At 43.5% G+C, this 57,671-nt stretch carries 53 protein-coding genes, 1 pseudogene and 2 riboswitches (2 of these 56 running past the window's edge); of the genes and pseudogenes, 37 read left to right on the plus strand and 17 right to left on the minus strand.

Translation table 11 applies throughout. The features are described from left to right. From JI665_RS13785 to nikC, 8 genes are all read right to left on the minus strand, one after another. On the minus strand, positions 1 to 66 hold the 5' end (the start) of the coding sequence (locus JI665_RS13785) for a sporulation protein (RefSeq protein WP_206840101.1). Its footprint begins 324 nt before the window's first position; only the first 66 of its 390 coding nucleotides appear in the window; its start codon is at positions 64 to 66; its stop codon lies beyond the left edge, outside the window. Between the two features lie 516 nt (positions 67 to 582). Further along, a complete protein-coding gene (locus tag JI665_RS13790; protein WP_206840103.1) occupies positions 583 to 1,842 on the minus strand; it encodes a hypothetical protein in 1,260 nt (419 codons plus the stop codon). Then, positions 1,842 to 2,534, minus strand: coding sequence for a response regulator transcription factor (locus JI665_RS13795; protein ID WP_206840105.1), 693 nt, complete (start codon positions 2,532 to 2,534; stop codon positions 1,842 to 1,844). Before JI665_RS13795 ends, JI665_RS13790 begins: the two co-directional genes overlap by 1 nt. After that, positions 2,531 to 3,298, minus strand: coding sequence for a sensor histidine kinase (locus tag JI665_RS13800; protein ID WP_206840106.1), 768 nt, complete (start codon positions 3,296 to 3,298; stop codon positions 2,531 to 2,533). The genes JI665_RS13795 and JI665_RS13800 overlap by 4 nt, the downstream gene beginning before the upstream one ends. A gap of 205 nt (positions 3,299 to 3,503) precedes the next feature. Further along, a complete protein-coding gene (locus tag JI665_RS13805; RefSeq protein WP_206840107.1) occupies positions 3,504 to 4,499 on the minus strand; it encodes an ABC transporter ATP-binding protein in 996 nt (331 codons plus the stop codon). Beyond that, positions 4,480 to 5,514 carry an ABC transporter ATP-binding protein gene (locus tag JI665_RS13810; protein WP_206840435.1) on the minus strand — a complete coding sequence of 345 codons (1,035 nt, stop codon included), beginning with the start codon at positions 5,512 to 5,514 and terminating at the stop codon, positions 4,480 to 4,482. The genes JI665_RS13805 and JI665_RS13810 overlap by 20 nt, the downstream gene beginning before the upstream one ends. Before the next feature lie 29 nt (positions 5,515 to 5,543). After that, on the minus strand, positions 5,544 to 6,464 hold the full coding sequence (nikB, locus tag JI665_RS13815) for a nickel ABC transporter permease (RefSeq protein WP_035329199.1): 921 nt from the start codon (positions 6,462 to 6,464) through the stop codon (positions 5,544 to 5,546). Positions 6,465 to 6,476: 12 nt separating this feature from the next. Continuing rightward, on the minus strand, positions 6,477 to 7,376 hold the full coding sequence (gene nikC, locus JI665_RS13820) for a nickel transporter permease (protein WP_244671195.1): 900 nt from the start codon (positions 7,374 to 7,376) through the stop codon (positions 6,477 to 6,479). 256 nt (positions 7,377 to 7,632) lie between these two features. Between nikC and JI665_RS13825 the strand changes: the two genes are divergently transcribed. The 10 genes from JI665_RS13825 to prfB all read left to right on the plus strand — a co-directional run bounded on the left by JI665_RS13825 (position 7,633) and on the right by prfB (position 20,814). Beyond that, positions 7,633 to 8,709, plus strand: coding sequence for a M24 family metallopeptidase (locus tag JI665_RS13825; protein WP_206840109.1), 1,077 nt, complete (start codon positions 7,633 to 7,635; stop codon positions 8,707 to 8,709). Positions 8,710 to 8,725: 16 nt separating this feature from the next. Beyond that, positions 8,726 to 10,279 carry a glutathione ABC transporter substrate-binding protein gene (locus JI665_RS13830; protein WP_206840110.1) on the plus strand — a complete coding sequence of 518 codons (1,554 nt, stop codon included), beginning with the start codon at positions 8,726 to 8,728 and terminating at the stop codon, positions 10,277 to 10,279. Positions 10,280 to 10,440: 161 nt separating this feature from the next. Then, the gene (locus JI665_RS13835) at positions 10,441 to 12,051 is read left to right on the plus strand and encodes a gamma-glutamyltransferase family protein (protein ID WP_206840111.1); all 1,611 of its coding nucleotides are present in this window, start codon (positions 10,441 to 10,443) and stop codon (positions 12,049 to 12,051) included. A gap of 137 nt (positions 12,052 to 12,188) precedes the next feature. After that, a complete protein-coding gene (locus tag JI665_RS13840) occupies positions 12,189 to 12,767 on the plus strand; it encodes a chromate transporter (RefSeq protein WP_206840112.1) in 579 nt (192 codons plus the stop codon). Next, positions 12,764 to 13,294, plus strand: a complete 531-nt coding sequence (locus tag JI665_RS13845; RefSeq protein ID WP_206840114.1) for a chromate transporter — start codon at positions 12,764 to 12,766, stop codon at positions 13,292 to 13,294. Before JI665_RS13840 ends, JI665_RS13845 begins: the two co-directional genes overlap by 4 nt. Positions 13,295 to 13,309: 15 nt before the next feature. Continuing rightward, the gene (locus JI665_RS13850; protein ID WP_206840115.1) at positions 13,310 to 14,149 is read left to right on the plus strand and encodes a DUF1028 domain-containing protein; all 840 of its coding nucleotides are present in this window, start codon (positions 13,310 to 13,312) and stop codon (positions 14,147 to 14,149) included. A 334-nt stretch (positions 14,150 to 14,483) separates the two neighbouring features. Beyond that, positions 14,484 to 15,539 (plus strand): YecA family protein, encoded by a 1,056-nt coding sequence (locus JI665_RS13855; RefSeq protein WP_206840117.1) that lies wholly within the window; start codon positions 14,484 to 14,486, stop codon positions 15,537 to 15,539. A 219-nt stretch (positions 15,540 to 15,758) separates the two neighbouring features. Further along, entirely contained in the window at positions 15,759 to 16,754 is a 996-nt protein-coding gene (locus tag JI665_RS13860; protein WP_206840119.1) for a nuclease-related domain-containing protein, read from the plus strand. 212 nt (positions 16,755 to 16,966) lie between these two features. Next, positions 16,967 to 19,477: a preprotein translocase subunit SecA gene (secA, locus tag JI665_RS13865; RefSeq protein ID WP_206840121.1), complete on the plus strand. Its 2,511-nt coding sequence runs from the start codon at positions 16,967 to 16,969 to the stop codon at positions 19,475 to 19,477. Positions 19,478 to 19,700: 223 nt separating this feature from the next. Next, positions 19,701 to 20,814, plus strand: a protein-coding gene (gene prfB, locus JI665_RS13870; RefSeq protein WP_206840122.1) for a peptide chain release factor 2 whose coding sequence is annotated in 2 segments (ribosomal slippage) — positions 19,701 to 19,772 and positions 19,774 to 20,814 — 1,113 coding nt in all. Because the reading frame shifts where the segments join, the coding sequence is not laid out codon by codon here. A gap of 90 nt (positions 20,815 to 20,904) precedes the next feature. On the opposite strand, the gene JI665_RS13875 is transcribed toward prfB, so the two are convergent. After that, positions 20,905 to 21,423, minus strand: coding sequence for a hypothetical protein (locus tag JI665_RS13875; RefSeq protein ID WP_206840124.1), 519 nt, complete (start codon positions 21,421 to 21,423; stop codon positions 20,905 to 20,907). Between the two features lie 286 nt (positions 21,424 to 21,709). Between JI665_RS13875 and JI665_RS13880 the strand changes: the two genes are divergently transcribed. The 5 genes from JI665_RS13880 (at position 21,710) to JI665_RS13900 (ending at position 26,570) form a co-directional block, all read left to right on the plus strand. Further along, positions 21,710 to 22,576, plus strand: coding sequence for a YitT family protein (locus tag JI665_RS13880; protein WP_206840125.1), 867 nt, complete (start codon positions 21,710 to 21,712; stop codon positions 22,574 to 22,576). 52 nt (positions 22,577 to 22,628) lie between these two features. Further along, the gene (gene cccB / locus JI665_RS13885) at positions 22,629 to 22,982 is read left to right on the plus strand and encodes a cytochrome c551 (protein WP_019383351.1); all 354 of its coding nucleotides are present in this window, start codon (positions 22,629 to 22,631) and stop codon (positions 22,980 to 22,982) included. Between the two features lie 526 nt (positions 22,983 to 23,508). After that, positions 23,509 to 24,195 (plus strand): cell division ATP-binding protein FtsE, encoded by a 687-nt coding sequence (gene ftsE / locus JI665_RS13890; RefSeq protein ID WP_206840127.1) that lies wholly within the window; start codon positions 23,509 to 23,511, stop codon positions 24,193 to 24,195. Then, on the plus strand, positions 24,185 to 25,078 hold the full coding sequence (gene ftsX / locus JI665_RS13895) for a permease-like cell division protein FtsX (protein WP_206840130.1): 894 nt from the start codon (positions 24,185 to 24,187) through the stop codon (positions 25,076 to 25,078). Before ftsE ends, ftsX begins: the two co-directional genes overlap by 11 nt. Positions 25,079 to 25,235: 157 nt before the next feature. Then, positions 25,236 to 26,570 carry a murein hydrolase activator EnvC family protein gene (locus JI665_RS13900; RefSeq protein ID WP_206840132.1) on the plus strand — a complete coding sequence of 445 codons (1,335 nt, stop codon included), beginning with the start codon at positions 25,236 to 25,238 and terminating at the stop codon, positions 26,568 to 26,570. Positions 26,571 to 26,643: 73 nt separating this feature from the next. Here the strand turns inward: JI665_RS13900 and JI665_RS13905 are convergent. After that, positions 26,644 to 27,469 (minus strand): annotated as a pseudogene (locus tag JI665_RS13905) (manganese catalase family protein). Positions 27,470 to 27,669: 200 nt separating this feature from the next. Between JI665_RS13905 and JI665_RS13910 the strand changes: the two are divergent. The 7 genes from JI665_RS13910 to JI665_RS13940 all read left to right on the plus strand — a co-directional run bounded on the left by JI665_RS13910 (position 27,670) and on the right by JI665_RS13940 (position 34,926). Beyond that, positions 27,670 to 29,121, plus strand: a complete 1,452-nt coding sequence (locus JI665_RS13910; RefSeq protein ID WP_206840133.1) for a S41 family peptidase — start codon at positions 27,670 to 27,672, stop codon at positions 29,119 to 29,121. 243 nt (positions 29,122 to 29,364) lie between these two features. Beyond that, positions 29,365 to 30,558: a PDZ domain-containing protein gene (locus tag JI665_RS13915; protein ID WP_206840135.1), complete on the plus strand. Its 1,194-nt coding sequence runs from the start codon at positions 29,365 to 29,367 to the stop codon at positions 30,556 to 30,558. Positions 30,559 to 31,113: 555 nt separating this feature from the next. Then, entirely contained in the window at positions 31,114 to 31,695 is a 582-nt protein-coding gene (locus tag JI665_RS13920) for an NUDIX hydrolase (protein ID WP_206840437.1), read from the plus strand. Between the two features lie 145 nt (positions 31,696 to 31,840). Then, entirely contained in the window at positions 31,841 to 32,503 is a 663-nt protein-coding gene (locus JI665_RS13925; RefSeq protein ID WP_206840136.1) for an HAD family hydrolase, read from the plus strand. Positions 32,504 to 32,715: 212 nt separating this feature from the next. Further along, on the plus strand, positions 32,716 to 33,021 hold the full coding sequence (locus JI665_RS13930) for a hypothetical protein (RefSeq protein WP_206840137.1): 306 nt from the start codon (positions 32,716 to 32,718) through the stop codon (positions 33,019 to 33,021). Positions 33,022 to 33,059: 38 nt separating this feature from the next. After that, positions 33,060 to 34,007, plus strand: a complete 948-nt coding sequence (locus JI665_RS13935) for a LacI family DNA-binding transcriptional regulator (RefSeq protein ID WP_206840439.1) — start codon at positions 33,060 to 33,062, stop codon at positions 34,005 to 34,007. A gap of 148 nt (positions 34,008 to 34,155) precedes the next feature. Then, entirely contained in the window at positions 34,156 to 34,926 is a 771-nt protein-coding gene (locus JI665_RS13940; RefSeq protein WP_206840138.1) for a Cof-type HAD-IIB family hydrolase, read from the plus strand. Positions 34,927 to 35,357: 431 nt separating this feature from the next. On the opposite strand, the gene JI665_RS13945 is transcribed toward JI665_RS13940, so the two are convergent. Beyond that, the gene (locus tag JI665_RS13945; protein WP_206840139.1) at positions 35,358 to 35,495 is read right to left on the minus strand and encodes a hypothetical protein; all 138 of its coding nucleotides are present in this window, start codon (positions 35,493 to 35,495) and stop codon (positions 35,358 to 35,360) included. A 263-nt stretch (positions 35,496 to 35,758) separates the two neighbouring features. Here JI665_RS13945 and JI665_RS13950 point away from each other — a divergent pair, with 263 nt between their 5' ends. Next, on the plus strand, positions 35,759 to 36,859 hold the full coding sequence (locus tag JI665_RS13950; RefSeq protein WP_206840140.1) for an AI-2E family transporter: 1,101 nt from the start codon (positions 35,759 to 35,761) through the stop codon (positions 36,857 to 36,859). A 199-nt stretch (positions 36,860 to 37,058) separates the two neighbouring features. Next, positions 37,059 to 37,814 (plus strand): NRDE family protein, encoded by a 756-nt coding sequence (locus JI665_RS13955; protein ID WP_206840141.1) that lies wholly within the window; start codon positions 37,059 to 37,061, stop codon positions 37,812 to 37,814. Between the two features lie 32 nt (positions 37,815 to 37,846). On the opposite strand, the gene JI665_RS13960 is transcribed toward JI665_RS13955, so the two are convergent. Continuing rightward, positions 37,847 to 39,262 carry a PAS domain-containing sensor histidine kinase gene (locus JI665_RS13960; protein ID WP_206840142.1) on the minus strand — a complete coding sequence of 472 codons (1,416 nt, stop codon included), beginning with the start codon at positions 39,260 to 39,262 and terminating at the stop codon, positions 37,847 to 37,849. 253 nt (positions 39,263 to 39,515) lie between these two features. Further along, positions 39,516 to 39,615: riboswitch (SAM riboswitch) on the plus strand. Between the two features lie 99 nt (positions 39,616 to 39,714). After that, positions 39,715 to 39,816: riboswitch (SAM riboswitch) on the plus strand. Positions 39,817 to 39,974: 158 nt separating this feature from the next. Here JI665_RS13960 and JI665_RS13965 point away from each other — a divergent pair. Genes JI665_RS13965 through JI665_RS13980 form a run of 4 tightly spaced genes read left to right on the plus strand, consistent with a single transcriptional unit; the run spans position 39,975 to position 43,728 of the window. Continuing rightward, on the plus strand, positions 39,975 to 41,006 hold the full coding sequence (locus JI665_RS13965) for a methionine ABC transporter ATP-binding protein (RefSeq protein ID WP_206840143.1): 1,032 nt from the start codon (positions 39,975 to 39,977) through the stop codon (positions 41,004 to 41,006). Beyond that, positions 40,996 to 41,646 (plus strand): methionine ABC transporter permease, encoded by a 651-nt coding sequence (locus JI665_RS13970; protein WP_206840144.1) that lies wholly within the window; start codon positions 40,996 to 40,998, stop codon positions 41,644 to 41,646. Before JI665_RS13965 ends, JI665_RS13970 begins: the two co-directional genes overlap by 11 nt. A gap of 18 nt (positions 41,647 to 41,664) precedes the next feature. Then, positions 41,665 to 42,492, plus strand: a complete 828-nt coding sequence (locus JI665_RS13975; protein ID WP_206840145.1) for a MetQ/NlpA family ABC transporter substrate-binding protein — start codon at positions 41,665 to 41,667, stop codon at positions 42,490 to 42,492. A gap of 27 nt (positions 42,493 to 42,519) precedes the next feature. After that, positions 42,520 to 43,728 (plus strand): M20 family metallopeptidase, encoded by a 1,209-nt coding sequence (locus JI665_RS13980; protein ID WP_206840441.1) that lies wholly within the window; start codon positions 42,520 to 42,522, stop codon positions 43,726 to 43,728. Positions 43,729 to 43,885: 157 nt separating this feature from the next. Here JI665_RS13980 and JI665_RS13985 read toward each other — a convergent pair whose 3' ends face one another. Beyond that, positions 43,886 to 44,161 (minus strand): alpha/beta-type small acid-soluble spore protein, encoded by a 276-nt coding sequence (locus JI665_RS13985; protein WP_206840146.1) that lies wholly within the window; start codon positions 44,159 to 44,161, stop codon positions 43,886 to 43,888. Positions 44,162 to 44,310: 149 nt separating this feature from the next. Between JI665_RS13985 and JI665_RS13990 the strand changes: the two genes are divergently transcribed. The 9 genes from JI665_RS13990 to JI665_RS14030 all read left to right on the plus strand — a co-directional run bounded on the left by JI665_RS13990 (position 44,311) and on the right by JI665_RS14030 (position 54,314). After that, positions 44,311 to 44,547, plus strand: a complete 237-nt coding sequence (locus JI665_RS13990) for a DUF2198 family protein (protein WP_009331867.1) — start codon at positions 44,311 to 44,313, stop codon at positions 44,545 to 44,547. A gap of 397 nt (positions 44,548 to 44,944) precedes the next feature. Continuing rightward, the gene (gene uvrB, locus JI665_RS13995; protein WP_206840147.1) at positions 44,945 to 46,924 is read left to right on the plus strand and encodes an excinuclease ABC subunit UvrB; all 1,980 of its coding nucleotides are present in this window, start codon (positions 44,945 to 44,947) and stop codon (positions 46,922 to 46,924) included. A 7-nt stretch (positions 46,925 to 46,931) separates the two neighbouring features. Beyond that, on the plus strand, positions 46,932 to 49,808 hold the full coding sequence (gene uvrA, locus JI665_RS14000; protein ID WP_206840148.1) for an excinuclease ABC subunit UvrA: 2,877 nt from the start codon (positions 46,932 to 46,934) through the stop codon (positions 49,806 to 49,808). Between the two features lie 132 nt (positions 49,809 to 49,940). Next, positions 49,941 to 50,654, plus strand: a complete 714-nt coding sequence (locus JI665_RS14005; protein ID WP_244671196.1) for a GDSL-type esterase/lipase family protein — start codon at positions 49,941 to 49,943, stop codon at positions 50,652 to 50,654. Positions 50,655 to 51,072: 418 nt separating this feature from the next. Further along, positions 51,073 to 51,417 carry a hypothetical protein gene (locus JI665_RS14010; RefSeq protein ID WP_035329260.1) on the plus strand — a complete coding sequence of 115 codons (345 nt, stop codon included), beginning with the start codon at positions 51,073 to 51,075 and terminating at the stop codon, positions 51,415 to 51,417. 355 nt (positions 51,418 to 51,772) lie between these two features. Then, positions 51,773 to 52,087: a DUF4870 domain-containing protein gene (locus JI665_RS14015; RefSeq protein ID WP_206840153.1), complete on the plus strand. Its 315-nt coding sequence runs from the start codon at positions 51,773 to 51,775 to the stop codon at positions 52,085 to 52,087. A 24-nt stretch (positions 52,088 to 52,111) separates the two neighbouring features. Next, positions 52,112 to 53,221, plus strand: a complete 1,110-nt coding sequence (locus JI665_RS14020; protein ID WP_206840155.1) for a DUF4097 family beta strand repeat-containing protein — start codon at positions 52,112 to 52,114, stop codon at positions 53,219 to 53,221. 535 nt (positions 53,222 to 53,756) lie between these two features. Continuing rightward, positions 53,757 to 53,951 carry a PspC domain-containing protein gene (locus tag JI665_RS14025; protein WP_206840156.1) on the plus strand — a complete coding sequence of 65 codons (195 nt, stop codon included), beginning with the start codon at positions 53,757 to 53,759 and terminating at the stop codon, positions 53,949 to 53,951. Positions 53,952 to 53,954: 3 nt separating this feature from the next. Next, the gene (locus JI665_RS14030; RefSeq protein WP_159344461.1) at positions 53,955 to 54,314 is read left to right on the plus strand and encodes a phage holin family protein; all 360 of its coding nucleotides are present in this window, start codon (positions 53,955 to 53,957) and stop codon (positions 54,312 to 54,314) included. Positions 54,315 to 54,356: 42 nt separating this feature from the next. Here the strand turns inward: JI665_RS14030 and JI665_RS14035 are convergent, their stop codons facing one another. The 4 genes from JI665_RS14035 to nagA all read right to left on the minus strand — a co-directional run. Further along, the gene (locus JI665_RS14035) at positions 54,357 to 55,022 is read right to left on the minus strand and encodes an N-acetylmuramoyl-L-alanine amidase (RefSeq protein ID WP_206840157.1); all 666 of its coding nucleotides are present in this window, start codon (positions 55,020 to 55,022) and stop codon (positions 54,357 to 54,359) included. A 109-nt stretch (positions 55,023 to 55,131) separates the two neighbouring features. Beyond that, a complete protein-coding gene (locus JI665_RS14040; RefSeq protein ID WP_206840158.1) occupies positions 55,132 to 55,863 on the minus strand; it encodes a GntR family transcriptional regulator in 732 nt (243 codons plus the stop codon). A 29-nt stretch (positions 55,864 to 55,892) separates the two neighbouring features. Next, the gene (gene nagB / locus JI665_RS14045) at positions 55,893 to 56,630 is read right to left on the minus strand and encodes a glucosamine-6-phosphate deaminase (protein ID WP_206840159.1); all 738 of its coding nucleotides are present in this window, start codon (positions 56,628 to 56,630) and stop codon (positions 55,893 to 55,895) included. Then, a protein-coding gene (nagA, locus tag JI665_RS14050; protein ID WP_206840160.1) for an N-acetylglucosamine-6-phosphate deacetylase crosses the window boundary here: on the minus strand, positions 56,627 to 57,671 show its 3' portion. 146 nt of this gene lie beyond the right edge of the window; the window shows 1,045 of its 1,191 coding nt (coding positions 147-1,191); the start codon falls outside the window, past its right edge; the stop codon is at positions 56,627 to 56,629. Before nagA ends, nagB begins: the two co-directional genes overlap by 4 nt.

Raw genomic sequence — 57,671 nt, forward strand, 5'->3', positions numbered from 1 at the left:
TGGCAGCTGCAAATCAATTTTTGCAGAGCCTATTCCAAGCATTGACATGTATTTTCGTAAAATCAACAAAGATCTCTCCTCTAATTTTGTATAGGGGGGAGCTGCTCGCTCACACCACAATTTTCCTGTTTCCTTCTTTACGTGAAAATAACGATAAAGTTTCAAAGAATTTTCCTTCTACCTATTCCTCCATTTTATGAAGTAAAACATGCGGCGGTGCGGGCCTGTATAATAAGAAAAGCGGAGGTGCCTTGCTCACCCCCGACAAGCATAAGACGAGCCTTCCGGGAAGGCGTCCTTTGCCTTACTGGAAGGATTGGCTTATGACCTCGAGGGGGTAGGCACCGAAGCTAGACAAAAAAAGGGGCCTTTACCGCGGTGGTAAAGGCCCATAAATAAAGACCTCTACCGAATTTGGTAAAGGTCTTGCTAACAATTGTTTAGATTGCCAACAAAGCCGAGAGCATGTGCTCCGTAATGACGACTCTGCTGTAAAAGCTACTCCCCTTTAGGAGATACTATTCATTTTATAGCTACATCATATTGGATTCTAAGATTTTTGTCAATATGCTTCCTTCCATTCTAGGAGACAGCTGTGCTGCTTCTTCTTTCAGCAGTCCAGCCTATTAACAAAACAATCAGCGATGACGCAAACCCAATAAGGATACTGTTCGGTCCTTCAATGAAAAATAAAAATGTCCAGCCGGATAAAGTCCCAATCAGCACTGCGGCAGGCATCAGCATGCCTTTTTCCTTCCTGCTCCATAAAATCTGCAGGATAACCGGCAGCGCGGCCGCAAAAAAGACTCCGGAAATAAAGAATAAATCCAGTAAAGATATCGAGAATAAGTGGGCCCAAAATGGAATGGCCGCCACAAACAAAATCAGAATCCCCCACATATGCTTATTCAGCTTGAGGTCATTCCGGTCATAAAGAACATACAGCGAATGAATCTGTGATAGAAAAGTTTCGAAGAAGATAACCATTAAGATAAAAATGAGCAGAATCGTAATAGCGAAATGGTCGTATCTCAGGAAAATTTTTTCAAAGACGGAATAAAAGTTTTGAAATCCGCCTTTATAAATGGCCGATAAAGCAATCATCGAAAATGAAAAGGGGATGGTGCTCCAGATAAGACCAGTCATACTTAGACCGAGCCGCAGCTTTTCTCTTTTGCTTTTTAAAAGCATATTCCACATTTTCAGATCCAGCAGCAGATGCCCGAGCATGGCGATGGTAAAAGCCGTCAGCAGCAAGGGCAGCATATCCCATTCCACATAAAGCAGATACGGATGGTACAGGCGGATGCCATCGTATACGACTTCAATCCCTTCCAGCATATAAGCATGGACAAGAATCATGATCATGATTAAAAAGAGAATGCCCACTTTTAGCATGCTGAACCGGGTAAACCATTTTAACCGGAAAAAGATCGCTGCCAGAAACCCGAATAAAAAGAATAAACTCATCCCGACAGGAACCGGGGTGCCCAGCGGGAAGACGAGGATCCCTGCGGCAAAGCCCATGACGGACATGCCGAAAAAAATGGCCAGCAGAATGCCCCGCTTCATCCACTTTAAGGCAGGCTCCGACAAACGGCTTGCCATAATTCCGAGAAAAGATGAAGACTCTGCTGCAGACCGTACCCTTGCGATAATTGGAATAAGGGCCAAAAAGGCAATGGCGCCGGCAGCTGAAAAGCTGACAGTCCCGATAAAGCCGTAACGCAAAAAAGCTTCAGGTGCTGTAAAAACGGCATTGCCTGATGTCCATCTTGAGATAATGGCAATGCTCAGCAGCCCGAAGCCATATTGAACTGATTTGGATAGGTTTGTATTCATCAGTGCTGCTCCCTGTATTGCTTTGGTGTAATGTTCTCTTTTTTCTTAAATTGGCTTGAAAAATAATGAAGACTGTTAAAGCCGGTTTTTTCAGCGATCTCTGAAATGCTGTAATGGGTGGTAGACAGAAGATGTTTAGCTTTTTCCAGCCTGTAAACGGTCAGGTAGTCAATAAGGGAAGTGCCAACTTCTTCGCTGAACCTGCGGCTTAAATAGGCTGGGCTTGCATGGACCCTGGCTGCAATATCCTGAAGGCCAATCCGCTGTTCATAGGACTCATGAATTTGATTTAAAGCCTCGTTTACCATTTTGGAATATTCCTTTTTGAAAATGGGAGTGGAGAACTTTTTCAGCGTTTCTTTTAATTCTTCTTCGATAATAGGCTTGGTCAGGTATTCGGAAACCCCCAGCTGAATGGACTTTTTGGCAAATTCAAAGTCCTGGTGGGCTGATAGAATGATGATTTGCAGATGGGGCTGGAGCTCTTTTAAATCTTTGACCAGTTCAAGCCCGGACTTGCCCGGCATCTCAATGTCCACAAAAGCCAGATGAAAGTAGTGTTCCTTGCTGATGGCAAGAGCCTGGCTGCTGTCATAGGCAAAGTGGAAATTCCATAAAGGAAATGCCGGCTTTAGAATATATTCAAGCTGTTCAATTACGATTGGTTCATCATCTATGCATAATACATTCATGCCTGCTCCCCCTGCTGGAATTCGACTTTTGGGAGTGTTATTTTCACAGTAGCTCCGTTTTGTTCATTTTTATAGATGTCCAAATTTGCCTTTTGAAACAGGAGATCGAGCCGCGTTTTAACATTTGAAAGACCCTGCCCTTTTGTCATCATGTCCTCGAATGAATGATCACCGATGCCAAGGCCGTTATCCTCGACATATAAAGTGATGTGGTCTTCGTGGCTTTCCGCTTTAATGGTGAGGGAAAGAGGTCCGGGTTTTTTCTCCAGTCCGTGCTTGAATGAGTTTTCCACAATCGTCTGAAGCAGGTAAGGAGGCACAAAGTGCTTCAATGCTTCTTCGTCTACATCCTCCGTAATGGTAAGGCGGTTATGAAACCGCAGCTCCTGTATTTTTAAATAATATCTGGTATACTCCCATTCTTTTTTTAACGGAATTAATTGCTCTTTTATCTGGTACTTGAATTTTAAAAACAGGGACAAGGTTTCCAGTGCCTTGATCAGTGTTTCTATGCGGTTTAAGCGGGCGAGACCTAGCATCAGGTTAATGGTATTGAATAAAAAATGGGGGTGAATCTGCTGATTCAGCTGCATATATTTGCTTTCCTGCAGCGTATTTTCCAGAACCACCTGCTGCTTTTCGAAGGAAAGACTATCAATCTGTTTTTCAAAAGCCAGCACCATCATTAAGATAATGGCTCCGGCCATCGGCACAAATATGGAAAAAATCGCAAATAATGAAAAGGTCTCGTATGTAATGAGCATGGTCTTCACGCCTTAAAAGAATTTATAATAGTATAACATGTCAGATAACTGGTTAGTAAGTTAATTCGGGAAACGTAATAAAATGGAATTTTAGTTGAATGAAAGAATCCTTGTAAAGCAAAAAAAGAGCGAAGCCATAAGGCATCGCCCAAAAGGGGGTTATTCCATAATATGAGATCAGCACTGTGGCTGGAACTCCTGTTATTTAAGAAATTGCCTCCGCATAATGGCAGGCGGCCTGATGTCCTTCTCCCAGACTCTTAAGCTCCGGATCGGACTGCCTGCACAAGTCGGTAGCCAGCGGACATCTTGTATGGAACCGGCAGCCGGCAGGAGGATCGATAGGGGACGGGACATCGCCCTTCAGGATGATACGTTCCTTTTTCTTTTTCCGGTTTGGCTCCGGAATGGCTGACAGCAGCGCCTGTGTATAGGGATGGCGCGGGTTGTCGAATAAGCTCTTTTTCTCTGCAATTTCAACTACTTTTCCCAGGTACATAACGATAATTCGGTCAGAGATATGGCGCACAACCCCAAGGTCATGAGAGATAAATAGATACGTTAAGCCATATTCCTTCTGCAGCTTTTTTAATAGATTCAGTACCTGTGCCTGAACGGAAACATCAAGTGCGGATACAGCCTCGTCACAGATGATCAGCTTCGGCTCCACCGCCAATGCGCGGGCAATCCCGATCCGCTGGCGCTGACCGCCGCTGAATTCGTGCGGATAGCGGTCAATATGCTCTTCCTTTAATCCGACCTGTTCTAAAAGTTCAATTGCCCGGCCCCTCCGATTCGCTTTCGGAACAACATTCAGGATCCCCATTGCTTCCTCAAGCGTCTGGCCAATCGATCTTCTTGGGTTGAGAGATGCGAACGGATCCTGGAAAATGACCTGCAAGTCTTTGCGGATCGAACGCATCTCCCGTTTTGATTTAGACAGTAAATTCGTTCCCTGAAAGATAACCTCCCCGCCAGTCGGCTCATCAAGTCGCAAAATCGCGCGTCCTGTCGTCGACTTTCCGCATCCGGATTCACCAACAATGCTGACGGTCTCCCCTTCATAAATCGTAAAGTTCACGCCATCAACCGCTTTTACATGATTGACGGTGCGGCCAAAAACGCCGCCTTTAATCGGGAAGTACTGCTGCAGATCCTTAACTTGAAGGATTTCCTTTTCTTTAGTTAGCGTGGCTGACATCTGCTGCAACCTCCTTTGCTGCCGGCCCGTTCCATCTTTCCGAGTACATCCAGCAGCGGACTTTATCATCGTTATCAATCAATAAATCCGGTTCTTCCGTTCTGCACAAATCAGTGGCAAACGGGCATCTTGGTGCAAAGCTGCATCCTGGAGGAAGATTGTCCGGGCTTGGAACCGTACCAGGGATAGCCTCCAGTTCCTCCACGTCCCTGTCCACAGCCGGAATGCTTCTCAGCAAGCCCTGTGTGTATGGGTGCTTTGGATTTTCAAAAAGGGAATCTACATCCGTATGCTCGACAATTTTTCCGCAATACATAACGGCGACACGGTCACAGGTTTCTGAAACCACACCCATATCATGCGTGATTATGATGACAGCCGTTCCAAGCTGCTCCTGCAGGTTCTTTAAAAGATCTAATATCTGCGCCTGAATCGTTACATCAAGAGCCGTAGTCGGCTCATCAGCAATCAGCAGCTCCGGCTTGCACGCCAATGCCATTGCAATCATGACACGCTGGCGCATGCCGCCGCTTAATTCATGGGGCTCCTGTTTGGCTCTTTTTTCAGGGGATGGAATTCCGACTAAACGCAGCATTTCAACCGCCTTCTGCCAGGCTTCTTTTTTCGGCAGCTTTTGATGTATCCTGAAAGCTTCTGCAATCTGTTCACCGACAGAATACACAGGATTGAGTGAAGTCATCGGTTCCTGGAAGATCATCGAAATCTTATTTCCGCGCATTTGCCGCATGCCTTCCTCTGTTTCAGATAGCAGGTTTTTACCTTTAAAATTGATTTCACCGTCCACGATCTTTCCCGGAGGCTCTGCAATCAGCCGCATGATGGAGAGAGAGGTGATGCTCTTTCCGCTCCCTGACTCTCCGACAATGCCGAGCGTTTCTCCTCTTTTTACATCAAAGTCTACGCCGTCGACTGCTTTAATGACTTTTTTGCCGGAGAAGAAATGAGTTTTTAAGTTTTTCACTTCCAGTATCGTTTCTTTATGTTCAGTTCCCATCATTCTGCTCCTCTCAATCGGGAATGGTTTTAGTTCAGTTCAACACGTTTATTCAGGAATCGGTAGGACAGGTCAACAAGCAGGTTGACGATGACAAACAATACCGATACGAATAAAATCGATCCCTGCACAAGCGGCAGGTCACGCATCCGGATGGCATCAATAATTAATCGGCCGACTCCATTGATGGCAAAGACGGATTCTGTTAAAACTGTTCCGCCGAGAAGGGCGCCAAACTGCAGGCCGACTACAGTAATAACCGGGATCAGTGCATTTTTTAACGCGTGCTTGTAAATGATTAGACGCTGACGTACACCCTTTGCCTTGGCAGTGCGGATATAGTCCTGACGGATGACTTCCAGCATGCTCGCACGTGTCATCCTGGCCACAATGGCTGCGCCGCCTGTTCCGAGTGTAATGGCCGGAAGGATGACATGGCTGAAGGTCCCCCAGCCGGCAACCGGAAACCATTGAAGTCCGACCGAAAAATAGATGATCAGCATCAGGCCGAGCCAGAAGTTCGGCAAGGATACGCCAAGAAGGGCAACCATCATTAAACCAACATCTGTAAAGCTGTTTTGCTTCGTTGCTGCAATGATTCCGAACAGTACACCCAAAACAATCGTAATCACAATGCTCCAGAATGCCAATTCAAGTGTGATTGGCAAACGGACGAGGATTTCGTCCAGAACAGGACGGCTTGTCCGTATGGATTCGCCAAAATCTCCTTTTACAACATCCCCAACATAACTCAGATATTGAACGGCAAGAGGCTGATCTAATCCGAGGTCATGGCGGATCGCTTCCACCTGCTCATCGGTTGCCCCTTCACCTGCCACTAGAACGGCGGGGTCACCGGGAACCATTTGCATGATGAGAAAAACCATAAGGGTAACGCCCAGCAGAACCGGGATCATTTGAACAAGCCTGCGCATCAGAAAGATAAACATGTGAGAACCTCCTTAATTTTTCATTCGCGGATCCAGTGCATCACGGAGTCCGTCTCCGAATAAGTTAAAGCCCAGAACGATCAGGGCAATGGCGATGCCCGGGAATAACGCGATGTGCGGCGCAGTGAACAGAAAATCACGGCCATCGCTCAGCATCGCACCCCATTCAGGTGTTGGCGGCTGTGCCCCCATTCCAAGGAAGGAAAGGCCTGCTACTGAAAGAATCGATGTCGCCAAGCGCAATGTTCCCTGTACGATAATTGGACTCATAATATTAGGCAGGATATGAACAAAAATAATTTTCAGGTCGCTTGCCCCTAAAACACGGATTGCATCGATATATTCCATTTTCTTAACGCTTAAAGTCGAGCCGCGGACAATACGGGCAAAAGTAGGGATCGAAAAAACACCGACAGCGATCATAACGTTTATAAGACTTGGCCCCAGTGCGCTGACAATGGCAAGTGCAAGCAGCAGTCCAGGAAATGCAAGCAGCACGTCAATGAAACGCATGATAATCGTATCCACCCAGCCTCCGTAGTAGCCGGAGATAATCCCCAGAACAATTCCAAATAATGCTCCGATGAAGACTGATACAAAGCCAACTGCCAGGGAAAGCTGTGAGCCGTATAAAATACGGCTGAAAATATCCCGGCCTTTATCATCAGTTCCCATAATATGGTCAGCTGATGGAGGCTGCAGTTTGTTCACAAGGTCAATTTCGTATGGATCATAAGGCGAGATAAGCGGTGCAAGGACAGCGAGAATAATATAAATAAAAACAATGCTGCCGCCTACCAGCGACATTTTATTTTTGATAAGAGCTTTTGCCAGATCGGCTCCCTTGGCCTTCCTTTTGGAAACTGGCACAGGAGCTTTGGCTGTTTCTTGAGGATTTGCAATTGTGCTCATGTTTAGGTTCCTCCCCATGTGTCTTATTGGTTGAGAACTAATTTATCAAAATTATTAACTATTTTGTCTGAATTTTAAGATAAAGTAAAAAATTCGCAAAAACATGACAAAAAAACGAAAACATTGGCAAAAAATTTTTCCTATAATGAACACAACCTTTTCAATTGGGATGCAGAGCAAATGCCCGTCTCGGTTGAAATTCACACAGCACAGCAGAGATTTACATATTCTTTACATATTAATAGGGGGTGAAGGGATGAAACAAAGAGTTGAGAAGCTTAGAAAGAAAATGTCGGAAAATGGGTGGAAAGGGGTTTTTATTTACTCACCTGAAAACAGATACTATTTTTCCGGATACAAGGGGTCAGCAGGTGCTCTTTTAATAGAAGAGGATTCACAGAAGCTGTTTACAGATTTCCGATATGTGGACCAGGCGAAAGATCAGGCATCCGATTTCGAGGTGATCCAGCATCAGCAAAACCTGATTGAAATGGTTTGTGATTCTTTTTCTTCTACTATTAAGAATGGAACACTCGCCCTTGAACTTGGAGATGTTCCGGCATCTGTCTACTTGGAAATTCAAACAAGGCTTCCGGAAGCTGAGCTGGTGGATGTTACGTCCGCAACAAATGAAATCCGCATGATTAAAGATGAGGAAGAAATCGAAAACATGCGAAAAGGGATCGAGATTTGCGATCAGGCTTTCACACACATTTTGGATTTCATCCGTCCAGGCATAACCGAAAAGGATATCGGACTGGAACTTGAAATTTTTATGAAAAGACAGGGTGCCGAACGCATTAAGCCCAATCATGTGATTGCTTCAGGTCCGCGTTCCTGTCTTCCTCATGGACAGGCTACTGACCGGGTAATTGAGGTCGGGGATTTTGTCAAAATGGATTACGGTGCGATCGTAAACGGTTATTTCTCTGATTTTACAAGGACAGTTGTCGTTGGAGAGCCGTCTGAAAAGCAGGTGGAGATCTATAATATCGTCCGCCGGGCGCAGGAGGAATCCCTGAAGGCGATCGGACCTGGAAGAACGTGCAGAGAACTTGATGAAATCGGACGCGGCATTATCCGTGAAGCAGGCTATGGCGACAACTTTGGACACAGCCTGGGACATTCGCTGGGACTGGCCATCCATGAACAGCCTGCGATGAGAGCGACAGATGAGACCGTTCTTCAGGAAGGGATGGTTATCACTGTTGAGCCGGGGATTTATATTCCTGGGTTTGGCGGAGTCAGAATAGAGGATCTGGTTGTCATTACAAACGATGGCCATGTGAATTTCACCAAATCAACAAAGGATTTGCAAGTGATATCCTATTAAACAGGGGGTAAAGAGGATGAAAATGAAAAGTTTTTGGCTGGGATTAGCCGCTGTAATTTTATTATTAGCCGGATGCTCCGGCGGCAGTGATCCGGGAAGCCTTGAATCTGCCAGCGGTGATTCCAATGCTTCAAATAAAGACCTGGTTATTGCTGTACTATCAGATGCGACTAAATTGGATCCGCATCTGGGCACAGATATTCCATCTGCGAATGTGTATCACGGTAAAATTTACGAAGGTCTTGTACAGCAGGATGAAAATATGGAAATCCAGCCTGCTCTTGCTACTGAATGGAAGCAGCTTGACGACCTGACATGGGAATTCAAGCTTCGTGAAGGAGTAAAATTCCATGACGGCACTGATTTTACAGCAGAAGCTGTTCAGAAAACAATTGAACGGGTACTGGCAGAAGAAACAGCTTCACCGCGTTCGAATCTTTTTGAAATGATTAATGAGGTAAAAGTAGTCGACGATCACACCGTTCAATTGATTACAGATTATCCATATGCTCCACTATTGGCGAACCTTGCCCACTATGCAGCCGGCATCCTAAGCCCGACTGCCATTGAGTCAGGAGACAATCTCGGTCAAAACCCGGTTGGTACTGGCCCTTACAAGCTTGGCGAGTGGAAGCCTGGACAGGAAATCAAATTGACTGCGTTCGAAGATTACTGGGGCGACAAGCCTTCAATGGAAACAGTCACATATAAAGTAGTTCCTGAAGATTCTACCCGTATTGCCATGGTTGAAACAGGGGAAGCGCATATCGCAGAGCCTGTGCCTGTCACAGAAGTAGAGCGCATTGAAAACAGCGACAGCATGGAGCTTGTACGCAGTGAAGCGCTAGGTGTAGACTACATCGGCTTTAACGTTGAAAAAGAACCATTCAATAATGTTAAAGTGCGCCAGGCTATCAGCTATGCAATTGATACAGAAGCCATTGTAAAAGGCGTTTATAACAATGTTGGTACAGTTGCAACAGCTCCGATGGGACCTGCAATCTGGGGCCATAACCCGGATCTTGAAGGCTACAAATATGACCTTGAAAAAGCGAAGCAGCTATTAGCGGAAGCCGGTTACCCGGACGGCTTTAAAACAACCATCTGGACAAATGATAATAAAGCACGCATGGACGTGGCTGAGGTTGTTCAGTCTCAATTAAAGGGCATTGGCATTGAAGTTGAAACAAAAGTAGTGGAGTGGGGCGCATACCTTGAAGGTACAGCAAAAGGCGACCACGATATGTTTATCCTTGGGTGGTCCAACATGACCGGGGATGCGGATTACAACCAGTACTTCCTGTTCCACAGTGATGCACGAGGAAACCCTGGTAACCGTTCTTTTTACAGCAATCCGAAAGTGGATGAGCTGATCGACAAAGGACGCCAGGAAACGGATGAGCAAAAACGTCTTGAAATCTATGCCGAAGCTCAAAAAATTGAGATGGAAGAAGCGCCAATTGTCTTCCTTCGCAATGATGAAGACCTTGCAGTCATCGGCAGCGATGTCAAAGGCTTCTGGATGCATCCATCAGGATTGTACATGCTTGAAAAGGTTACGGTTGAATAAGAATGTGAACACAAAAAAAGGAGCTGTAGCCATTTGGGTACGGCTCCTTTCATCGAAGATACTTCACGATCCGAAATTTTTATTGAATTAAAACATTAATAGTCTAATAATTTGCTATAATCAGAACTATAGAAGCGTAAATAATATTAGAGGTGAACTCCATGAACTTTGATTTCCACAACCACCCATACCCATCACAGCGAACGACCGTCATGGCCAATAACGGCATGGTGGCTACTTCCCAGCCGCTTGCGGCACAGGCTGGATTAGATATCATGAAAAAAGGCGGAAATGCCATAGATGCAGCCATTGCAGCAGCAGCTGCTCTTACAGTGGTTGAACCGACATCAAACGGGATCGGCGGCGACGCATTTGCACTGGTCTGGACGAAAGGGGAGCTTCATGGATTGAATGCAAGCGGCCCTGCACCAAAGTCCATTTCCATCGAAGCATTAAAGGAAAGAGGCATCGAAAAAATGCCGACGCACGGCTGGGTGCCGGTAACGGTACCTGGTGCTCCATCCGCGTGGGCTGAGCTTTCCAAGCGTTTCGGCAAGCTTCCGTTAAAGGATGTCCTTCAGCCCGCAATTGATTATGCTGAAAAAGGCTATCCTTTAACACCGATTCTCGGCAAGTACTGGCAGGTTGCTTATAAAAAGTTTAAGCAGATTCTGACGGATGACGAATTCCAGCATTGGTTTAAAACCTTTGCTCCAGATGGCAGGGCTCCTGAAATTGGCGAGATTTGGCGTTCAGAAGGCCATGCTTCCACTTTAAGAGCTATTGCCGAAACAGGCGGCGAAAGCTTTTACCGCGGGGAAATTGCTGAAAAGATCGATGCCTTTTCAAAAAAATACAATGCATTCCTATCAAAGGAAGACCTCGCTGATTACAAGGCGGAATGGGTAGATCCCATCAAAGTTCATTACCGCGGATATGATGTCTGGGAAATCCCGCCGAACGGCCAGGGGCTCGTCGCTCTCTTGGGCTTAAATATCGCTAAAGGCTTTGAATTCCGCGATAAAGAAACGGTTGATACATATCACAAACAAATTGAAGCGATGAAGTTAGCTTTTACTGACGGAAAGGCATTTATTACGGATCCTGCGGAAATGAGAGTGACAGTTGAAGAATTGCTTTCAGAGGAGTACGGTGAATCCCGCCGCAGCGAGATTGCCGGCGGGGCTCTGACTCCACAGCCATACCAGCCGCCGCGAGGAGGTACGGTTTATCTGGCAACAGCCGACGGCGAAGGCAATATGGTATCCTTCATCCAAAGCAACTATATGGGCTTTGGATCCGGGCTCGTCGTTCCGGGAACGGGAATTGCCCTACAGAATCGCGGACACGACTTCTCTCTTGATCCGGAGCACCATAATGCACTGAAGCCCGGCAAGAAAACGTACCACACAATTATCCCTGGATTCCTGACAAAAGACGGCGAAGCAGTTGGACCGTTTGGTGTGATGGGAGGCTATATGCAGCCGCAGGGGCATATGCAGGTGGTCATGAATACAGTGGATTTCCATTTGAATCCGCAGGCAGCCCTTGATGCGCCAAGATGGCAGTGGATTGAAGGGAAAAGGGTCCAGGTGGAACCGCACTTCCCTAATCATATTGCACAGGCTTTGGTGCGCAAAGGCCATCAAATCGAGGTAACCGTTGATACTGGCGGATTCGGCCGCGGCCAGATTATCTGGCGAGACCCAAAAACAGGCGTGCTTATGGGCGGAACGGAAGCACGCACAGATGGATCAATCGCCGCCTGGTAATAAAAAATGAGGAAGCAGCACGCATATAAGAGTAAAATAACCATATAAAAGGTACTGAGGAGCGGAAAAAATGGCCGCTCCTTCACCTGCTTTTTCCTGAGTTGAGTACCTTCAAATTGAAAAGAGGTGGTGGCATCATGAAGCAGGCTGACATCTTTATGGCTTTTTTCCGAGTGGGCATTCTGGGATATGGAGGCGGCCCGTCATCCATTCCGCTTGTCCATAAAGAAGTTGTTGATAAATATAAATGGATGGATACGGATGAATTTGGCGATGTGCTGGCGCTTGGCAACGCACTCCCTGGTCCGATTGCCACAAAAATGGCCGGCTACATCGGCTATCGTGTTGGCGGCATTCTTGGCATGGTTAATGCGTTAGTGGCAACGATGGTTCCAACTATTGTCCTTATGATTATTCTTCTTACCGCGTTAAATACATTTAAAGACCAGCTTTGGGTAGCGGGCATGACAAAGGCAGTCGTTCCAGTAGTGGCAGTTATGCTGGCAACACTCACCTGGGACTTTGTTAAAAAGTCTTCGAAATCATCACTCGGCTGGGGCTGGACATTGCTTTTTGTTGCGGCAAGCCTGGTGCTTCTGGAATTTGTGAACATCCATCCGGCTATCATCATTTTTGTTTTGCTGGCAGCCGCTCTCCTGAAAAAGGATAAAGCTGAAAAAAATGAAGCGAAGAAAAAGGAGAGGAATCTCGCATGATTTACGTTCAGATATTCTTGGCATTCTTCATTCCGGGGATTCTTGGATACGGCGGGGGACCAGCATCCATTCCGTTAGTTGAGAATGAAGTGGTCGATCATTATGGATGGCTCACAACAAATGAATTCAGTGAAATGCTGGCAATGGGCAATGCTCTGCCGGGACCGATTGCAACGAAAATGGCCGGCTATATTGGCTATGAACAGGGAGGAATCCTCGGAGCAATCGTGGGGGTATTCGCAACTGTAGCTCCATCGCTGATACTGATGATTACACTGCTCGGACTTCTTATGAAGTATAAGGAATCACCGCGCGTCAAGCGGATGACTACTTATATCCGGCCAGTTATCGCGGTTTTGCTTGGCATCATGACGTATGATTTCTTTTTCTCAGCTTACGAGGGTGTCGGGATCCTGCAGACACTTTTCATCGGACTGCTTAGCTTTTTCCTGATGGAAAGGCTTAAAGTCCATCCGGCTTATGTTATCGCCGGAGCGCTCGTTTACGGGGGGCTTGTTTTAGGATAGGGGAGGATTTTTTATATGACATTTTCCATCGTTGGATATGATCCAAAGGAAAAAGAATGGGGAATCGCAGTTCAATCGAAATTTCTCGGCGTTGGTGCAGTAGTGCCATTTGCAAAAGCAGGTATCGGAGCCGTTGCGACTCAGTCCTACGCGAATACTTCATATGGACCGCGTGCATTGCAATTGATGGAAGAAGGTAAAACGGCTGAGGAAGCACTTGAAATCATTACCAAAGATGATCCTGAAAAAGAGCTCCGTCAGGTCGGACTGCTGGATGCCATGGGGAACCCGGCAACGTTCACAGGGGATGGCTGCTATAATTGGGCTGGAGGAATAACCGGACCTCACTTTGCCGCGCAGGGCAACATCCTAGTGGATGAAAAAACCGTTCAGGCAATGGGCCAGACTTTTATCAGCACGGACGGCTCTCTGGCTGAGCGCTTGCTTGCCGCCTTGAATGCAGGCCAGGCAGCCGGCGGTGACAGCCGCGGACAGCAATCCGCAGCCCTTCTTGTAGTGAAAGAAGCTGGCGGATACGGAGGGTTTAACGACCGCTACATAGACTTGCGGGTCGATGACCATCCGGAGCCGATTACCGAATTGATTCGAATTTATCATCTGCAGCAGCTATATTTTGCGCCGTCAAAGGCTGAAAGGGTTACGGCAATTGAAGGTGAGATAAAAGAGGAGCTTGTCCGGGAATTAACTCGGCTCGATTATTTAGAGGCTGGTCAGAGTCATGATCATCTTATGAAAGCATTAACTGCCTTTATTCATACCGAAAATTTCGAAGCCCGCGTGCAGGTTGCGGGGAAAATTGATTTGGATGTCTTGGCGTATATGAAAAATAAGTGAAAATGGAAAAGCGGAGAGTAGAGCTCTTCGTTTTTTTGTGTTTTTACTATGTGCATGCTGGAAAGCTGTTAGGACGCGAACTGACCGATATATTGGAAAACTGACCGATAAAAGGGAAAATGTGACCGATATAACTGGAAAGTGACCGATAAAATAAAATACTGACCGATAAAAGTGATGTAGTGACCGAAATCAGCTAACTCAATTCAAAAAAGCACGCAATCCCGGCTTCCTTAACCTGCCAAATGTTTAAATCCGCTTGTTTAATGCCTAAACTGCTGATAAATGTTAGGATAGTAGAGTTAAACGAATTTTGGTAGGAGAGATTTATAAAATGTCAACAGTAAAAGTAAGCAGAAACGAACCGTGCCCATGCGGGAGCGGAAAAAAATATAAAAAGTGCTGCGGCAGCAAAGATGCAGTTTCAATTAAGGATGTTTTGAATCACGAAGTTCTTGAACTTCAAAAGGAAGTAAGGGCCTATGCGCTTACTCATTTTGCAGATGACATAAAAGAAGATTTCATGGATCTTCTTGATATCCTTGAAGACATTGAACCTGAGGAAAAAGAGTTTTATGAATTTGTACACTCTTTTTGGTACATTCTTTTTGGAACGCTGGAAGATATGGACTCTATTATGGATGAGTTTATTCATGCAAAATTACCGGCCGTTGCCCGTCCGCGCTTAAAAAACATTTTAAAATCGTGGACAGACAGTAAAGCGGCAACTGGGATACTAACCGAGGTGTCTGAAGATAAAGCAGCCATTAAAGATTGCCTGACCGGGAAGGTTTACAATATCTCACTATTTGGTGATATGGAAGTTCATGAAGGAAACTTTGCCTTCGCCATGCTTCTTCCTTATGGAGAAGAGTATGTAGCGTTTCCGGCTATTTTCGATCTGCCGGGAGAAAAAGCGGCACAGTTTGCAGACTATATCCAGTATTCCTTTGAAGATGCAAAATACGATGATCCTGAAGAATACCTGGCTGAATACTTCGTTGACCTGATGAATGACACGCCAAAATCATTGGCCGTTCCATCTATGGACAATTTCGACTGGCCATCTAAGGGGGCACAGCAGGTGGCCGATATGTTCCGGGACGACATGACAGAAGCAGGTGAGGAACCATGGCTTGTCGGGATGGGGATTTCACTCTGGATGGAGTATCTGACAAAAACCGGCAAACAGGTCAAAAAGCCTGACAACTATGTTGCAGGTCTTCGATACCTAGTGAGTACGATAGCGCCTACAAAGGAAAATCTCACTCAGAAGGAATTTGGAGAGAAATACGGAATCAATACGAACCGTGTCTCCACTTATTATGGTGAAATTTATGATGCTGTTGAGAAAACCATTATTGAACTGATTGAATCGTCGAATTCATAAAAAGGAGAGCATTTTTGCTCTCTCTTTTTTTTGGAGAGAATGTGGTTCTGGCGCGGACTGACCGATATAACGGAAATCTGACCGATATATCCAGAAAGTAACCGATAAACCTGGCAAAGTGACCGATATACTTACTCTATATTGAAAATGAATCAAAAAGCAGGAAAATTTGCATCCGTAAACGAATTCTATCTTCAAACCTAAAAAGGAGTGGTGCTTTTGATTGAAAAAGACCGATTTATCCCCATCAGAATACAAAAAAATCACGCATTGCTGAAGAGAATTGCGAAAAATCATCCAAAGCGGTTAGTTATCGAATCAGAACAAACCAGGAGAATAGCAGGATATAAAGGCGAGCAGGCAATTGACTTCCACTTAAGTAAACTGCCGGAAAAAGAGTTTTTAATCTTCCATGACCTTCGTCTCTCAAGTGGGAAGCATTTTTTTCAGATAGACACGCTCATCTTACATCCCGCTTTTGCTTTAATTTTAGAAGTGAAAAACTATGGCGGAACCTTATACTTCGATCCTGATTTCAATCAATTAATCCAAACAAATACTAAAGGAGAAGTCAAAGGCTATCCAAATCCGATAGAGCAAGCCAGAGTACAATGTTCTGAAATGGAAAAATGGCTGTTGAAACGCAATATCAATATTCCCGTTGAGTTTTTCATCATCATCATCAGCAAACCCTCTACCATTCTTAAAACCGCTCCAGGCCACGTGAAAATGCTCCAAAGAGTTCTTCATGTTCAATTCCTTCTGAAAAGTATTGAGAAAATAAAGGCCGCTCATAAAAAAGAAGACCTATCACCAAAACATATGAAGAAAATCTCCCGCTCTCTTCTAAAAGATCATACCCCAAAAAGTTTTGATATCCTAAAGCATTACGAAATCTCAACATCCGAAATACAAACAGGCGTCATCTGCAGAGTTTGTTCATCATATCCCATGAAGCGCCATTATGGGACTTGGTTTTGTACCAAATGTCAAACCAAAGAGAAAAATGCTCACATTTCAGCTCTTATGGACTTATTCCTTCTCAACAATGATTCTCCATTGAATAATAGACAAATCTGCAGTTTTCTTCACATTTCTTCAGGAGATATAGCCAAAAAACTTCTTTCAGCAAGCAAACTGCGGTGTTCCGGTTCAAAAAAAGGTAGAGTGTATTTACCGAAACCAGACTATCAGCAAATTAAGGATCTGGAATAGCCCGCATGTGGCATAAGTTGTCACCCCCCTCCCAAAGTGGTAATATTAATAAGAAATAATGTGAATTTTCATGGGAGGATTCCGCCGAAAAGAAGCGAATCTTTAACTACCTATGCTTAAATAGACTTTGAATTTAGATATGCATAGTTCCGGCGCCTTGAGTCATCAACAGGGCACTTGTGCTGTCATATCCAACATAAAGGAGCGTTTTTATGCTTGGGATTTTAAATAAAGTGTTTGATCAAAATAAACGCGAAATAAAACGTCTCACCAGAATGGCAGAACAAATTGAAGCACTTGCATCTGATATGGAAAAATTATCGGACGAGCAGCTGCGCGAGAAAACGGAAGAATTCAAAGCCCGCTACCAAAAGGGCGAAACCGTCGATGATATGCTGACTGAAGCCTTTGCGGTTGTACGCGAAGCAGCAAAGCGCGTTCTTGGCTTATATCCTTATCCGGTTCAGTTAATGGGGGGGATTTCCCTTCATGACGGAAATATTTCAGAGATGAAAACCGGTGAAGGTAAAACCCTGACTGCAACGATGCCGGTTTACCTCAATGCCCTAACAGGCAAGGGTGTCCACGTAGTTACAGTCAACGAATACCTTGCGAGCCGTGATGCCACTGAAATGGGCCAGCTTTACGAATTCCTGGGCCTGACTGTCGGCTTGAACTTAAATGGGCTTTCCAAAGAAGAAAAACAAGCAGCATATGCTGCCGATATCACATACAGCACAAACAACGAGCTTGGGTTCGATTACCTTCGCGATAACATGGTTCTCTACAAAGAGCAGAAGGTTCAGCGCCCGCTGCACTATGCCGTAATTGATGAAGTGGACTCCATCCTCATTGATGAAGCACGTACACCGCTGATCATTTCAGGTTCAGCACAAAAGTCCACTCAGCTTTATATCCAGGCTAATGCCTTTGTCAGCCGCCTGAAAAAAGATGAAGACTTCACATATGATGAAAAAACAAAGGGTGTGCAGCTGACAGAAGAAGGGATGACTAAAGCAGAGAAGGCTTTTGGAATCGATAACCTTTTTGACATTTCTCATGTTGCACTTAACCACCATATTACACAGGCATTAAAGGCACATTCCAGCATGCATCTGGATGTCGATTATGTTGTGCAGGAAGGCGAAATCGTCATCGTTGACCAATTTACCGGCCGTCTGATGAAGGGCCGCCGCTACAGTGATGGACTCCACCAGGCCATCGAAGCTAAGGAAGGCCTGGAAATCCAGAACGAAAGCATGACACTTGCAACGATCACATTCCAGAACTATTTCCGTATGTATGAAAAGCTTGCCGGTATGACTGGTACGGCGAAAACGGAAGAAGAGGAATTCCGCAATATCTACAATATGAACGTTATTGTGATTCCGACAAACCGTCCGATCGCCCGTGATGACCGTCCTGATTTAATTTATGCAACAATGGATGGAAAATTCCGTGCGGTTGTGGAAGATATTGCTGATCGCCACAAAAAAGGACAGCCTGTGCTAGTCGGTACAGTGGCTATCGAAACATCAGAAATCATCTCTAAATACCTGAGCAAAAAAGGTGTTCCGCATAATGTTCTAAACGCGAAGAACCATGGACGTGAGGCGGAAATTATCCTGGATGCCGGTAAGCAGGGTGCTGTGACAATCGCGACTAACATGGCAGGGCGCGGTACGGATATCAAGCTTGGAGAAGGCGTAAAGGAGCTTGGCGGCTTATGTGTCGTTGGTACAGAGCGTCATGAAAGCAGACGTATTGATAACCAGCTCCGCGGACGTTCCGGACGTCAGGGAGACCCGGGTGTCACGCAATTCTATCTTTCCATGGAAGATGAATTGATGCGCCGATTCGGTTCTGACAATATGAAATCGATGATGGAGCGCCTTGGAATGGATGACACTCAGCCGATTCAGAGTAAAATGGTTTCAAGAGCCGTTGAATCTGCGCAAAAACGCGTTGAGGGCAACAACTTTGATGCGCGTAAGCAGCTTCTTTCCTACGACGATGTTCTCCGTCAGCAGCGTGAAATTCTTTACGGTCAGCGCAACGAAGTTCTGGAGTCTGAGAACTTGAGAGAGATTGTTGAAAAGATGATTATGACCAGCATCCAGCGCAATGTGGAAGGGTATGCACCTGGACATGAAGACGAGGAAAACTGGAACCTGCAGGGCATCATTGACTATGTAAATGGAAACCTTCTAAATGAAGGCGACCTAACCGTTAATGATATCCGCGGCAAGGATACAGAGGAAATCGCCGAAACCATTTTTGCCAAGGTTAAAGAACGCTACAATGAAAAAGAGGAAATGCTGAGCCCTGAGCAAATGCGTGAATTTGAGAAAGTCATCGTGCTTCGTGCAGTTGACTCTAAATGGATGGATCACATTGACGCAATGGATCAGCTTCGCCAGGGAATCCACCTGCGTGCTTATGGCCAGACAGATCCGCTCCGCGAGTACCAGGGAGAAGGATTTGCGATGTTTGAAAACATGATTGCTTCCATCGAAGAAGATGTTGCGAAGTACATCATGAAAGCCGAAATCCGCAACAACCTCGAGCGTCAGGAAGTGGCCAAAGGCCAGGCCGTCAACCCGAAAGAAGACGGTGAAAAGGTTAAGAAAAAGCCTGTCGTCAAGCAGATGGACGTTGGACGCAACGACCCATGCATCTGCGGCAGCGGCAAGAAATATAAAAACTGCTGTGGTGCAGAATAGAAAAGCGGAAGCGCCTTGCCCACCCCCGACATCTCGAGGGGGTAGGCGCTGGAGCTAGACAGTTATCGACGTTAAAAATTTATTTCTCACTTAAAATAAACCAAGAGCCGGCAACAGTGCCGGCTTCTCTCTTTGGGGAAACTTTGAAGCCTTACAATGAAAGTATGGCTTTAATAGATAATCACGCTATAATATGAAAAAAATAATTTTTGAGGTGATCAAAATGGAATTAGCAGATATTCGCAATGAACTTGAAAAAACAGCTAAGATTTTAGCGGACTTTAGGGGGTCTCTTTGACTTAGAAAACAAAGAGGCGCGCATCGCTGAGCTTGATGATGTCATGCTGCAGCCCGGATTTTGGGATGACCAGCAGGCGGCACAGATTGTTATCAGTGAATCAAACTCACTGAAAGAACAGGTAGTTGAATTCCACGATTTATACGAAACGTTTGAGAATCTGGAATTAACTTATGAGCTGGTAAAAGAAGAGAGCGACGCAGAATTGCAGGCAGATCTAGAGGGAGAGCTCAAGGACTTAGTGAAGCGCCTGAACGATTTCGAGCTTCAGCTTCTTTTAAGCGAAGAATATGATAAGAACAATGCCATTCTTGAACTGCATCCGGGTGCAGGCGGAACCGAGTCACAGGACTGGGGCAGCATGCTGCTTCGCATGTATACACGCTGGGCGGAAAAGAAAGGCTTCAAGGTTGAAACACTTGATTACCTGCCAGGAGATGAAGCAGGCATCAAGAGTGTTACCCTTAGCATTAAGGGCCATAACGCTTACGGGTACTTAAAGGCTGAAAAAGGCGTGCACCGTCTTGTAAGGATTTCTCCATTCGACTCTTCGGGCCGCCGTCATACTTCATTCGTATCCTGTGAAGTGATGCCGGAGTTCAATGACGAAATTGAAATCGACATCCGTACTGAAGATCTGAAAATCGACACATACCGTGCAAGCGGCGCCGGCGGTCAGCATATCAACACGACCGATTCTGCTGTCCGTATCACCCACTTGCCGACAAATGTCGTGGTAACGTGCCAGACAGAGCGTTCCCAGATCAAAAACCGCGAACGTGCCATGAAAATGCTGCAAGCTAAGCTCTATCAAAAGAAAATCGAAGAGCAGGAAGCAGAATTGGCTGAAATCCGCGGCGAGCAAAAAGACATCGGCTGGGGAAGCCAGATCCGCTCCTATGTCTTCCACCCGTATTCTATGGTAAAAGACCACCGCACCAACACGGAAGTCGGCAACGTCCAGGGAGTTATGGACGGCGACCTGGATTTGTTTATTAATGCATATTTGCGATCAAAATTGATTTTGCCTCAGGATTAATATGTAAAATAGCCTATGCTGGCATGTGGCCGGCATAGGCTTGTTTTTTTATTGGATTATAACTGAGCTAGCCGGTGAATGGGGATTGCTTTAGGAGTGGATGCGCTTTTTGAGTTGATTAATTTCGGTTTCGTGGACTCCGCTTTTTTTACTAAGGTGTTCGATATCAATTTTTGTGCCCTTCAAAGCATCCGAAATAACATCGAACGTCTCTTCATGCTGATCTAACTTCGTTTCAATATGCTTAAAATGGCTTCTGAATTCGGTGGCATTGTTCTCAATCTGTTCAGAAAGTCTTTCAACACTATTTTCAACATTCCCAAGTCTGCTTTCAACATTCCCAAGTCTGCTATCAACATTCCCGAGTCTGCTATCAACATTCCCGAGTCTGCTATCAACATTCCCAAGTCTGCTATCAACATTCCCGAGTCTGCTATCAACTTTATCAATTCTGTTCTCAACATTCCCGAGTCTGTGTTTAACATCAGCAAATTCATGATCAATCGAATCAAACCTCTGATCAATCGAAACGAACTTCTCATCAATTCCATCAAACCTCTTGGAATGTTCTTTCAGTGTACTCAAAATTTCATTAAGAATCTTCTCCATTTTTCTCACCTCCTTTTCGACATTATACCACATGCAGCATAATTTCATGCTGAAGATTAAGCTGCTTAAGAGCTTTGTGGACTAATGTTCATAAACATATCACACATTAAAATCGCATGATAAATTGAACGCTTTTATCGCAACATAATGGATAGGCAGAGCAGAGTCCTTTAATACGGCAGTCTAATGGCATTTACAGGCTCCAGACTCCATGCTATACTCACTGACGGTAAAAATGGAATATGAACTTAATTCTGCATAGATCGGGACACCGGAGGGAGAAGAAATGGCCAAGAATAGAAGAGGATATACTTATAGTACAAAGGCGGAGAAATTGCTGGAGTACTTATATGTTTTAATAGGTTCAGGAATAGTGGCGATTGCGTTTAATATGTTTTTACTTCCCAACCGAATTGCATCAGGAGGAGTAAGCGGGATCAGTACGATCCTGGATGCGGTGGCTGGCTGGGAGCCCGCATATGTACAGTGGGCATTTAATATACCGCTTTTTATTGCAGGTGTGCTTTTGCTCGGAAAACAATTTGGGGCGAAAACTCTGGCTGGTACAATATTTCTGCCGTTTGTTGTTTTTCTTACAAAAGATTATGAGCCATGGACATCTGATCCCCTGCTGGCTTCTTTGTTTGGCGGAATTGGCGTTGGCCTGGGTTTAGGTATTGTATTTCGGGGTAAAGCATCAACTGGAGGGACAGACCTTGCAGCACAGATTATTAACAAGTATACAGGTTTGTCCCTTGGAACTTGTGTAGCGATAATCGATGGATTGATCGTACTGTCAGCTGCGATTATTTTTGACATAGAGCAAGGGCTTTATGCCTTGATTGCCTTATATGTAACAAGCAAAACAATCGATCTCATACAGCTTGGATTCAGCCGGACAAAGATGGCATTAATCATTACGGAAAAACAAAGTGAAGTTCGTGAAGGAATTTTGAATAAAATTGACCGCGGTGTGACAAAACTATCAGCATACGGTGGTTATACCGACCATGAACGTCCAGTCCTCATGTGTGTGGTGGATCAGACGGAGTTCACAAAATTGAAACAACTGGTTCAAACCATTGATCCTACTGCATTTATCATTGTTACGGATGCTTCCGAGGTGTTGGGCGAGGGTTTCAAACGAGCATAGTGTTGGTATAATATAGCTGTACTTAGTATTTTTTCCTGAGGGGGAATTATAGGTGAAAAAGAAGCTACTGGCATTACTGATGGGTACATCTTTAGTTCTTGCAGCCTGCGGCGGCGGTGACGATGCGGCTGAAGACAAGGACACTGCTACAAACGGCGGCGGTGAAACAACGACTGATACTGCTGACGCCGGTGATGCACAAAAGCTTTATGAACAGAAATGTTCAAGCTGCCACGGTGCAAATCTTGAAGGCGGTGTAGGGCCTGCACTTGATAAAATTGGTGCCAGCCTATCACAGGAAGATATTGAAAACACAATTGCTAACGGTAAAGGGGCTATGCCTAAAGGCTTGCTTCAGGGAGAAGAAGCTTCTGCTGTAGCATCCTGGCTAGCAGGCAAGAAATAATAGGATTAAATGAAAACGTTCTGTTCAGCAGGACGTTTTTATTATTTCTCTTATCGTAAGGTATGCTGCTATTTGTTTAATAACCGCTTAGTTGATTGGAGCGGAAAGCGAGCATCCTGGAAAGCAAATCAGCTAACTGCATTAAGGTGAATGAATAAACAATATATGAGAGGTTATTTTTCTAGCAGCTTATGCTGAGCAAGACAATTTTTGACATGAATCGATTGAATGCAATATGAAAAAAGAAGGAAAAATTCGTCGATTGAGCGAAGAAAACGCTAGGATATTAATGAAACTCAGGAAAAAAGTAACAATAGTTAAGGGATTGAAAAGAAACTGTAATAATTTTTTCCGTTATTTTGACAACTTATGATGTTATAATGGGTTGTGTGAGAATTTTAGATGGCTAAATAGGCAGTATTTACAAGTATTTTGTCATTCTTTGTGTCGAAAGGATGTCGTTTTTTAGCGAAAAAAGCCGTCTGTTATTTAATTCTTAATACACACTAGATGCTAGGTGATATATATGATCGATATGAAAGACGTATATAAGAGATACCCCAATGGTGTTACAGCTGCCAGCGGGATTGATGTGCATATCAAACAAGGTGAGTTTGTTTATGTAGTAGGACCGAGCGGGGCCGGTAAATCCACTTTTATTAAAATGATGTACCGGGAAGAAAAGCCTTCGAGCGGAACGATAACCATCGACGGAGTGAATCTTGCTACATTAAGGAATGCAAAGGTGCCGCTGATGCGCCGCAAAATTGGTGTTGTTTTCCAGGACTTTAAGCTTCTCCCGACTCTGACTGTCTATGAGAATGTAGCTTTTGCTCTTGAGGTCATTGAAGAGCATCCGAAGAATATTAAAAAACAAGTAATGGAAACTTTGGACCTTGTAGGTTTAAAGCATAAGGCAAGAATGCTTCCGACCGAATTATCAGGCGGGGAGCAGCAGCGTGTTTCCATCGCCAGATCAATCGTAAATGCTCCAAAGGTCGTGATAGCGGACGAACCTACAGGAAACCTTGACCCGGATACTTCATGGGAAATCATGAACATTTTCGATGAAATCAACACGAGAGGAACGACTGTGGTCATGGCAACTCATAATAAAGAAATTGTTAACACGATTAAGCACCGCGTTATTGCCATAGAAGGCGGAAGGATTGTGCGTGACGAGCAAAGAGGTGATTACGGCTATGAAAGCTAGAACATTGGGCCGGCACTTCCGTGAAAGCTTTAAGAGCCTCGGTCGAAACGGATGGATGACGTTTGCTTCGGCAAGTGCGGTGACAGTAACACTCATTTTGGTTGGCGTATTTTTCGTCATTATGATGAATCTCAACAAGGTGGCTACAACCATTGAAGAGGACGTGGAAATCCGCGTTCACATCGATGTTGCTGCAAATGAGCAGGATCAGGAAGTTTTACGGCAAAAAATCGAAGGAATACCCGAAGTCAAAACAGTGGAATATTCAACTAAGGAAAAAGAGCTTGATAGTTTAATAGACAGCCTTGGTGAAGAAGGAGAAGCCTTCAAACTGTTCGAACAGGATAATCCGCTGAACGATGTATTTATCGTAAAGACGAAAAACCCGGCAGATACTATGAAAGCGGCAAAGCAGATTGAAAAAATGGAATACGCAGCAAAAGTAAAGTATGGGCAAGGGCAGGTTGAAAAGCTATTCAACTTTATCAATGCCGGCCGAAACGTTGGCCTTGTGCTGATTATTGGCCTATTATTTACAGCCATGTTCCTGATTTCCAATACGATTAAAATTACGATCATGTCACGAAGAAAAGAAATCGAGATTATGAGATTGGTAGGAGCAACCAACGCGTTTATCAGATGGCCATTCTTCCTGGAAGGTTTATGGCTTGGATTGCTTGGATCCATTATTCCGATTGCACTTGTTTCAACAGCTTACTATTATGCCTATGATTACTTGGCGCCAAAGCTTGAAGGACACTTTATCAAGCTGCTGGAATTTAGCCCGTTTGTCTATCAGATTTCCGGACTCATCATCCTGATGGGTGCACTCATTGGTGTATGGGGAAGCCTGATGTCAGTCAGAAAGTTCCTGAAGGTATAGAACCAGCTTAGAAGGCCCTGCGGGGGGAACCTGTCAAGGAGCCTTCTAGCCTCATAATAATAGACGATTCAGCAATGTTAAATGTTTCAGACATAGTTAAAAAAATAGAACGATTGACCTGTACATATGGTGTTCATTGAAAGGAGAAATCGGAAAATTGAAGAAATCCATCATCACATTATCACTGGCTGCCATTTTGGGGTTTGGCAGCGCAACAGTAGGACTGCCTCTTGAAAAGGCGTCTGCAGCAAATAAACTAAACGATCTAAACAGCCAAAAGGACAAAATTAACCAGCAGCGTTCAGGAGTAGAATCGAAGATTAACGATACAGATAAAAAGCTTACCGAAAACCAGGGCGAGCAACAGTCCGTACAAAGTGAGATTGAGCGCCTTGATAAAGCGATCAGCGATGCTTTAGCAAAAATTGAAGAGAAAAACGGCCAGATTGCAGACACAAAAAAGGAAATTGAAAAATTAGAAGCCGAAATTAAAATATTAGTAGAGCGCATCAAAAAGCGCAATGAACTATTAAAAGACCGTGCACGCAATTACCAGGAAACTGGCGGAATGGTGAGCTATATTGATGTTTTAATGGGTGCGCAAAGCTTTGGAGACTTTGTTGAACGTGTTGGAGCAGTTGCAACAATCGTAGAAGCAGACCAGGATATCCTTAAAGCGCATCAGGCGGATAAAGACGAGCTGGAGAAGAAACAGGCTCAGATAAAAGAAGAGCTTGCCTCTTTAGAAAAAATGCGTGCCGAGCTTGAAAGCATGAAAAAGAGTTTAAATGCCCAAAAGGCAGAGAAAGATAAACTGCTTGCATCCCTAAAGCATGAAGAAGAGGAAATGCATGCTCATAAACTTGAACTAGCAGAAGAAAATGAAATTCTTGCAGCCCAGGAAGCGGCACTTCAAAAAGCGATTAAGATTGAGCAGCAAAAACAGGCAGAGGCAGCAAGACAAGCTGAATTGGCAAAACAGAAAGCAGCCCAGGAAGCGGCTAAAAAGAGCAGTTCTTCATCAGCAGGAAGCAGCTCATCATCTGATAGCGGATCATCAAGCAGCCCGCAGGTTACTCCACCGGCAGTTTCCGGCGGTGCATGGACAAAACCAGCTGCAGGAAGACTTTCTTCTGGTTTTGGCGGACGTTCATTAGGCGAGCACTATGGTGTTGATATTGCTGCAGGTGGTACAGTACCGATTGTGGCAGCGGCAGACGGTGTCGTAATCCGTTCATACTATTCAAGCAGCTACGGAAATGCCATTTTCATTGCCCACTCTGTAGGCGGACAAACTTACACAACCGTATATGCTCATATGAGAAGCCGTTCTGTAGGCTCTGGCCAGACTGTTTCTAAAGGCCAGCAAATCGGTATCATGGGTAATACTGGACAATCTTATGGCCAGCATCTGCACTTTGAACTTCACAGAGGTTCTTGGAATGCAGCAAAATCAAATGCAATTAATCCAGTAGGCATTGTGCCTCTATAAAAAATAGTGTAAGTGGAAGGAGCTTAGCTTCTTCCACTTTTCTTTTACCCTTAAAGAGGGGCTTTAATCCTATTTATTTAACATTAGGAGGAGTGTCATGAATATATGGAGGTGCCGGCTTCAGCTTAGGTGCTGGAGCAAAAGGGGGAACTTCCTGCATGTTATTGGAAGGTTCCCTGGCCATCCATGCTCCTGCCTTGAGCCCAGCGGCCCTGGCTGCTTTCATCTCCTCTTGAAAGGTTCATAAATACATAGGAAAACTCTTCTTTTTCAAGCTCCTTCGGGAATGTGCTTGGCACGGTCTTTCCTTCCTGGGCTTCAAGCTCTTTTATCGCGGCAAGCCATTGGTTCTGATGCATGCGGTCACGGGCAATTAAGTAGGCCAGCATGTCTTTGACACCGCGGTCATCAGTCATTTCATACAGACGGACAGCCTGCAGACGTCCCTGGGATTCGGCATTCAGATTCGCACGGAAATCAGCCAGCAGGTTGCAGCTGGCTACGATGTATCCACCCTGCCACGGGACCCCGACACTATTGACAGGCATGGCACCAAGACCGGAAACAATCGCATGCTGAGGGTTCATTCCGCCCAAAATCGCGGCAAGAAGCGGATCCTGGGCAGCTTTTTCCTGTTCTTTTACAGGTGCCCCGTCCAGCAGACGTGCAATCATGGTGGCAAGCATTTCAATATGGGCCAATTCTTCGGTCCCTGTATCCATTAATAGATCCCGATATTTATCATGTTTCCGCGCACCTCAGCCCTGAAATAAATACTGCATGGCCACAGACATTTCCCCAAATTGTCCGCCAATCAGCTCCTGCAGCTTTTTAGCATACACCCAGTCTGGTTTATCAGGCTTGGCATTATATTGAAGTTCTTTAATATGATAGAACATTTGCACACTTCCTTTATGTGAAATTCAACTTAAATATATTCTTAAATTGAGATATTGTGCATATGCCTAACCTGATTATTGAAATCATAACTTGTCCTTATCCAGCATAGGATGTGATGAGCATGGTCATTTCATCAATCATGATGGAAAGTTTTTATAATGGCCTATGAGACCGCTGCAAAATAGAAAGGGAGATGAAGATGAGCAGAAAGTGGATCGCCGTGCTGATGACGGGATCATTGCTGACAGGAGCTGGCGGTACATATGCAGGCATGCAGTGGCTGGCAAAAGAAACTCCTCAGACAGGAACAGGAAATCAATTGATAGATTTTAAGGAAAACGGAACACAAATTGAAAAAGAGAAAATCGAAAAAATGGAAACAGCCTATCAGCTAATTTTAAATAGCTATGTGGAAAAAGTAGAAGAAAAACAGCTCGTGGAGGGAGCCATCCAGGGCATGCTGGCGACCCTGGAAGACCCATACTCTGTTTATATGGATGAAGAAACAGCAAAACAATTCAATGATACACTGGAATCTTCTTTTGAAGGGATCGGGGCAGAAGTCAGCATGGTGGAAGGTAAAATAATCATTGTTGCACCATTTAAAGCTTCACCAGCTGAAAAAGCAGGGCTGAAGCCGAAGGATGAAATTTTAAAAGTGGATGGGGAAAGTGTAGAGGGTCTTGATTTATATAAAGCTACCATGAAGATCCGCGGCAAAAAAGGCACAAAAGTAGAACTTGAAATTGCGCGCCAGGGACTTAAGGAACCTTTAAAGGTAGAAGTAAAGAGAGATGAGATTCCACAAATTACGGTATTCTCGGAAATCAAGAAGCAAAGAGGGAAAAATGTAGGATATCTGGAAATCACCTCATTTTCCGAAGAGACATCCAAGGAATTTGCAAAACAGCTGAGTGAAATGGAGAAGGATGGGATCGAAGGGCTTGTAATCGATGTGCGCGGAAATCCCGGTGGTCTCCTGACATCAGTACAGGAAATCCTGAAAGAATTGGTTACGGCTGATAAGCCATATTTACAGATAGAGAAACGGGATGGAGAAAAAATGAGGTATTTTTCCACACTTGAAAAGCCTAAAAGCTATCCGATTGCTGTTCTTGTAGATAAAGGGAGTGCCTCTGCATCGGAGATTCTTGCCGGCGCTTTAAAGGAAGCGCAGGGTTATGCCATAATCGGTGAAAATTCATTTGGAAAGGGCACAGTTCAGCAGCCAGTTCCGATGGGAGATGGCAGCAATATCAAGCTCACATTGTTTAAATGGCTGACACCAGACGGAAACTGGATTCATAACAAGGGAATCAAACCAACCCTCGAGGTCAAACAGCCAGACATCTACCAAACGCATCCTTTGCAGGTGGAGAAGCCTTTGGCCATCGATATGAATAATGAAATGGTGAAGAATGCACAGGAAATTCTGGCGGGCCTTGGATATGCTCCAGGACGGACGGATGGCTACTTCAATGATTCCACTGCAGCTGCTGTAAAAGCATTTCAGAAGCAAAAAGAGCTTGAAGGAACCGGCCGGATAGACAAAAAAACAGCAGCAGCGCTCGAACAAGCAGCCATTGAAGAAATGAAAAAAGAGCAGAATGACCTTCAGCTGCAAACGGCTCTGAGATATATTGCAAAATAATAGTTGGTGACAGGCACTACCCGGTTTTTGTCGAAAACATCATTTCTTATATAACTGGTCTAGTACTGGTCTAGGTGCCTGTCACCCGCTATATAGCAGGAGGGATTTTCCTTCTGCTATTTTTTGTATTTGTGCCAGATTGTGATAGGTTTTGGAAGACGATTTTGGTAGAATAAAGAGTAATAGAGTTTTCTGTTTGTTACATAATTCATGAGAATTTATTTATAGAGGCTGGTGGCAAGTTTGATAGAGGAGTGGATTTTTGAGTTTTTAAAAGGAACGGGAAAGCTGCTGCTGAACCCGGTATTTTATTACCTGTTTTTTGCAGCTGCATTTTTGGGGGTTTCCCGTGTAAAGCGAGAGCGCAAAGACTTTTCAGTTCGTGCGGAAAATGCTTATTTTGAGCTGAGGCAGCTTCTTCCTCTTGGGATCCTGGCAGGTCTTTCAGTGAGTATCGTGATGGTCGGAGCGGGACTTATCGTACCAGTGGAAACGATTGTTTTTACTGCTGCTCTAACGTTCTTGTGGAGCTTTACGGCAAAAGTGAGATGGATGGCGCCTGTTTATACCCTGGGCTTTGCATTTTTCGCAACCATGTTTGCTGCTGAACAGAAATGGCCATTGCCAGCATTCGCCCAGACATCAGCAGACCTTGACTCTTCCATCTTTCCATCCATTACTGTTCTCCTTGCTCTTCTTGTTATAGCAGAAGGCTTCCTGATTATAAGAAATGGCCGGAAAGGCACATCTCCCAGGCTTGTAAAGAGTAAACGGGGCCAGACCATTGGCATTCATGAATCAAAAAGACTCTGGATGGTGCCTGTGTTTCTGCTTATTCCCGGTCAGGCACTGCAGATGCCGTTTGATTGGTGGCCAGCGATCCCGATTGGCGGGGAAACGTATTCGCTCATTCTGGTTCCTTTTTCGATAGGTTTTTACCAGCGGATCCAGGGCACGCTTCCTAAAGAGGCAACAGCACTGCTTGGACAAAGAATCAGCGTGTTTGGCATACTCCTTTTGCTGATTTCATCTGCAGGCTACTGGTATCCGCTTGCAGCTGTGGGAGCAGCAGCACTTGCTATCATTGGGCGTGAATTCATCTCTCTCCGCCAGAGAATGACAGAGGATCAGGCACCGTTTTACTTTTCCAAGCGCAATCAGGGAATCATGGTGCTTGGAGTAGTTCCGGATTCACCGGCTGATAAAATGTCTCTTCAAGTGGGAGAGGTGGTTACAAAAGTTAATGGTGTGAAAATCCATGATGAAAAAGGCTTCTATGAAGCGCTGCAAAAGAACGGGGCTCACTGCAAACTTGAGGTTCTTGATGTGAACGGCCAGGTCCGCTTCGTCCAGCGCGCTCTTTATGAAGGTGATCATCACGAACTTGGGCTGCTGTTTGTGCAGGAAGAGAAGAAATGGGATAGTGAAGCGGTGTAAGTGTAAATTTTCAAAATCCCCAAGAATATGATCATAATTTTCCAGAATGAATTTTCATAATCCTACGGAATGGTAAATCATATAAAGAAAAAAAGTCTAACTGAGTAATTATTAGAGAAACGATTTAGTCGTTTCTCTATTTTTATATAGAATTGGTTGGATGGTTAAGTTATTTCTATAAGTAAACCAAGGACTGACGTAATTATTTATCGTTGTATTAATAGATTAACTAAAGAGAATAGGCATTATACAATAACATGGATTTCTTAAAAAATCAGGCCAGATTAGAGAAGATCACTTAGAAATGAAAAAGTGATTGTGAAGCATTTCACTTAAACTAACGGGGCAGGTTAGATGAAGAGGCAATTTCCAAAGCACAGGAATTCCTTTGATTCTTACAGAATATTTTATTATAAAATTACAATTGTTTTAGTGGATTTAATTAATGCGATTAGGGATTTAAAAGTAAACATGGTTACTTCAATCTGCAGCTTTTTTGTTAGGATAAATAATCAGAATGAATATAGCTATCGAATTATTAGGAGAGTTTACAAAATGGATATTTCAAAAGATGTAAGGACATCGGGTGCTTATGTATTGTATAAAGGGTTTTTTATATTTCAGGTAGGTCCAACAAAAGATGGAGATAAACTTGGGGTGGTTAGATTAGGAGGACACAGAGAAGGTAATGAAACAGCACTAGCCACGGCAAAACGGGAAGCTTTCGAAGAGGCTAAGGTAAACATCATTCCTTTTAATCCTAAGAATACATTTTATCTTAAAGAATGGAATGACGAGCCAGCTAGAGTAAAAGTAAATGAACCATTTTCTCCAATTCTAATTAAAGGGAGTGGAGAAGCCTCCTATACGGTGATGTATCTTTCATATGCATTAACAAAACCTATTCCTTCTTCCGAAACAAAGGGGTTATTGTTACTAACTCCAGCAGGTATTGATCTTATTTGTAATGATGCCATAACATTAAACGACTATCATAAACTAAATGGAATTTCTATCCTACAAGCAGACATCGATCACAATTTAGTATTAGAGCCTTTTCCCCAATTAATCTTCCTATCAAAGTTATTAAAGGAAGAAACAGAACTAATGAAATCCTATATTAAAAATTCTTATTAAATAAATGGTTGCTGGCGGTTAACAAGAGTTCTACGAATGCTCATTTTCTTTTTCCACTAAAGGGGCAGCATTAGTTGAAGAAGGAGTCTGGAATGGCAAATGAGAAGAATTAAAGAACCTTTATCGGGGAGTGTGGGGTTTAGAAATGATTAAAGCTGTTATATTCGATTTAGACGGAACTTTGTTAAATAGAGATGAATCAGTGAAAATGTTTATAGAGACGCAATACGACAGACTAAATGAATTGGTGGGACATATACCTAAAGAGAATTTCGTAAGAAGGTTTATTGAATTAGATGATCGTGGATATGTTTGGAAAGATAAAGTGTATCAACAACTAGTCAATGAATTTGGGATTTCTGATATAACTTGGGAGGATTTACTTCAAGATTACTTAAGTCAATTTAAGAATAATTGCATCTCTTTCCCAAATCTCAATAGTATGTTAGATGAATTGCGTACCAACAACTTTGTTTTAGGGTTGATTACCAATGGAAAAGGGCAATTTCAGATGGATAACATTAAGGCTATGGGAATTGAAGAGTATTTTGATATTATTTTAATATCTGAATGGGAAGGTATAAAAAAACCTGATCCTCAAATATTTATGCGAGCATTGAACCAACTTAATGTTACATCTAATGAAAGTTTATTTGTTGGCGACCATCCAGACAATGATATAAAAGCTGCTCAAAATGTAGGAATGAAAGGAATTTGGAAAAAGGATTTTCAATGGAACGATGTTGAAGCAGACTTTATTGTAGATGATTTGGGAGAATTACCTTTAATCATAGAAAATTTAAGATAACAAGTTATTAAGTCTAGTTATACGAACGGGTGCTTTACTTTTAGATCCAGCTGCCATTCCAGGTGGCTTTTTCTTTTACTCTAACGAAACAGGTTTGTTGTCTGCTTTTTCGTAGGTGTTTTAGAATTTAGTTTAATTTTTTCTCTTGAATTGAAATGCATTTCATAAATTAGATTGAAATTAAGCTGATTTTCAACGAAGGGAGAAGAAAGATGTATAAAAAAATTAACCTTCAGGAAGATGAACATGTACTATCTACTCTTACAGGATTATTGGAAATCTTTGATGGAGTACAAAATATCTACTATGGAGATTTGTTTTTAACCAATAAAAGATTATATGTAGTAAGCACTAAACTAATAAATGTGGAAAAATCATTCTGGTTTAATGGAGAAATGAGAGATATTGAACATACTGCACTCATTGTAGGAGAACGCAGAATTGTTGTAAGATGGGCATACTATGGAAATCTTCTTTACTTTATAAAAGCTTTTCAGAGATTGAATGTAAATGTGTAGGTTTCTTAATTCCCGAAATATGGGGGAGGTATGTGATGATGACAAATATTAAGGACATTGCAAGATTAGCAGGTGTATCCGTCTCTACTGTTTCCAGAGTCCTTAACAATTATAAGCATGTTGCTAGAGAGAAAAGAGAGTCTGTTCTTAGAGTAATTGAAGAAATGAACTATACACCAAATAAAAATGCAATTGATTTAATCCGAGGTGAAACAAGAACAATAGGCGTTATTCTCCCATATAACAACAATCCAGCATTTGATCAGATTTTAAACGGTATATTGAACAAAGCATTAGAGAATGATTTTTCAATTACCGTACTTCCTTCCATTTATAGTAAAGAAAAAGAAGTGAAGTATTTACAAAAATTAAAAAGCAAGCTGTATGATGGCATCATTATCGCTTCAAGAGCAAATGATTGGGAAACGATCATTCCGTATAGCGATTATGGTTCTATCGTTTCTTGTGAATATACGCATCACAAGGAAATTGGATGTTCCTATATGGACCGTTATTCTTCTTATCTAGATGCCTTTCAAATGTTAAAAAACAAAGGGCATAATGCGGTAGCTTTCACAACCGCCAGGCTGGAAAGCAATAGCACGAAGCAAATGATTGATGCTTATAATGAGATTTTTGGTGAACTTCAACCTAAATATCACATTTCAGGTTGTCTTTGCTTAGAAGACGGCTATGAAGCAGCAGAGAAATTCCTGCATTTACTGGAAAGGCCAACAGCTATCTATGCGAATGGAGATGAAGTGGCTGGTGGAATTTACTTATATGCTAAGTCAAAACAATTGAAAACCCCTGCTGATTTAGCAATCATTGGTCAAGAAAATCAGCCAATTGGTATGGGCATGGGGATTACTACAGTGGATCATCAGCTAATGAAAATCGGTGAACAAGCTTGTAGCCTAGTGATAAATAAATCTAGAGAAAAAGTAAAAATACCTTATCGCATTGTGGAGAGAGATTCTGTTTAATGTGTGTTTCAAATGGGAAGGACCATGCGAGACAAACTGGGCACTTTACTTTTTCTATCGGTACAAAACGACAATATCCAGATGTAAGGCCCCGCCTATGTGCCTTTGGTGTGGAATATAAAATATCAGCAGGATGTGGAGAAAGAAAATGAGTGAAAAATTTATTGTCTTTGACATTGATGGGACATTATTAACGACAGAGATGAAGTTTCTCGACAGTACAAAACAAGCTTTGGTTGCTCTTAAAGAAAAAGGGCATTACATCTGCATTGCGACAGGAAGGGACTACGTTTCAGCAAAATCCATTGTTGACGAGCTTGAAATTGATACATATGTTTTATGTAATGGATCAATCGGGTATGTCCGTCATGAATTAAGACATGAGGTAATGTTGTCAAAGGAATCTATAAAGAAACTAATTGAAATTGCAACGGAAAACAATGATCAGGTTGTGTTCCAAACATCGAACGGATTAAAAAGGCATTTTAAAGAACCCGGAGAGTCGTTAACAAAAGCTTACGAAAGCCTGGGATGGACCATTCCTGATTTTGATGAAATGTATTGGAAACAAAATCAAATTATTCAGGCTATGCTTTTCTGCAAGCCAGAGGATCTTCAAAAATACGCAATTAAAGAATTCAGATATGTGAGTTGGCACAAATTTGGTTTAGATGTCATCCCTAAAGAAGGATCTAAAGCAAAAACCATTTTAATAATCGCCGAAGAAAATGGATTTAAGCGGGAAGATATCATCTTTTTTGGAGATGGAATGAACGATATTGAACTAATGGAACTTTCAGGAATGGGGGTTGCAATGGGAAATGCTGCAACTGAAGTTAAAGGGAAAGCCGATTTAATCACAGATAGCTGCAATGAGCATGGAATTTACAATGCTCTTAAGAGCATGTCCTTAATATAAAAGAGAAAGACAAAAAAATTAGTAAATTTTTCACGCAATTAGTTTTTTATCAACAGGAGATTGTGAAGGGTTTCGCTTAAGTGAACAGGTGCTTTTCTTCAATAAGCATTTTCAGCAATCGGGCGCGATTGTGTAACAAGAAGTAAATGGTCTTACATATTTTATATTTAATTTAATGTGTACTAAATATGGGAAAATATTTTTTCCGGAAGTTTATGAAAAATTGATGATTTTTTCCTGGTCATTCCGGGGAATTATTATGTAAAAAGGGAAAATTACACATTGATATTACAAGGTTCCATTCCGAAAGATTATGAAAAATTTCATGTAAGCATGAAAATAACTTCTAAACCAGTATTTCAGCCAATGGATGCTGGTTTTTTGTTCTTCAAGTGAGGAAGGAAAGCAGTGGATACTAATTTATGAGCAGCTTAGAGTAAGTTCTGGACTGCATTCTGGATGAGAAGTATATCATTAAAAATTTGTTTTTTTATCTTTACATTTTTACAGCGATCCATTTCGCCTGTCAGTAATAGAAGTTCCTTCTTGAAAATGTCTATTGTACTCATGTGTCTGTTCACTCCTGGCTTTTAAGTGAGGAAAGTTGGAATTTGTAGTTCTTTATACCCTTAGTCAGATGGATTGAAACCAAAAATTGAGATATTTATGAGTGAATGTATCTAATTTGTGTGGTGTCATTTTTAAATTATATGGATGAATTTTTTTCGAAACCTTTTCAATCCCCATTCGTAGTAGAAGTAGCATCTTCTTAGGAGTAAACACACGAATATGATATTCTTTAGTTAATCCATTCAAAGAAAAAGGTGACATTGTGGCAAAGAAAAAACTGCAGTACTGGACTTTGCAATTGCTGCTTATCTTAACCATCATTTATGTATCAACAAAAATCTCATTTCTGTTTGAACCGGTGGGCATATTTGTATCTACCTTGTTCTTTCCAATCATTATATCGGGATTCCTGTATTTCTTGCTGAACCCGCTGGTAAAATTGCTGCAGCGCTATAAGGTGCCCAGGACGGCAGCGATCTTGATCATTTATGCAGCAGTTATTGGGTTGGTGATGCTGGTTATTGGCAACATCGCTCCGCTAATCAGCAGACAGGTGACTGAATTATTCAACGACCTGCCGGGATATGCGAAAACGACAAGAGACTTTGTTAATTCAATGTCAAACACCGAAGAGTTTAAATGGTTTTTGACGCAGGACTACGTATCGCTTGAAGAAATTGAAGCCCGCATTATGGAATATGCCAATACCCTGCCAAGCCGCGTTACGCAGGGGGTAGCAGGAATTGTCAGCCTGGTCACCAATATTGCGATCACAATTGTAACGGTGCCATTCCTGCTGTTTTATATGTTCAAGGATGGCGATAAGTTCCCGGCAGCTGTTTCCAAATTTCTGCCTGCTTCATACAGGGAAGAGGGAGTTAAAACACTTAAAGAAACAGGAGAAACACTTTCTTCTTACATTCAAGGACAAATTACAGTGGCCTTGTTTGTGGGAACACTATCGTTTATCGGCTATTTAATCATTGACCTGCCATATGCACTTGTCATGGCGCTTATTGTGTCCATAACTAATATCATTCCTTATGTCGGACCGTTTCTTGGTGGTGCACCTGCTGTTATCGTTGCACTTTTTGACTCACCGACTAAAGCATTCCTGGTTGTCGTGGTCATTGTGATTGCCCAGCAGATAGAAGGGAATGTGCTGTCGCCGCTAATTCTCGGAAAAACCTTAAACACACATCCAGCCACCATCATCATCCTATTGCTCGTTGCAGGCAATCTTGCCGGCATCCTCGGCATGATTCTGGCAATACCTACTTATGCTGTGACCAAAACGATTGTTTTGAATACAGTTAGATTTTTAAGGGCGAGGAAGACAGCGAATGACGAAGCGGTAACTTAAATTGAGTAGCTCCTTTTAAAAGAAGGGGCTTTTTTTATTGCTGGATTTATCTAACATAATTCATCAAATATGTTACAACCTGTTGGGTTTATCTAGCATGTTATAAGATTTATCTAACATGTATTATAATTTATCTAACATCTCACACAGATAAAGCGGGTTTTTTACAAGTTAAAATAAAACGAAAGCAGTGATCCAAATGTGTTTAATCCTTTTCGCATACAAAGTTCATCCCGTATACAAGCTTATCGTTGCTGCTAATCGCGATGAATTTTTTGAGCGCCCGACTGCACCGGCCCATTTTTGGGAGGACCATCCCGCTATTCTGGCTGGACGCGATTTAAGCAAGATGGGGACGTGGATGGGTGTCACTAAGAATGGACGATTTGCAGCTCTTACAAATTACCGCGATCCGAACGAAGTGAGAGATGGCAAGAATTCAAGAGGGGATCTGGTGGCAGATTTCTTGAAAGGCAGTGCTTCGCCTGCTGATTTTATGAAAATAGCATCTGAACATCGCAGCAGCTATCCCGGCTACAATCTTCTTGCAGGCAATTTGGAGGAGCTCTTTTATTATTCGAACGTGGAAGATAGAATAGAGCAGCTTGAAGCAGGAGTGTACGGGGTCAGCAATCATTTGCTGAATACCGGGTGGCCAAAGGTGGAAAAGGGGAAGGAGGGCTTATCTAAACTAATAGATCATGCATCTAAGAATTTTACAGAAGACTTGTTCACACTTCTCCGGAATGCAGACCCTGCCCCTGATGACATGCTTCCGGATACAGGAGTTTCACTTGAGTGGGAGAGGATTCTGTCTCCTTTATTTATCAAAAGTGAAGGCTACGGAACCAGGAGTTCAACAGTGATGATGATGTCAGAGAGTGAGATCTATTACAGAGAAAGGGTACATTTTGGGGATAGCCAGCAGGGCCAGGAGTTTACCATTCGAAATTAAAGAAGCCAGTTCAGGCATCTGGCTTCTTTCATTCAGGCTAGCGGCAAAGTAATCCGGACCGTTGTTCCTTCATTTTCTCTGCTGTGGATGTAAAGGTTACCGCCATGGTTTTTAATGATTTTTTTGCAGATCATAATGCCAAGGCCTGTGCCTTTTTCTTTTGTGCTGTAAAACGGCTCTCCCAGTTTGGCGAGGCGTTCTTCGGGTATGCCAATTCCTTCATCCTCGACACTAATGATGACAGAATGGTCCTCCCGGCGGATATCCACGTTTATTTTTCCGCCTGCCGGCATGGCTTCAATTGAGTTCTTAATGATGTTAATCAGCACCTGTTTAATTTTATCTTTTTCACATTTCACATAAAACTCGCCGGGTGACTGTGTTAGTTCGATCATGATATTCTCCATAACTGCCTGGCTGTTTAAGAGGGTGATCACACTTTTTACAACGTTTGTCAGGCAGGTTTCTTCCATTTCGGTTATTTGGGGTTTGGCGAGAACGAGCAGGTCATTGACGATGCCTTCAATCCGCTCCAGCTCACTTAGGATGACCTCCGCGAAATCTCCTTTATGATCTTCATATAATAACTGTGTAAAGCCTTTTATGGCTGTAAGCGGGTTGCGGATTTCATGGGCAATGCCTGCGGCAAGCTGACCGACAACCGAAAGTTTTTCGGCATTCTGCAGCTTTTCTTCCGTCTTCTTTTGTCCAGTCACATCTTTAATAATGATTTGGTAGACCTTTCTGTTCTTGAATGTGGTTGGAATCAGCTGGACTTCGGCTTTTCTCATTTGTCCGTCAGTCCGGATCAGATTAAGCTCAAAATTTACACTTAGCTTTGTTTGCAGAAAATCATCGAGGGTAGAATGATCTGAAGGAGGAGTGTAGTCGTGGAGGGAGGTGCCGATCATCTCTTTGATGCTCGTGAATCCAAAAAGTTTCTTTCCTTCATTATTGATGTAGGTCCAAATCCCTTTTTGTGTCACCATTCCTATCGTATCCTTGGAGTACTCCACCAGAAAGCGGTACTTCTCCTGTGTTTCCAGAATCTCCTCTTCCATGATAATTCTTTGTGTCATATCCCGGATGATGCACATCATTTCTTTATCGTCATTAATGACTGAAAAATTGGCTTCAAGCCACAGATAATGCCCCTCCTTATGCCTGAAGCGAAAGGTCTCCCGTTTATGCGGAAGCTGTTCGAGCTCGGCCAGTGCATCTCTTAAAAGGTCCCGGTCATTTGGATGGCAGTATGTATAAAGGCTGCTTCGATAAAAGTCCTGCTGCGAATACCCCAGCATCGGCAAACAGGAAGGGGAGACATATAAAGCAATGCCTTCTTTTGTCACTCTTGCAATCACATCGCTGGAATGCTGAATGGCCAGCTGCAGATTCCTCGCTTCCACCTTGTCCGCGAATAAATCTGCAGGATTCTCGGTCATGATCATTTTCTGTCCCTCCTTTTTGAAAAATGGCACTTTTCCATTATTATACATGAGTTATTGGCTTAGACACATAGGATTTAACTATCATTTTTTAGTAGAGCCGCAAGCAAAAAACTTTGTATTATTGCAGAGCTAATACAGCGTGCCAGGGAACAGAAGGTTAATTCAATTAAAAAATTTTAAAATTTTATATTGACATCCTTTTCTTTATGGTGGTAAAGTAATAAACATATTAAACAACCAAATAATAAAAATCTTCTTATCCAGAGAGGTTGAGGGACTGGCCCTATGACACCTCGGCAGCGGACAAAAGTGTACCGTGCCAAATCCAGCAAGCTTAGCTTGAAAGATAAGAAGAGGACCATTGATAAATGCTGCCCTCTTCTTTCTTTAGAAGAGGGTTTTTGTTTTACTGGAAAAATGCAGCGAGATTCTATTCATAAACATATGAATAATTCTTATCGAGAGAAGCAGAGGGATCTGGCCCAATGAAGCTTCGGCAGCAGGCGGAACGCACTGTGCCAAATCCAGCAGGCGAAAAGCCTGGAAGATAAGGAGAGGATTTCAAAAAACCTCTTCTGACGGAAGGGGTAAATTTCAAGATATAAATCTTAGTTTTCGCATAGGAATAATTATATAATAAAAGGTGACAGGCACCTATACCAGTTCCTTAAAGTGGTATAGGTACCTGTCACCATCAAAGGAGAGATGCTGAATGATAGAGTTTCAGAATTTAAAGAAAGTCTATGAAAGCGGAGGACAGCAGGTAGCTGCTTTAAATGGAATAGACTTAAAGATTAACAAGGGCGAGATTTTCGGTGTGATCGGCTTCAGCGGTGCGGGAAAGAGTTCTTTGATCCGCTGTGTCAATTGGCTGGAGAAACCGACTTCAGGAAAGGTCATTGTCAGCGGACATGATCTGACGGCTTTATCTGTAAGGGAAATTCGCGAAGTGAAAAGAAACATCGGGATGGTCTTTCAGCATTTTAACCTTTTAAATTCGAAAACAGTGTTTGCCAATGTGGCGATGCCGCTCACACTGGCTAAGATCCCTAAAGATGAAATCAAAAAGCGTGTCCATGAACTATTGGAATTCGTGGGGCTTGCAGACAAGGCGAACAGCTATCCTGATCAGCTATCCGGCGGGCAAAAGCAGCGGATCGGAATTGCCAGGGCGCTGGCGACCCAGCCTTCCATTCTATTATGTGATGAAGCGACTTCAGCTCTGGATCCGCAGACAACCAGCTCGATCCTGCAGCTGCTGAAAAAAATAAATAAAGAATACAACATTACCATTCTGATCATTACCCATGAAATGTCTGTAATCAGAGAGATCTGTGATCGTGTCGCTGTCATTGAGGCAGGAAAAATTATCGAAGAAGGAACCGTCTTTAATGTCTTTTCCTCACCAAAAACACAAACAGCGAAAAACTTTGTCAGCACGGTCATGAATGATCAACTACCTGACTCCATTAAAGAAGTGATCGAAAGACAGCAAGGGCTTCAAAAGGTATTCAGAATCAACTTTGTTGGAAATTCTGCCGGGCAGCCGCTCCTTTCTCAGGTTGCCAAAAAGTTTAATATCGACTTCAACGTCCTGTTCGGAAATATTACTGAACTTCAGGGAACCCCCTTTGGCAACCTGATTGTCGAGTTCCAGGGTCCGGACAGTGAGATCAGACGTGCTATTCAGTACATCAGCCAGGAAAAAGTATCTATAAAGGAAGTGACAACACGTGCTAGTTAATCAGGAAAAAATCATCGAAGCCTTAATCGAAACGGTCCAAATGGTGGCATTCTCATTGCTGTTTTCAGCTGTTATCGGACTTCCGCTGGGCATATTGCTTGTCGTGACAAGGAAAGGGCATCTGCTGGAAAACACCGTTGTTTTTAACATCATAAACAGCATTATTAATATTTTCAGATCAGTTCCCTTCATCATATTAATGGTAGCCATTATCCCCATCACCAGATTGATTGTCGGGACATCGATTGGTACTGCTGCAGCCGTAGTGCCGCTTGTCTTTTATGCCGGGCCATATATTGCAAGATTAATCGAAAACTCTTTGCTTGAGGTAGATCCGGGAGTCATAGAAGCTGCAGAAGCGATGGGTGCGACACCGGGCCAGATCATATTAAAGTTCCTGATTCCGGAAGCACTCAGTTCGCTGGTATTAGGCTTTACAATTGCCACAATCGGATTGGTCGGAGCGTCAGCCATGGCCGGGGCAGTCGGAGGCGGCGGGCTTGGTGACCTTGCCATTACCTACGGCTACCAGCGATTCGATACAACCGTCATGCTGATTACCGTTGCAATCTTAGTTGTCATGGTTCAAGGCCTGCAGTCATTCGGAAATATCTTATCCAAAAAAATCAGAAGAAGATAAATAAGGAGGAAATTCATCATGAAAAAACTATTCTTAACATTCATTATTTTAGCATTGGCTGTGTTCACTGCGGCATGCTCAAGCACAACTGGCGGAGAAGAAACAAAGAAAATTAAATTGGGTGTCAGCGGATCTGATACACGCATCTGGGACTTTATTGCAGAAAAGGCTGAAAAGGAAGGCATTGAAATTGAGGTTGTGACATTTTCTGATTATGTTCAGCCAAACGTTGCCCTTGCAGAAGGTGATCTTGATGTAAATGCATTCCAAACAGTCGCTTATTTTGACACTTTTATTAAAGAGCATAATATGGATCTTACCCCAATAGCGACAACTGTTCTAGCACCAATGGGCCTTTATTCTGAAAAAGTAAAATCGGTGGAAGACATTCCGGAAGGCGGCAAAATTGCCATTCCAAATGATGCTTCAAATGGCGGAAGAGCCCTTCTTTTACTGGAGGAAGCCGGCTTGATTAAATTATCCGAGGACTATGATGGAAACCTGGACTTGAATAAAGTCGTTGAAAACAAGAAAAACCTTGAATTTGTAGAAATGGTATCAGCACAGACGCCGCGTGCACTTCCGGATGTCTCTGCTTCTGTAATCAATAACGGAATTGCTGTAGATGCAGGCTTTAACCCAACTAAGGATTCAGTTTTTATTGAAAGCGAAACCGCTACTCCGTATGTAAATATCATTGCTGTCAGAACAGAAGACAAGGATAACAAAACGCTTAAGAGAATTGCAGAACTTTACCAGGAAGATGATGTAGCTGATTTCATCACGAAGGAATATGACGGAAGTATGATCCCGACTTTCATTCCTTTAAGTGATATTGGCTGGTAAAAAATTATTTTTAAAGGAGGAACAATGATGACGGCACCTGTTAAAGCACTATTTGAACTGAAAGAAGCGATCAAGAAAAATGTTGAGGATAATAAAGAACTTTATCTCTCCGCAAGCCACCAGATCCATGCCAACCCGGAAATAGGGAATGAGGAGTTTTATGCTTCGGGCTTGCTTTCAGGCATCCTTGAGAAGGAAGGATTTGAAGTAGAGCGGGCAGTAGCCGGGCATGAAACAGCTTTCCTCGCCCGGAAGAAATCCGATAGACCTGGGCCGTCCATTGCATTCCTTGCAGAATATGATGCCCTTCCCGGGCTGGGCCATGGATGCGGCCACAATATCATAGGTACGACAAGTGTGGCAGCAGCCATTGCATTGAGCAAGGTCATTGATCAGACCGGTGGGGAAGCAGTAGTATTTGGAACCCCGGCTGAAGAAGGCGGGCCAAATGGAAGTGCAAAAGGCAGCTTTGTGAAGCATGGATTGCTTGAAGGCATTGACGCTGCCCTGATGGTTCATCCATCAAACCATACCCGCATGACCAGTTCATCACTGGCAGTTGATCCGCTTGACTTCGAGTTTATCGGAAAGCCTGCCCATGCGGCAGCTTCACCGGAGGAAGGAATCAATGCCCTTGATGCCGTTATTCAGCTGTTTAACGGAATTAATGCTCTTCGTCAGCAATTAAAGGATGATGTGCGAATCCATGGCATTATTACTCATGGAGGGGATGCTCCAAATATTATCCCTGAGTATGCAAAAGCCAGATTCTTCATCCGTTCTTCAACCAGAACCAGTCTAAATGAGGTAACACGGAAGGTTAAAGCTGTCGCTGAAGGCGCGGCATTGGCAACAGGAGCCAAGCTGAATGTCATTGCTTTTCAAAACGAAGTCGACAACCTGCTATTAAACAAGACATATGACCAAGTGTTTAAAGAAGTGATTGAAGACTTAGGTGAAACGGTCGTTGAAGGGGACAGAGATGGGATCGGCTCGACGGATGCAGGCAACATCAGCCAGGTGGTGCCAACCATTCATCCTTATATTAAAATTGGTGCGGATGATCTTGTTGCCCATACAGTTCCGTTTCGTGAGGCTGCAGCATCTGCAAAAGGCGACGAAGCTCTGATAACCGGAGCAAAAGGGCTCGCACTGACTGCCTTCCAGCTGGTAACGGATCAGGAGCTGCTTAAATCCATTAAACAGGAATTTATAGAACGGAAAGCTGCTGAATAAGAACAAAAGCTATCCTTTGCGGGATAGCTTTTCCTTACTTTAGTGAGTCTTTTTCTCAAATTGGAGTGTTGTTCGGCCTCAAATGCTGAATTTTTCTCCTCCAATTAATTGCTCGTTCCCTCGATTTCATCTTTCTTTTCATAAAGTTCACAATTACCTACTGTTCCTTCATCCGTTCCTGTGCCATTCGAATAAGCTCTTTCACCATACTTCCGCCAATCTTCCCGCCAACTGTTCCTGCCTGTTTGGATGTTAGACGGCCGTTATAGCCGGGCTTCAATGGCACACCTGCCTCCTCGGCAATTTCATATTTCACGCCATCAGGATTTTCACTGTCAACATGGTATCCCTGGTTTGCCATTACCTGATTTTTCAGCTGGTCTAATGCCGCTCTTGATTCCGGCACAAGCGGGCGTCTTTTTCTTCTTGCCATGATGCATTCCTCCTTAATAAGTACTTTTTCTTATTATGTGAAAGAACATAGGGAATAACACTGAAAAAACTTGTACATCTTCTTATGAAAAGCTATTCTAATGGTAGAAACCTTAAATTTTTGTGAATAAACAAAAGAAGGTGTTTTGTTTGGCATTAAAATACTTGTCAGCTCTGCTGCTGCCTGGCCTGCTGGTATTGCTCTTTACGAGAGTAAGCTATAATCGTGTGATTGGGCTTGTATTAACGGTAGGACTGATTGCTGCTTCTGTCTATAAAGGGTATACAAATTCATTTGCCTTAATTGTTATAGATGCACTTTCATTGACTGTCGGGTTTTGGTACGCTCAAAAACTGAAGCCCAAAACAAAGCCAAGTGCGGAATAATATTTTGCGGAACCTGTCGATCAAACGTATCGACAGGTTTTTTGTTTAATGAATTTTCAGCTGAATTTATACTTGCGTAACATCAGCTTTTTATCAATATCAATCAAACGATTGATTGGATTACACACTGTTAATCAAACGTTTGATTAACCTTGCTTCGACATTCCCCTCGATAATTCGGCATATTTCCCAAGCAATATTTTCTCTTGTAAAAATAAAAAAAACGAATATCCGTTCGCATATTGTTGGTTTGTTTTAGGCTCTTTGTGGTAGAATGGTGATATGAGTTTTGAGTAAAAAACTGACAAATCAGCCATGCATCCCGGTTCTTTAATTCTTACAATGCTGGTTTGTGATTAATATATAGATAAAAGTAATTTGAACGGGAGGCTTATAGGTGAAGGATCAATTTGAATTAGTCTCAAAATATTCCCCTCAGGGCGACCAGCCTGGGGCAATCAAAAAAATTGTGGAGGGAATTAATTCCGGCAAGAAGCACCAGACGCTTTTGGGTGCAACAGGAACGGGAAAAACCTTCACGGTTTCAAATGTTATACAAGAGGTTAACAAGCCGACGCTTGTCATTGCCCATAATAAGACACTTGCAGGACAGTTATACAGTGAATTTAAGGACTTTTTTCCAAACAATGCTGTTGAGTATTTTGTCAGCTATTATGACTACTATCAGCCGGAGGCATATGTGCCTTCTACAGATACCTTTATTGAAAAAGATGCAAGCATCAATGATGAAATTGATAAGCTCCGCCACTCGGCGACTTCTTCTTTATTTGAGCGCAAAGATGTCATTATTATTGCCAGTGTGTCTTGTATATATGGTTTGGGTTCTCCAGAAGAATACAGTGAAATGGTGCTATCCCTCAGAACCGGTATGGAGATTGAGAGGAACCAGCTTCTTCACAGACTCGTTGACATTCAGTATGAGCGCAATGATATTGACTTCCAGCGCGGCACTTTCCGTGTACGCGGGGATGTAGTAGAAATTTTCCCGGCATCACGGGATGAGCATTGTATCCGTGTAGAGTTTTTCGGTGATGAGATAGACCGGATCCGTGAAGTAGATGCCCTCACCGGAGAAATTATGGGTGAACGTGAGCATGTTGCGATTTTCCCGGCATCCCACTTCGTAACACGTGAAGAAAAAATGCGGGTCGCCATCCAGAACATTGAAAAAGAACTGGAAGTGCGCCTTGCTGAATTAAGAGAAAACGATAAGCTTCTTGAAGCCCAGCGCCTGGAGCAGCGGACCCGCTATGACCTTGAGATGATGAGGGAGATGGGTTTTTGTTCCGGCATTGAAAACTACTCCCGCCATCTAACATTAAGGCCGCCTGGTTCAACACCGTATACCCTTCTGGATTATTTTCCGGAAGACTTTCTAATTGTGATTGATGAGTCACACGTAACTCTGCCGCAAATCCGCGGTATGTTCAATGGTGATCAGGCAAGAAAATCCGTGCTTGTGGATCATGGTTTCCGTTTGCCTTCAGCTATGGATAACAGGCCGCTTACGTTTATCGAGTTCGAGAAGCATGTGAAACAGGCTGTCTTTGTTTCGGCAACACCTGGCCCTTACGAGCTTGAGCATACACCGGAAATGATTGAGCAGATTATCCGCCCAACCGGTTTGCTTGATCCCACTATTGATGTCCGTCCAATCGAAGGTCAAATTGATGACCTCATCGGTGAAATCCAGGATCGCATTCAGAAAAATGAACGTGTGCTTGTCACTACATTAACAAAGAAAATGTCTGAGGACTTGACAGACTACTTAAAAGAAATCGGCATTAAAGTGCAGTATCTGCACTCAGAGGTGAAAACGCTCGAGCGGATTGAAATCATCCGCGAGCTCCGCCTTGGCAAGTACGATGTGTTAGTCGGCATTAATCTTCTGAGGGAGGGGCTTGATATACCTGAAGTATCTCTAGTTACCATACTTGATGCTGATAAGGAAGGCTTCCTCCGTTCAGAACGTTCACTCATCCAGACGATTGGACGTGCAGCGCGTAATGCGAATGGCCATGTCATTATGTATGCAGACCGTATCACTGACAGCATGGAAAAAGCCATCAGTGAAACAAAGCGCCGCCGTTCCATTCAGGAAGAGTACAATGAGAAGCATGGCATCACGCCAATGACTATACAGAAGGATATACGGGATTCAATCCGTGCAACCCATGCGGCAGAAGAGCAGGAAGAATACGAGACATCAGCAAAGCTCGGCAAGCTGAACAAGAAAGAACGCGAGAAGCTGATTGGCGATATGGAAAAAGAAATGAAGGAAGCGGCCAAATCCCTGAATTTCGAAAGGGCTGCCGAGCTTCGTGATTTAATATTAGAGCTGAAAGCGGAAGGATGACGTAAAAATGGCGATGGATAAACTGATTGTAAAGGGTGCCAGAGCCCATAATCTGAAAAATATAGATGTCACCATTCCGAGAGATAAGCTTGTCGTCCTGACAGGACTTTCAGGTTCAGGAAAGTCCTCTCTGGCATTTGATACGATTTATGCAGAAGGGCAGCGCCGCTATGTGGAGTCATTATCTGCTTATGCCCGTCAATTCCTCGGCCAGATGGATAAGCCTGACGTGGATGCGATCGAAGGGCTCTCTCCTGCCATATCAATTGACCAAAAGACGACAAGCAGAAATCCTCGTTCCACAGTGGGAACAGTGACAGAAATTTATGACTATCTGCGATTATTATTTGCACGGGTGGGGCGTCCCACCTGTCCGATTCACAATATTGAAATCTCTTCACAGACCATTGAACAAATGGTTGACCGGATTATGGAGTACCCTGAAAGAACGAAGCTCCAGGTTATGGCTCCTCTTGTATCCGGCCGAAAAGGGACACATGTAAAAGTATTTGAGGATGTCAAAAAGCAGGGGTTTGTCCGTGTCCGTGTAGACGGAGAAATGATGGATCTCGGTGATGAGATTGAGCTGGAAAAAAACAAAAAGCATTCTATTGAAGTAGTAATAGACCGGATTGTGGTAAAAGAAGGCGTAGCACCAAGGCTGGCAGATTCATTGGAAACTGCTTTGAATCTGGGCAATGGCAAGGTGCTTGTGGATGTAATCGGGGAAGAAGAACTGCTGTTCAGCGAGAACCACGCCTGCCCTCAATGCGGGTTTTCAATCGGCGAACTTGAGCCAAGAATGTTCTCTTTTAATAGTCCGTTTGGTGCCTGTACGGAATGTGACGGATTGGGCTCAAAGCTGGAGGTAGATGTTGATCTGGTAATACCCAATAAGGATCTTTCCTTAAAGGAGAATGCCATTGCGCCGTGGGAATCGACCAGCTCTCAATATTATCCTCAGCTGCTGGAGGCAGTCTGCAAACATTATGGAATTGATATGGACGTGCCGGTTAAGGATATCCCTGAACACCTGCTTGATAAAGTTTTATACGGCTCCGCCAAGGACAGCATTTATTTCCGATATGAAAACGATTTTGGCCAGGTGAGGGAGAATTATATCCATTTTGAAGGTGTCATCCGAAATGTGGAGCGCCGCTATAAAGAAACAAGCTCTGATTATATCCGGGAGCAAATGGAAAAATACATGGCCCAACATCCATGTCCTTCCTGTAAAGGCTACCGTCTGAAGCCGGAAACTCTTGCAGTGCTTGTATCCGGAAAGCATATCGGCCATGTAACAGAATATTCGATTGAGGAAGCATTCAGCTTCTTTGAAAATCTGACACTGTCTGAAAAAGAAATGAAGATTGCCAATCTCATTTTCCGTGAGATTAAGGAAAGGTTAGGCTTCCTCATCAATGTCGGGCTGGATTACCTGACATTAAGCCGGGCAGCGGGGACCTTGTCAGGCGGTGAAGCACAGCGTATTCGCCTGGCCACCCAAATCGGTTCGCGCCTGACAGGTGTACTCTACATTCTGGACGAGCCTTCGATTGGTCTCCATCAGCGTGATAATGACCGTTTAATAGATACACTGAAAAATATGCGGGATATCGGCAACACCCTGATCGTGGTAGAACACGATGAAGATACGATGGTAGCAGCAGATTATCTAATTGATGTCGGCCCGGGGGCAGGAGTTCATGGCGGGCAAATCGTTTCTGCGGGTACGCCTCAGGAGGTAATGGATGATCCAAACTCACTGACAGGGCAATATTTGTCAGGAATGAAATTCATTCCTCTTCCAATTGAGCGCCGCAAGAATGACGGACGCTTTATCGAAATTAAAGGGGCTAAAGAAAACAATCTTAAAAATGTGAACGTTAAGTTTCCCCTAGGCACTTTTATTTCCGTTACTGGCGTTTCAGGTTCAGGAAAAAGTACATTAATCAATGAAATTCTTCATAAAGGGCTTGCTCAAAAGCTCCATAGAGCTAAAGCGAAGCCTGGTGAGCATAAAGAAATTAAAGGTATTGATCACCTGGATAAAGTCATTGATATCGACCAATCTCCAATCGGACGGACACCACGTTCCAACCCGGCAACATATACCGGAGTGTTTGATGATATTCGTGATGTGTTTGCTTCAACCAATGAAGCAAAGGTTCGCGGCTACAAAAAGGGACGCTTCAGCTTCAATGTAAAAGGCGGACGATGTGAAGCATGCCGCGGTGACGGGATCATCAAGATTGAAATGCACTTCCTGCCTGATGTGTATGTGCCATGTGAAGTCTGTCATGGCAAACGCTATAACAGGGAAACGCTTGAAGTAAAGTACAAAGGGAAGAATATTTCAGAGATTCTCAATATGACAGTGGAAGATGCACTGGAGTTTTTCGAGAATATTCCTAAAATCCGCCGCAAGCTGCAGACGATTTATGATGTTGGCCTGGGCTACATCACTTTGGGGCAGCCTGCGACAACATTGTCCGGCGGAGAAGCGCAGCGTGTCAAGCTTGCTTCCGAATTGCACCGCCGTTCAACGGGCCGCTCGCTGTACATTCTTGACGAACCGACAACAGGCCTTCATGTTGATGATATCTCACGATTGCTCGTGGTCCTTCAGCGTCTTGTTGAAAATGGTGACACGGTACTGGTTATTGAGCATAATCTTGATGTTATCAAGGCAGCTGACTATATCGTTGACCTTGGACCAGAAGGCGGAGATAAGGGCGGGACCATCCTGGCAGCGGGTACACCTGAAAAAATTGCGGAAGTTCCAGAATCTTATACAGGTAAGTATCTCAAACCAATCCTCGAAAGAGACTGCCTGAGAATGAAAAAGCAAATTGAAGAAAAAGAAGGCGTGACAAACGCTTAATTAGGAAGAAGCAGTGCCGTTTTGGTACTGCTTCTTTTTTATGGAAGAGAGATTAATTCTCCAGGATGATGGGTATAGAACATGCGTCTGCAGCAACCTTCACTAATCTCAACCGAGAAAGGAACATACACTATGAAAAATAAACTCTACCTTTTAGCAGGCCTAATTTTGCTTGGGATCGGCATCTATCTATCCATTACATTTTTTGGAGAAGAAAAAAAGGCTGAAAGCAGTCAAGCGATTGTAGCTTTTGGTGATTCGCTTACCTACGGGTATGGAGATGAAACGGAAGAGGGGTACATTGGCAGGCTGCAGAGCAAACTGGATCGGACATATCCGGAAAAGAATTATACAATAACAAATCATGGAGTGTATGGCTATAAATCTTCTGATGTCCTCCAGCAAATGCTCAAACCGAAGGTGGCACAGGATATCAAAAATGCAGATATGTTTATCGTATATATTGGAACAAACGATTTGCTGAAAAGCAACGGCGGAGATTTGTATCCGCTCCATCACGAAAATCTTGTTGAAGCTAAAGACATATATGAAGATAAACTGAATGGAATTCTGGAAACACTGGAAACCGCCAACATTGATGCACCTGTTATCCTGCTCGGGCTATACAATCCCTATCCGGACGGCGACCGGATTGAAAAATATATTGACCATTGGAACGAATCCATAAGAATAAAAGCAGCAGAAGATAAAAATATTACCTTTATTTCTACCAATGAACTGTTCAAGGGGAAAAATAAGAAACAGTACTTCGCTGATTCGCTTCATCCGAATGGAAAGGGATATGAGATGATTGCTGATAAAATTATAGAGAATTACTCATTTTAGGTTCTTGGCTTTTTACATTCTTATAAAAAGCGCTTCTGCCAAGACTTTGTTTTCTTATATGCTGTGATAACGCTAATATGATATTTTTGTGTGTTGATTGGAGCGGAAGGTGCGAGATCCTCGAAAATGCTGCCGCATTTCCTTCGTGCGGTGATTATTCGTGGATGCTTATTCAAAGTCCTGCGGGAGTAGCGGGACAGGTGAGACCCCGCAGACGCGGAGCGTCGAGGAGGCTCACCGCCTGCCCCGCGGAAAGCGAGTGCCTGCAGCGGAAATCAACACCCCCACTTCAACAGACAATATTTCCTTCATTTAATTGATAACACAATGTAATCTTCCAGCAAAATCGGTGTAACCAAGCAGCGTTATACTCCTATATAAGGGAAGCTATTGCCTGGAAACAGAAGGGGAGGTCATTATGGAGGATTATTTAGCCAAGTCTCTGGAAGAATGGAAAGAAGATATTTCTGAGGTTTTGGATCAGATTAATAATGAATATGAGGATGTAAAAAAAGAGCTTAAAGTTTATTCCTACAAATATGGAATTACTAAGCAGGTTATCCAGTCTACTGTGAACGAAGAGATTATTGATAATATCCGTGAAATGTATCATAAGCCTTTTGAAGAAAAGTATAATGAATTGAAAGAATACATACGTGATTTGGATGAAAAACGAAAAGTATTCCAAATGTTTGTCAATAAAATCGACGAAGTGAAAAAGAAGGAAGCGCCTCGCACTGACCTGGCAGCAGCCTATAAATAGGACACAACCATAAAACCGTCTTTCAAGAAAGGCGGTTTTTATTATAGAAGAAGCTATGCGACTCGAGGCTATGGAACCCCTCAGCCTGCAGATGTATTTTTAGAAATATGGAGGAAAATACTCCTTTGATTTTCTATAATGAAGAAGAGGCTGAAACTTTTAGCGCTTCATTTCCGTATGACAGTTAAAGTGAAACTTCAATCAGTGGGGTTTTATTATCCCCCGCTGATTGTTAGTTGAACCAATCGGGCCTTTACGGGCAGTTTGACCCCCCCGCTTATCCTCCATTGGTTTCTCTTAGTCTTGAAGTGGGGGTCTTACTGCCCGTTAGACTGCGATAAAGGAGCTGAAAACAATGGAAACAAGAAAAGTTCTGTCTGCTTTAAGCTATTTTAGCATTATGTTCGCAGGATTTATTTTTCCGCTCATTGTATTTTTTGCATCAGAGGACACGGAAGTGAAGCGGCATGCCAAGAGTGCATTCTTATCACATTTGATTCCGCTGGTTCCTGTTCCGTTTATTGTTTTTGCTGCTGTGACCCAATTCACAGTAAATGATCAGGAAATCCCGGTATTTTTTCTTGCAGCTGTCGGCATCACAATTATTCTGCTATTAATTGTACTAATCTGGAATATCATTAAAGGGGTAAAAGTCCTGATACAAGAATAGAAAATAATAGAGGAGGGCCAAAGAATGAAAGAGGAACGCAAACGTATTTTGAAAATGGTCGAGGATGGAAAGCTTACTGTTGACGAAGCATTAACTCTATTGGAGCAGCTTGAAAAAACAAATCAGACGATGGAACAAAAGCAGGAGGATTTAATTAAGGAGCTATCTGCTGAAGTTAAGTTTGAAGAAGCTAAAAAGGGTGAGCCATACAGCTCAAAGCATCAAAGTGCCAAGGAAAAAATCATTGATTTTGTAGATTCAGCATTTAAGAAAGTGAAGGATTTGGATCTTGATTTTAATTTTGGGAAAAGTGTTGAGATCTCTCATATATTTCAGCATGCAGACGCATACTTAAAAGATCTGGACATTGATGTTGCCAATGGGACAGTTAAGGTGATTCCATGGGAGCAAAGTGATGTCCGCGTTGAATGCAGAGCAAAGGTCTATCGTGTGGATAATCAGGATGAAGCACGCAGAAATTTCCTGAAGGATGTTATTTTTGCCATTGAAGGGCAAAGGCTGAGGTTTTCCACTCAGCAAAAGTGGATGAAGCTTGAAGCGGTTATCTATATTCCAAAATCTGAATATGAAAATGTGAAAATCCGCATGTTTAATGGCCCGGTTGAAAGTCAAAACTTAACAGTGGAAAACTTTAAAGCGAAAACAGCCAATGGAAAGATTACGGTTAGTGATTTAAACAGTAAAAATGTTGAGGCTGAAACAGCCAACGGGCAGATTACCATTCAAAAAAGCCGCATCGATCATGTAGAAGCCGAAACGTTAAATGGTGCAATTCTAGCTGAAGGAGACTTCAAAAAAGCCGAACTCCAATCTTTTAATGGCAATGTAACATGCAGGGCAGAAAATGAACGCTGTGAATGGATCGAAGCGAAGGCAGCGACAGGCAGCATCGACCTGTTTGTTCCGGATTTCGCAGCTGTAAGCGGAGAGCTTCGTACCAATCTGGGCAGTTTCCATCCTGATATTGAGGGTATTGAAGTAATAGAAGAAAAGAGCGAAGTGATTCAGAAAATGCTGCGCTTCAAGTCTGTAAAAGAAAGCGGCAGCGGACTTAAGCTGAGGGCTGACTCAAAAACAGGTGCGATCACGATCAAACGGTCAACTGCCTGGTAAAGTCTAAGTAAATTGGCTGTTGATAGATAGCATGAAATTAAAGCGCCAGCTTTTAGGAGGAGCGCCTACCCCCTCGAGGTCACAAGCTTGTCTAGTTGCGGCTCCTAGGGACTCGGGATCATAAGCCGTTTCCTTTCAGAAGGAAAAACGCCTTCTTACAGGAACCGTCTTATGCCTGTCGTCCCTGGGCAGTCGCCTCCACATTTCTGGCAATCCTCCCAAAAAGGCAAAGAACGCCTTTCCGTGAGGCTCGTCTTGTGCTTGTCGGGGGTGGGCAAGGCGCTTCCGCTTTTCCTGATAGATAAGAATGTATAAATTTTGAAGTTAGATAACTGTCTAGCTCCAGGCGCCATCGGCTCTCGGGTCTAAGCCAATCCGGCCAAAAGGTTAAAGAACAACCTTTCAGCCGGCTCGTCTTATGCTTGAGGCCCACAGGATGTGGGCCATGAGACGTTGCCACAGGACGTGGCGTTTTTAGTCTGCGTGCCTTCATTAAGCGGGCGCCTTCCGCTTTTCTTGATAGGAGGGTTTCTTTATGAATAAATTGGTTCGTTCCCGTGGCAACCGGAAATTAGCGGGTGTATTAGGCGGCTTATCAAAATCGATCGGTATAGATCCTACTATACTCAGGGTGATTTTCATTGTTTTATTATTTACAACAGGTGTTTTCCCAATGACACTCATTTATGCTCTGCTTGTGTTCGTGCTTCCGAATGAAGAGGTGCTGTAGGAAATGAGATGGATTCTGGGAATTTTGATTAATGCGGTCTTATTTGTAGCGATCGCCGGATTTTTTAAGGATTCGTTTTACTTGTCCGGATTCGGGGCTGCAATTGGTGCCAGCTTCATGCTTTCCATCCTGAACATTCTCGTGAAACCAATCCTGATTATATTAACTCTGCCAGTCACTGTTTTAACGCTTGGTCTGTTTTTGTTCGTCATCAATGCTGTTACGTTAATGATTACAGATGGCTTTATGGGGGATTCATTTGAAATTGCCGGGTTTGGCACAGCGATTCTTGTATCTGTGATCATGTCAATTGTTAATCTGATCATTCAAAAAGCGATCCTTGAACCGGCGAGGGAAAAGTAAATGCGTTAAAAAGCCAGCATCCGTGATGATGCTGGCTTTTGGCTATTCAATGATGGTGGCATTAAAACCGTCCTTCTGCAGATTCCCGGCAAGTTTCTCGGCAAGCTGCTTTTCTGAAAATGCCACTTGAACTTTATATTGTTTGAGTTTATCATTCTTTCTTAAGTCATATTGTTCGGCGATGGCTTTTACAATAGCTTGTGCACAGCGTTTCCGATAGAGAGGGGTGCGGAGAAGGGAAGCTTCTTCTTTATTGGTCATAAACCCGCATTCCACAAGTACAGCAGTCATTTTTGTCTCGCGAAGAACCTGGAAATCAGCTGTTTTGACTCCCCGGTCCCGCAAGCCTGTAGAACTGATTAAGTTTCGCTGTATCTTTTGGGCTAATGCGAGTGCTTCCCGAGGCTTAGAAGGGTAGACATATGTTTCGATTCCGCCTGCACTGTTCCATCCGCCTGTTCCGTAAGCATTAGCATGGATGGACACATAGCAGTCCGCGTTTTGTTTATTTGCCAGCGCGGTCCTTTCGGCAAGCGGCACGTCCCGTTCATCGGAATGGGCAAAGATAACTTCTGTGTTTTGATACTTCCCCAGCATCTCCTTTGTCAGGTCCGCAACAGCACGGTTAAATTCATATTCTTTCATTCCGTCAGGGCTTTGCTTGCCGGAGGTGCTGTATCCATGGCCGGCATCCAGTATGATTTTCATCTGATCGCTCCTTTCATATAATAAAATATTCTCATGTATATAATATGGACAAACCTTCCAAAAGGACATGATAAAATGAAAATAGGAGAAAACCCTGATGGGCTTTCTCCTATTTTGCAGCGCGCTGCATCGTATGAACGAATTTGTAGCGGTCTGCGCGGTATGCTGATTTGACAAGCTCAAAAGGCGTGCCGTCCTCTAAAAAGGAAGTTCGGACAATAAGCAATACAGGCGACCCAGGTTCGACCTGAAGGTGGTTTACTTCGGTTTCCTTAGCGATAGAGGCTTCAATTTGCTGGGTTGCTTCACTGATGGTCAGGGACAATTTTTCTTCAATATGCTGGTAAAGTGACTTGTTGATTATTTCTTCCGTAAGCCCTTTTACGAGATTTGCAGGCAGACAGGTGGTTTCCAGCGCCATTGGCAGATTATCTGCCATACGCACCCGTTTTATTTCATAAACAGGTGTGTTTTCTTTTATATCAAGCTTTCTCGCCAGCTGCGGCTCGGCCGGGATGATTTCAAATGAAATGAGACGGCTGCTCGGCACCATGCCGCGTTCTTTCATATCTTCCGTAAAGCTGGTCAATCCCTGAAGCTTTTGTTCGACCTTCTGCTTATTGACGAAAGTTCCGCGTCCTTTTTGCCTGTAAAGATAACCATCGTTGACGAGGTTGTTTAATGCCTGTCTGACTGTCATGCGGCTAATCTGGTATTGCTCAGAATACTCGCGCTCTGAAGGGATTGCTTCATCAGGCTTTAATATGCCGTTTTCTATTAATTGTTTAATATACTCTTCCAATTGGTGATATATCGGGATGGGTGATTGCTTATCGATCATGGGAATTCTCCTATCACTATTAGTAGTGCTTACCGATCCTTACTGACAAGACTGAGTGCCTCTTCATCGGCTATGATTGTCACATTCGCATGCAGCTTCAAAGCTGATGCAGGAAATTGTTCATCAGGTTCAGCATAAATCAGCTGCCTGATAGCTTCTGCCTTGGCTGAACCTGAAGCGAGCAGGAGGATTTCCCGGCTATCAAGAATCGAAGCGATTCCCATAGTTATCGCTTGAGCTGGAACATCTTCAATAGAATTGAAGAACCGTGCGTTAGCCTTTCGAGTGCTTTCCGCCAGGTCCACGACATGGGTACGGCTGTGAAAAGACGTTCCCGGTTCGTTGAAGCCGATATGTCCATTGCGTCCAATTCCCAGCAGCTGCAGGTCAATATCTACCAGTTCCTTAATCAGCTGCTCATACCGTTCGCATTCCTGTGACATATCTTCTGCTGCTCCATTGGGAAGGTGCGTGTTTTCCAGCCGGATGTCCAATTGATCAAATAGTTCACTATTCATGAAATGCCTGTAGCTGCTAGGGTCGGAAGGTGGCAGGCCGATATATTCATCCAAATTAATCGTCGTGATTTTTTCGTAAGAAGTGCCATTTTTTTGATGATCATTAATCAGTTCGGCATAAACTCCTTTTGGTGTACTGCCGGTTGCAAGCCCTAATGTCATATCTGGCTGCAGCCGAATTTTTTCAATCATCAGCTGGGCCGCTTTTTGGCTCATATCGTTATAATCGGCTGTTCGAATGATTTTCAAGGTCTTTTCACCTCGCGTTCAAAGGCTTTGACTCCTCTGCAGAAAGTCATGGCAACCTCAAGGTTCTCATCAAGTACAACCAGGTCGGCATCCTTGCCTTCCGAAATGCTGCCTTTCCGGTCAAACATATTGAGCTGTCTGGCAGGGTTGCTGCTCGCAAGCTGGACAGCTTCAGACAGCTGAATATCAGTAAAATCAATCATGTTTTTTATGGAATCTTTCATTTTTAAGATGCTTCCAGCCAGTGTGCCATCAGCAAGCAGTGCCTGGCCATTTTCAACCTTTACATCCTGTCCGCCAAGATCATAATGGCCATTTTTCAGGCACTTTGCTCTCATGGAATCCGTTATCAGGATCATACCATCCGGGCCCTTGGCGTTCAGTGCAAGCTTGATCATCTCAGGCCGGACATGGATTCCATCAGCAATCATTTCAACTATCAATTCTTTGAATAAAAGCGAAGCACCGGCTACTCCTGGTTCACGGTGATGCATGCCTCTCATTCCGTTAAAAAGGTGAGTCACCTGCTTAGCTCCCGCCTGTACAGCTTTCTCCATTTCTGTAAAAATGGCATCGCTATGGCCGATTGAAGGAACAACGCCGTTTTCACTTAAGTAGCGGATAAACTCATAGCCATTTGCTTTCTCAGGTGCAAGTGTAATCAGCTTGATGGTTCCATTTGCTGCTTCCTGCCATCGCTTAAAAAGTTCAATATCAGGCTCAAGTATATGATCCTTCGGCTGGGCTCCGCCTCTTGCTTCATTAATAAACGGGCCCTCCAGGTGAATTCCGATAACTTCTGCCTGGCCAGGAGTATTTTGTTCTTTTTGAAAGTGAGCTGCATTGACCAGCGCGGCTTCTATTTTTTCCTTTTCCTGTGTGATCGTCGTGGCCAGGAAGCTGGTAGTCCCTTCTTCAGGCAACACGCTGGCCATCGTGTTAAGTGCCTCAAATGTTGCATCCATTGTATCGGCACCGCCAGCACCGTGAATGTGAACATCAATAAACCCCGGACTGATTGTATGCTCAGGGGAAAGCTCT

The sequence above is a fragment of the Bacillus sp. NTK034 genome, from assembly GCF_017303275.1.
In the GTDB taxonomy this organism is placed as follows: domain Bacteria; phylum Bacillota; class Bacilli; order Bacillales; family Cytobacillaceae; genus Cytobacillus.

What these genes read in the sequence shown, in the direction of transcription:
- JI665_RS13960 (WP_206840142.1), bottom strand. Translation starts at nt 39,262, where the DNA reads ATGATCATGACCGAGAATCCTGCAGATTTATTCGCGGACAAGGTGGAA.
- JI665_RS13935 (WP_206840439.1), top strand. Translation starts at nt 33,060, where the DNA reads ATGACAAATATTAAGGACATTGCAAGATTAGCAGGTGTATCCGTCTCT.
- JI665_RS13940 (WP_206840138.1), top strand. Translation starts at nt 34,156, where the DNA reads ATGAGTGAAAAATTTATTGTCTTTGACATTGATGGGACATTATTAACG.
- JI665_RS14020 (WP_206840155.1), top strand. Translation starts at nt 52,112, where the DNA reads ATGAAAGAGGAACGCAAACGTATTTTGAAAATGGTCGAGGATGGAAAG.
- JI665_RS13825 (WP_206840109.1), top strand. Translation starts at nt 7,633, where the DNA reads ATGAAACAAAGAGTTGAGAAGCTTAGAAAGAAAATGTCGGAAAATGGG.
- ftsE (WP_206840127.1), top strand. Translation starts at nt 23,509, where the DNA reads ATGATCGATATGAAAGACGTATATAAGAGATACCCCAATGGTGTTACA.
- JI665_RS13955 (WP_206840141.1), top strand. Translation starts at nt 37,059, where the DNA reads ATGTGTTTAATCCTTTTCGCATACAAAGTTCATCCCGTATACAAGCTT.
- JI665_RS13910 (WP_206840133.1), top strand. Translation starts at nt 27,670, where the DNA reads ATGAGCAGAAAGTGGATCGCCGTGCTGATGACGGGATCATTGCTGACA.
- JI665_RS13980 (WP_206840441.1), top strand. Translation starts at nt 42,520, where the DNA reads ATGACGGCACCTGTTAAAGCACTATTTGAACTGAAAGAAGCGATCAAG.
- JI665_RS13855 (WP_206840117.1), top strand. Translation starts at nt 14,484, where the DNA reads ATGTCAACAGTAAAAGTAAGCAGAAACGAACCGTGCCCATGCGGGAGC.
- ftsX (WP_206840130.1), top strand. Translation starts at nt 24,185, where the DNA reads ATGAAAGCTAGAACATTGGGCCGGCACTTCCGTGAAAGCTTTAAGAGC.
- JI665_RS13925 (WP_206840136.1), top strand. Translation starts at nt 31,841, where the DNA reads ATGATTAAAGCTGTTATATTCGATTTAGACGGAACTTTGTTAAATAGA.
- JI665_RS14040 (WP_206840158.1), bottom strand. Translation starts at nt 55,863, where the DNA reads ATGATCGATAAGCAATCACCCATCCCGATATATCACCAATTGGAAGAG.
- JI665_RS13800 (WP_206840106.1), bottom strand. Translation starts at nt 3,298, where the DNA reads ATGCTCATTACATACGAGACCTTTTCATTATTTGCGATTTTTTCCATA.
- JI665_RS13965 (WP_206840143.1), top strand. Translation starts at nt 39,975, where the DNA reads ATGATAGAGTTTCAGAATTTAAAGAAAGTCTATGAAAGCGGAGGACAG.
- JI665_RS13930 (WP_206840137.1), top strand. Translation starts at nt 32,716, where the DNA reads ATGTATAAAAAAATTAACCTTCAGGAAGATGAACATGTACTATCTACT.
- JI665_RS13830 (WP_206840110.1), top strand. Translation starts at nt 8,726, where the DNA reads ATGAAAATGAAAAGTTTTTGGCTGGGATTAGCCGCTGTAATTTTATTA.
- nikB (WP_035329199.1), bottom strand. Translation starts at nt 6,464, where the DNA reads ATGTTTATCTTTCTGATGCGCAGGCTTGTTCAAATGATCCCGGTTCTG.
- JI665_RS13975 (WP_206840145.1), top strand. Translation starts at nt 41,665, where the DNA reads ATGAAAAAACTATTCTTAACATTCATTATTTTAGCATTGGCTGTGTTC.
- JI665_RS13845 (WP_206840114.1), top strand. Translation starts at nt 12,764, where the DNA reads ATGATTTACGTTCAGATATTCTTGGCATTCTTCATTCCGGGGATTCTT.
- uvrA (WP_206840148.1), top strand. Translation starts at nt 46,932, where the DNA reads ATGGCGATGGATAAACTGATTGTAAAGGGTGCCAGAGCCCATAATCTG.
- JI665_RS13810 (WP_206840435.1), bottom strand. Translation starts at nt 5,514, where the DNA reads ATGGGAACTGAACATAAAGAAACGATACTGGAAGTGAAAAACTTAAAA.
- JI665_RS14010 (WP_035329260.1), top strand. Translation starts at nt 51,073, where the DNA reads ATGGAGGATTATTTAGCCAAGTCTCTGGAAGAATGGAAAGAAGATATT.
- JI665_RS13875 (WP_206840124.1), bottom strand. Translation starts at nt 21,423, where the DNA reads ATGGAGAAGATTCTTAATGAAATTTTGAGTACACTGAAAGAACATTCC.
- nikC (WP_244671195.1), bottom strand. Translation starts at nt 7,376, where the DNA reads ATGAGCACAATTGCAAATCCTCAAGAAACAGCCAAAGCTCCTGTGCCA.
- JI665_RS13790 (WP_206840103.1), bottom strand. Translation starts at nt 1,842, where the DNA reads ATGAATACAAACCTATCCAAATCAGTTCAATATGGCTTCGGGCTGCTG.
- JI665_RS14005 (WP_244671196.1), top strand. Translation starts at nt 49,941, where the DNA reads ATGAAAAATAAACTCTACCTTTTAGCAGGCCTAATTTTGCTTGGGATC.
- JI665_RS14035 (WP_206840157.1), bottom strand. Translation starts at nt 55,022, where the DNA reads ATGAAAATCATACTGGATGCCGGCCATGGATACAGCACCTCCGGCAAG.
- JI665_RS14030 (WP_159344461.1), top strand. Translation starts at nt 53,955, where the DNA reads ATGAGATGGATTCTGGGAATTTTGATTAATGCGGTCTTATTTGTAGCG.
- secA (WP_206840121.1), top strand. Translation starts at nt 16,967, where the DNA reads ATGCTTGGGATTTTAAATAAAGTGTTTGATCAAAATAAACGCGAAATA.
- JI665_RS13850 (WP_206840115.1), top strand. Translation starts at nt 13,310, where the DNA reads ATGACATTTTCCATCGTTGGATATGATCCAAAGGAAAAAGAATGGGGA.
- JI665_RS13835 (WP_206840111.1), top strand. Translation starts at nt 10,441, where the DNA reads ATGAACTTTGATTTCCACAACCACCCATACCCATCACAGCGAACGACC.
- JI665_RS13985 (WP_206840146.1), bottom strand. Translation starts at nt 44,161, where the DNA reads ATGGCAAGAAGAAAAAGACGCCCGCTTGTGCCGGAATCAAGAGCGGCA.
- JI665_RS14015 (WP_206840153.1), top strand. Translation starts at nt 51,773, where the DNA reads ATGGAAACAAGAAAAGTTCTGTCTGCTTTAAGCTATTTTAGCATTATG.
- JI665_RS13880 (WP_206840125.1), top strand. Translation starts at nt 21,710, where the DNA reads ATGGCCAAGAATAGAAGAGGATATACTTATAGTACAAAGGCGGAGAAA.
- JI665_RS13795 (WP_206840105.1), bottom strand. Translation starts at nt 2,534, where the DNA reads ATGAATGTATTATGCATAGATGATGAACCAATCGTAATTGAACAGCTT.
- JI665_RS13920 (WP_206840437.1), top strand. Translation starts at nt 31,114, where the DNA reads ATGGATATTTCAAAAGATGTAAGGACATCGGGTGCTTATGTATTGTAT.
- JI665_RS13840 (WP_206840112.1), top strand. Translation starts at nt 12,189, where the DNA reads ATGAAGCAGGCTGACATCTTTATGGCTTTTTTCCGAGTGGGCATTCTG.
- JI665_RS13805 (WP_206840107.1), bottom strand. Translation starts at nt 4,499, where the DNA reads ATGTCAGCCACGCTAACTAAAGAAAAGGAAATCCTTCAAGTTAAGGAT.
- JI665_RS13945 (WP_206840139.1), bottom strand. Translation starts at nt 35,495, where the DNA reads ATGAGTACAATAGACATTTTCAAGAAGGAACTTCTATTACTGACAGGC.
- JI665_RS14025 (WP_206840156.1), top strand. Translation starts at nt 53,757, where the DNA reads ATGAATAAATTGGTTCGTTCCCGTGGCAACCGGAAATTAGCGGGTGTA.